Genomic DNA, 56434 nt, shown 5'->3' on the forward strand with positions numbered 1-56434 from the left:
GGAACGTCTTCGGGCTCACCGACTACTCCAAGCGTCCGGCACTCGGCCGAAGACCGTGACGCAGGCCGTGCCGCAGGCCGCCGACCCCTGGGGGAACGTCTTCGGGCTCACCGACTACTCCAAGCGTCCGGCACTCGGCCGAAGACCGTGACGCAGGCCGTGCCGCAGGTCGCCGACCCCTGGGGAAACGTCTTCGGGCTCACCGACTACTCCAAGCGTCCGACACTCGGCCGAAGACCGTGACGCAGGCCGTGCCGCAGGCCTCGGACAGGGGTCGGCGGGCGTATCAGGAGGGGAACGGGTGGGCGTACCAGCCGAGTTGCGGATGGACGTACAGCGCGCACCGTTGGGCAAGAGCCCGGCCGGTCCGCAACCGGCCGGGTTTCGGACTGTTTTGGCATGGACTCTTCCAAAATCGCGCTCAGGTGGGACGCTGCTGGACGGCTCGATCCACTCCGCACCGTCTGTCGGTCCGGGCGGCCCCACGCCCGGACTCCCCCTCACAGAAGGAGTACGCGTGAGAGGCATACCTCGGATATCCCGCTCCCTCCTCGTCGGCGTCACGGCGCTGCTCACCGCCGCCGGGGCGCTGGCCGTACCGGCGAGCGCCGGGCCCCGGTCCGACACCGGTGTCCGTTCGGTCAGCGAAGCGGCGCAGCAGAAGGCCGCCGAGTTCTGGACCCCGGCGAGGATGCGGGCGGCCGAGCCGCTGGACCTGCTCTCCGTGAGCGGCCCTCGCGGCTCGGCGCCGGCCAAAGGCGCGAAGACCACCGTCCCGGCCACCGCCGCCGACATCGGCATCCAGGCCTTCCCCAACGGCGGCAGCGCCTGGACCGGCGGCGGGGCCGTGGTGAACACGGCGGGCCGGGTGTTCTTCACCTACCAGGGCCGGACCGCGTCCTGCTCCGGCAACGCCGTCACCAGCGCCAACAAGAGCACCGTGATCACCGCGGGCCACTGTGTGAAGCTGGAGGGCGCCTGGCACACCAACTGGGTCTTCGTGCCCGGCTACCACGACGGACAGGCCCCCAACGGCCGCTGGACCGCCACCAAGACCCTGTCCACACCCCAGTGGACGGCGAGCGAGGACATCAACTACGACATCGGCGCCGCCGTCGTCGCCCCGCTGAACGGGCGGTCGCTGACGGACGTCGTCGGCGGCCAGGGCCTCGCCTTCAACACCGGCTACAACCTGCGCATGTACTCCTTCGGCTTCCCGGCCGCGAGCCCCTACGACGGGGAGAAGTTCATCTACTGCAGCGGCAACACCAGCCGGGACTTCCTGCTCTCCAACGACCACGGCATGACCTGCAACATGACCGGCGGCTCCAGCGGCGGCCCCTGGTTCACGCAGTTCAACGAGTCCACCGGCACCGGACTGCTGTCGTCGGTGAACAGCTTCAAGTACAACTTCTTCCCGAACCGGATGTACGGCCCGTACTTCGGCACCGACGCGCAGAACCTGTACCAGGCGGCGCAGTCGCCCTGACCCGCACTGGTTAGTCTCGCTCCGTGCCCTCGAAGAACGACAGCCCCGAGCCCAGCAAGTCCGAGCAGACCCGCGCGCTGATCCTGGAGACCGCTATGCGGCTGTTCCAGGAGCGCGGCTACGACAAGACCACCATGCGGGCCATCGCCCAGGAGGCCGGGGTCTCCGTCGGCAACGCCTACTACTACTTCGAGGGCAAGGAACATCTGATCCAGGGCTTCTACGACCGGATCGCCGCCGAGCACCAGGTGGCGGTCCGGGAGGTCCTGGCCCGTGAGACCGATCTGGAGGCGCGGCTCGCGGGGGTCCTCAGGGCGTGGCTGGACATCGCCACGCCGTACCACGAGTTCGCGGTGCAGTTCTTCAAGAACGCCGCCGATCCCGACTCCCCGCTCAGCCCCTTCTCCCCCGAGTCGCAGCACGCGCGCGTGGAGGCGATCAGCGTCCATCGCGAGGTCCTCGCGGGCGCCACCAAGACGAAAGTGCCGGAGGAACTGCGCGATGTCCTGCCGGAGTTGATGTGGCTGTCCCAGATGGGCCTCGTCCTGTACTGGATCTTCGACCGCACCGAGGGCCGTGAGCGCAGCTACAAGCTGGCCGAGCGGGGCGCCCGGCTCACCGCGCGCGGGGTGGCCCTGGCCCGTTTCCGGGTGCTGCGGCCGCTGGTGCGCGAGGTGCACGAACTGTTCACGGACTTCCTGCCGGGGATGACGAAGGTGATGCCGAACCCCGGCAGGAAGCCGTAGCCACCTCAGTTGACCGCGTCGACCTCACCCTCGGCGAGTTCCACGTCGTACACGAGCGGCTCACCGCCCACCACGACATGCCGCGCCCGTGAGCCGTACGCCGGGGCCGTCGCCGCGAGCAGATAGGTGCCCGGCGCCGGGACGGAGAGGATGTACGAGCCGTCCGCCAGGGAGGTCACCCGGTCCAGCTGGCGGCCGCCCTTGGACAGCAGGGTCACGGCCGCGCCCGGCACCGGGTCGCCGTCCGTCGTACGGATGAAGCCGTGCACCACGGAGGCGCCGCCCTCGGCGTCCGGCCGCTGTTCCACAGGATCCTCCTTCGGCTCGACCGCCAGATGCGGCAGCCGCTTCTCCAGACCGGCCGGCAGCCACCAGTTGGAGTTGCCGAGCAGATGCATGGCGGCCGGCACCAGCGCCGTACGCAGGATGAACGCGTCCAGCGCCACGGCGGCCGCGAGGCCGACGCCCGCCATCGCGCCCTCCATGTCGCCGCTGAGGACGAACGCGGAGAACACGCAGATCATGATCAGGGCCGCGCAGTTGATGACCCGGCTGGTCTCCCCGAGGCCCACCCGGACCGCGCGGGCGTTGTCCTTGGTGTGCACCCACTCCTCGTGCATCCGGCTCACCAGGAACACCTGGTAGTCCATGGAGAGGCCGAAGAGCAGCGAGAGCATGATGACCGGCAGGAACGAGGTGATCGGGCCCTCCTTGCCGACGCCGATCAGCTCCGTGCCCCAGCCCCACTGGAAGATCGCCACCAGCACACCGAAGGACGCGGCCGCCGCGATCAGGTTCATCAGCGCGGCCGTCAGCGGCACGACCAGCGAGCGGAACGCCACCAGCAGAAGCAGGAAGCCCAGCGCGATGATCGTCGCGATGAAGTACGGCAGCCGGTCCGCGGTCACCGACGCGAAGTCCTTGAACACGGCCGTCACACCGCCCACATGGGCCTCGACGCCGGCCTGTGGGATCACGTCGTCGCGCAGGCGGTCGATCAGCTGGTCGGTCTGTTCCGACTGCGGGGAGGTCGTCGGTACCACGTTGATCACCGAGACGCCGTTCGCGGGCGGCGTGGCGGCGACCTGGGCGACTCCCTCGGTCGACTCGATGGCGGTGACCAGCGAGTCGGGCGCGGGGCCCTCCACGACGACCTGGAGCGGGCCGTTGACGCCGGGTCCGAAGCCCTCGGCGAGCAGGTCGTAGGCCTGCCGGGTGGTGGTGGACTCCTGGTGGTTGCCCTGGTCGGTGGCGCCGAGGCGGATCGAGAGCACGGGCACCGCGAGCACCGCCATGACGACGAGGGCGCCCGCGGCGATGGCACGCGGACGCTTCTGGACGTACACCGACCAGCGCGCCGCGAGACCGCTCGCCTCCTCCGGTTCCGGGCCGGTCGCGGCCAGCCGGCGGCGCTGCCTGCGGCTGAGCACTCGCGGGCCGAGCAGGCCCAGCAGGGCGGGCAGCAGGGTGATCGCGGCGAGGACGCTGAGCACCACCGTCAGCGAGGTCGCGATGACCACGCCGTCCAGGAACCGCATGTTCATGACGAGCATGCCGGCGAGCGCGATGCACACCGTGCCGCCCGCGAACAGCACCGCGCGCCCGGAGGTGTTGAGGGCCGTCACCGCGGCGTCCTCCGGCTTCATGCCGCGCAGGATGGAGCGCCGGTGCCGGGTCACGATGAAGAGCGCGTAGTCGATGCCGACGCCGAGGCCGATCAACGAGCCGAGCAGCGGGGCCACTTCGGGCACGTTCGTGACATGGCTGAGCAGCATCGTGGAGAGCATGCCGGTGCCCACGCCCGCGATCGCCACGATGATCGGCAGCAGCATCGCGAACAGGGAGCCGAAGGCGAGGAACAGCACGACCGCCGCGGCGAGGATGCCGACCGCCTCCGAGGTGCCGGCCGGCGGCTCCTGGGTGCGGGCGATGGCCTGGCCGCCCAATTCCACCTGGAGACCGTCCCGTTCGGCGGCCTGCGCGGTGTCGACGATGTCCTCGATCACCTCCTTCGGGATGGCGTTGGCCTGTTCGTTGAAGGTGACCTGGGCGTACGCGATCCGCCCGTTCTCGCTCACCTGCGGCTCGGTGACCTCACCGACCCCGTCCATCCGGCCGATCTCCTCAAGAGCCGGCTCGATCCGGTTGCGTACGGCGTCGTCCCGTACGGAACCCTCGTCCACCTTCCACACCACCGTGTCGGTGTCTCCGGCACGCTCCGGGAAGGCCTTCTCCATCAGGTCGTACGCGCTCTTGGAGTCCGTGTCCGGCAGGGAGAAGACATTCGCGTAGTCCGTACCCGCGGCGGATCCGCCGAAGCCCAGGCCGAACAGTGCCCCCACCCACAGCAACAGGACCACCAGCCGGTGCCGATAGCACCACCGTGCCAATGCAGCCACCCTCAATGCTCCTTCATCGGTCGTCGGTCGGTCCCCCAGGTCCTGCAGACCAGAATCGGTGGCGAGGCTCGGGCGCGGCCATGCGAGGGGCTCGACTCTCAAGGAACTCCAAAGCGGGAACCGGCCCGGCTGTCAGTGGTCGCGCCGATACTGGGGGCATGACTACGGCTGTGGGCACCGTGCTGGTCGTGGAGGACGAGGAGAGCATCGCGGACGTCCTCACCATCGCCCTGCGCTACCACCGGTTCGAGGTGATGACCGCGGGCTCCGTCCGCGAGGCCCTGGCGCTCGCCGGGCGCACCCGGCCCGACGTGGCGCTGCTGGACGTGATGCTGCCGGACGGCGACGGCCGCGCCCTCGGCCGCCAACTGCGCGTACAGCGACCGGACCTGGCCCTGGTCTTCCTCACCGCGCGCGACTCCCCCGCCGAGATCGTCGGCGCCCTCGGCTTCGGCGACGACTACATCACCAAGCCCTTCGACATCGACGTGGTGATCGCCCGGATCACCGCCGTCCTGCGCCGCACCCGCGCCGCCGACGTCCTCCCCCAGCGCCCGCCGCTGCGCTACGGCGATCTGGAGCTGGACGAGTCGACGTACTCCGTGCACCGCGCGGGCCGCACCGTCGAGCTCACCCCCACCGAGTACGCCCTGCTGCGCTTCCTGGTGCGCAACGGCGGCCGGATCGTGCCCAAGGAGGAACTCCTGCGGCATGTCTGGCAGTACGAGCACACCCCGCCGGAGTCCACCGTCGTGGAGACCTACATCAGCTATCTGCGCCGCAAGCTCGACGCCCTCGGACCGCCGGTCATCACCACCCGGCGGGGCGTGGGCTACGGACTGGCATGAGGATCCGGTGCCTGGGCCGGGGGCATCGCGGCATCCACTCGCTGCGCGCCAAGCTGACGCTGGCGAACGTGGCGCTGCTCGCCCTGGGCATCGTCATGGCGACCGCGATCAGCCTGATGGCCGCCCGCCACTATCTCCTGGACAAGATCGACTCGGAGCTCCTCGCCACCCGCTCCACCCTGCAGAACGCCGGGTTCAGCATGCGCCAGATCGAGTCCCTGGGCGAACTGGGCATCGCCATGGACCGGTTCGCGGGCAGCGGTGCCGAAACCCTGCCCAGCTCGACCGGCTCGGTGTTCGTCGCCGTCGACCCCGAGGGCCGCCCGGTGGCCCTGGGCCCGCTGGAACCGACGGCACGGCAGCGTTCGGTGGCCGCCGAGGTCGGGGATCCCAGGGCCCTGGCCGCCGAGGCGGAGCCCCGCGACATCAAGGTGGAGGACACCCCGTACCGGGTGATCGCCGCCCGTCTCTCCGACGGTCCGGTGGTCCTGATCGCCATCTCCACCGACGCCCTGCACGAGGCCATGGCCAAGGCCCTCAAGCTGGACCTCACCTTCGGCACCCTGCTGCTGGCCCTGCTGGCCTGTCTGACCCTGCTCAGCGTGAGCCGCAGAATGCGTCCGCTGGAGGACATGGTGGAGACCTCCTCGGCCATCGCGGAGGGCGATCTGACCCGCAGAGTCCCCTCCAGCCGGGAAGCGACCCTGGAGGTGGAACAACTCCGGCTCTCCCTCAACTCCATGCTCCACCAAGTGGAGCTGGCCTACCGCACCCGCGAGCGCAGCGCGGCCCAGCTGCGCCGCTTCGTCGCGGACGCCTCCCATGAGCTGCGCACTCCGCTGGCGGCGATACGCGGCTATCTCCAGCTCTACGACAAGGGCATGCTGATCGACCCGGATCAGCGAAAACGGGCCTGGGAGCGGGTGATGGCGGAGGCGGACCGGATGGGCCACCTGGTGGACGAACTCCTCTGTCTGGCCCGCCTGGACCAGCAGCCCGAACTGCGCTTCCGCAACGTGGACGTCAGCCGCCTGGTCCGGGACGCGGCGGAGGACCTCCGTGTGCAGCAGCCGGAACGCCCGGTCACGGTGGCCGCGGAGGGCGTCCTGCTGATCCGGGCCGACGAGTCTGGGCTACGGCAGGTGCTGGGCAACCTGGTCGGGAACGTCCGTACGCACACACCCGTCGACGCGCCGGTCCACCTGAGCGTGGAGCGCGAGGACGGCGTCGTCCGGGTGTGCGTGGCGGACCAGGGCCCCGGGCTTGCTCAGGAGGACGCGGGGCGCATCTTCGACCGGTTCTTCCGGGCGGGCGGGGGCGCGGGGAGCGGTCTGGGCATGGCGATCGTGCAGGGGGTGGTGAAGGCACACGGTGGGAAGGTGGCGGTGGACACGGCGCCGGGTGAGGGGTTGAAGGTGACGGTCACCCTGCCGACCTAGATCCAGCTCAGCCGCCAGAGCCGGAACACCCCGGTCCCGTCGGACAGATACTGCCCGCCCCCGACATCCTCGCTGCTCACCACGTACTCCTTGGCCTGCCACAGAGGAATCACCGGCACATCCTCGGCGATCACCTGCTGCACCTCACGGAAGTCGTCCGCGGCCTCCCCCCGGTCCGCGAACCGCTGGCTCTCCTGGATGAGACGATCGACCGCCTTGCTGCTGTACCCGGTGTTCATGGTGCCCCCGGACCCGACCAGCGGCGCCCCGTACGTATCCGGATCGGGGAAGTCCGCGACCCACCCCACGGCGTACGCGTCCAGCTTCCCCGTGGCCCAGCGCTGCTGGAAGTCGGTCCACTCGTAACCCTTGAGCGTCACCTCGAACAGCCCGTCCGCCTCCAACTGCGTCTTCAGCTCGGCGGCTTCCTCCGCGGCGGCGCCGCGCCCCGTGGCGTAGCCGTAGGTGAACCGGACCGGAAGGCTGACCCCCGCCTCCTGGAGCAGCTTCCGAGCCCTACCGGCGTCCTGCTTCGGATACGTGTCGAAGAACGGATGGCGTCCCGCCGGGTGGTGTAGCCGATCAACGGACCGGAACTCGCAGGTCACGCCGGGTACTTCGACCGGCTGAGGCACTCCCCGCGCCTGACCGGGCCACTTCGCGTGCCGCGCCAACGGAGAGATCATCGCGAGCCAGGTACCGGAAGGCGAAGCGCATGATCGCTTACACCACCTCGCGGGACGCGACCGAAGAACGACGTCATGTGCCCGACCCCAGCGCATATGCCACTCCCCTAGGGGGTGTTTTGAAAGTCCTGTGCGGTGCCCGCGGTGTTCGGTGCGTGCCCTCGGCGTGCCGGACGAAGGCCCTCGTACTGGACGTACTTGGGTCTTTGGCCGGTGCGGCGAGGGTGCGTGCCGGGCGCCGTGGGTGCTGTGCGGGACTTTCAAAACACCCCCTAGTGGCGCGCACACCTAATCACACGTGTTTCAGCTGGGGGAAGGGGGTTTGGCCGAGATGGGAAAGAACTTACCGAAGGGTGTTTCCGGCAGATTTCACAGGCCTCGCGCGGACCGGAATCAGCCGGTCCATCAGGCCTGCCGGGAGGCCAGTTCGATCACCGTGATGTCCGACTCGGCCCCGACCCGCGTAGGCGGGCCCCACGCGCCGGCGCCTCGGCTGACGTAGAGCTGGGTATCGCCGTACCGCTCAAGTCCCGCCAGGGTCGGATTCGCCCCGGCCGCGACGAGGTTGCCGGGCCAGAGCTGGCCGCCGTGGGTGTGGCCGGAGAGCTGGAGGTCGACGCCGTGCTTGACGGCGTCGTGGATCTGGACGGGCTGGTGGGCGAGGAGCACGCACGCGCGTGCCCGGTCGCGGTCGCCGAGCGCCTTGGCGAAATCGGGGCCCTGGCCCTCGCTTTCGCCCGCGATGTCGTTGACGCCGGCGAGGTCGAACCAGGGCAGTTCGGTGCGGGCGTTCTCCAGGGGCAGCAGTCCGAGCCGCCGTACCTCCTCGACCCACTGCTCGGCGCCGGAGAAGTACTCGTGGTTGCCGGTGACGAAGTAGGCGGGGGCCTTGAGCTGCCGCAGGGGCGCGGCCGCCGGGCCGAGGTCCTTCACGCTGCCGTCGACCAGGTCGCCGACGACGGCGACGAGGTCGGGCTGGGTCGAGTTGATGGTGTCGACGACCCGTTGCGCGAAGCCCCGGCCGAGGACCGGGCCCAGATGGATGTCGCTGACCACCGCGATGCGGTAGCCGTGCGCCGCGCGCGGGAGCTTGGCGAGCGGGACGGTGACCCGCTTCACGCTCGGCCCGTTCAGCACGCCGTACGTGCCGATCCCGACAGTCCCGACGGCCGCTGCCGCGGCGGCGCCGCCGATGACGCGGGAGACGAAGAGACGGCGGGAGGGGGCGGCGACGAGCAGTGACGATCCTTCGCGTTCGGGCGTCACGGGCGCGCCGCCCGCCGGCACCGGCTCCGGCTCCGCCTGCCGCACGGGCGCCTCGGCGGGCCTGCGCCGCTCAAGCCGACGGCGCAGCAGCGGTCGTACGGCCTCCCCCGCCAGCAGTCCCAGCAGCAGATAGATCGAGAGCGCCAGCCACAGGAAGCCCGGCCACGCCAGCACGCGCTGGAGCCAGAAGGGCGCGCCGGTGCGCTCGGCGAGCAGGGCGCCGAACGCCATCAGCCAGCCGCCGGCGATCAGCGCGGCGCCCGCGCGACGGACCCAGCCGGGACCGCTGGTCGTGTCGCGGAACAGACGGCGCCACACGTACCAGTTGGCCGTCACCATGACCGCCAGGACGAGCACTACGAAGACGATGACCACGTAAGCCGTATCTCTCTGCTGGTGACGCCTGCCTATGACGTCCGGCGCAATGCGCGCACTCCGCGCAACCCGATGCCCCCGACGACCGTCCCCAATACGAAGGAGACGACGGCGAGCAGCAGGTGCACCCAGAAGTAGCCCGTCGGGTCGCCCGCGTCGTCGAACGCGAGTCCGCTGCCGTCCTTGACGAGGTTCTTGACGAAAGTGATCCAGATGACCCAGCTCCACACCCCGAAGGCGAGCAGGAACCAGGAGACGGGGCGGCTGAGCTTCATACGTTCAGTATCACCGCCGCGTGTGCGGTTCCGTGGCCGGGGTGGGGGTCGGGGCGGGACTTCACGTGCTGTGCCCTGTACGTTCTCGTCCGTGTCCGCACCTCAGAAGACCACCAGGCGATCACTGCTGGTCACTTCCGTCGTTGTTTCGTCCCTGACGCTGAGCGTGCCCGTCTCGTACGCGGCCCCCAGTCCCTCGCCGACCCCGTCCGCCACTCCCCCGGCGAACATGTCGACGGTGGGCGGTGAGCGGCTCGGGCGCCCGGGGACGCAGGTCGAGCTGGCGAGCGGGGTGCCCGTCCTGCCCAAGGACCTCTCCGCGCGGTCCTGGATCGTCGCCGACGCCGAGTCCGGCGAGGTGCTCGCGGCGCGCAACGCGCACTGGCGGCTGGCTCCGGCGAGCACCCTCAAGATGCTGTTCGCCGACACCCTGCTGCCCAAGTTCCCCTCCTCCACCGAGCACAAGGTGGTCCCCTCCGACCTGGTGGATGTGGGGCCCGGCTCCAGCATGGTCGGGATAAAGGAGGGCGAGACCTACACCGTCCACGATCTGTGGCTGGGGGTCTTCCTGCGCTCCGGCAACGACGCCGTGCATGTGCTGTCGAAGATGAACGGCGGCATCAAGAAGACCGTGGCGCAGATGAACGCGCACGCCGAGGAGCTCCAGGCCCTCGACACCCACGTGGTCTCCCCCGACGGCTATGACGCCCCCGAGCAGGTCTCCTCCGCCTACGACCTGACCCTGATCGCCCGCTCCGGGCTCCAGAAGAAGGACTTCCGCGAGTACTGCTCGACGGTCAGTGCGAAGTTCCCGGGCGAGACAAAGAAGAACAAGAAGGGCAAGTCGGTCCGTAAGCCCTTCGAGATCCAGAACAGCAACCGGCTGCTGAGCGGGGACTCCGGCCTCCCGGTCTACCAGGGCATCGCGGGTGTGAAGAACGGCAACACCACCAACGCGGGCGCCACCTTCACGGGCGTCGCCGAGCGCGACGGCCGGGTGCTGCTGGTCACGGTCATGAACCCGGAGAAGGACGAGAGCAACGAGGTCTACAAGGAGACCGCGAAGCTCTTCGACTGGGGCTTCAAGGCGGCCGGCAAGGTCCAGCCGGTGGGTGAGCTGGTGCCGCCGAGGAGCGCCGTCGAGGCGAGCGCTCAGGCGGGCGCCGACGACGATTCCGGCTCCGGTGAGGCGGGCGGGTCCGGGGACCGCTCGTCGTCGGAGAAGCCGGTGGTGGGCGCCGCGGCCGAGGGCGGTTCGAGCGGCATCGGGATCGCGCTGGCCATGACCGGCGGGCTGCTGGTGCTCCTCGCGGCCGGCGCCTTCCTGGTCAACCGCCGGTGGCCGCTGCCCGATCTGGTACGCCGTCGTCGGTGACGCCCTCTTCCTGCTTGCTCCGCGTGGCCGTCCAGGCGGAGCAGAAGACGACCAGTTTCGCGGTGAAGTTGATCCACAGCAACAGGGCGACCGGCACGCCGAAGGCGCCGTACATGCTCTTCCCGGCCACGCCCTGCATATAGCCGCTCAGCAGCAGCTTCAGCAGTTCGAAGCCGATCGCGCCGATCAGCGCGGCCACCATCAGGCGGCGGCGCGGCGGTTCGACGCCGGGCAGCAGGGTGAGGACGTAGAGCAGGAGCAGGAAGTCGGCGAGGACGGCGACCGAGAAGGCGACGACACGCAGCAGGATGCCGCCCCAGCCGCCCTCCTCGATGCCGAGCCGGTCGGTGATCCAGCCGACCATCGCGGACGCCACGGCGGAGGCGGCGAGCGTGACGAGCACGGCGCCGCCGAGGCCCACCAGGACACCCGCGTCCTTGGCCTTGCGCAGAACGGGGTTCTCCTCGTCGTCGTCCAGCTCCCACACCGCGCGCAGGCACTCGCGCATGGAGCCGACCCAGCTGATGCCGGTGACCAGCAGCAGGGCGCCGGCGATGAGACCGACGGTGCCGGCGTTGTTCACCAGTCCGTCGATGTTCAGCTGGTCGGAGATGCCGGGCACCTGGTCGGCGATCTTCTCCTCCAGCGTGTCCTGCTGGTCCTGACTGAGCGTCGCCGCGGCGGTGGCGGCGGCCACGGCCAGCATCGGGAACAGCGCGACGAAACTGGTGAACGTCATCGCCGCGGCCAGCCGCGTCCACTTCACCCGGTCCATGCGCTCGTACGACCGCCACGCGTGCGTGGTCATCAGCCGGGCGGCGAGCGGCCCGACGACGGGGAGCTTTTTCAGCCAGTCCATGATCCGACTCTCCCCTCGTTACGGAAGACCCATGTCCGGGTTCCCCAGAACCGCAGGACAGTCGCCAGTGCCATGCCCACTCCGGCGCCCGAGACCAGGTCCGCGCGCGGGGAGGTGAGGCCGAGGCCGTAGTGGCTGACGGTGAGACAGAGCAGTTGTACGGCGGCCCCGGCGATGTTCACCGCGAAGAAGGCGGCGCAGGGGCGCAGGCCCTTCGGGCGGGTGTGCCGGTAGGTGCCGAGCGCGTTGCCCGCGTACGCCACCGAGCAGCCGGCGACGAAGGAGAGCACCTTGGCGGTGAGCGGGTCGAGTCCGGCCGGGCCGCGCAGGGCGACGAACAGGGCGGTGTCGACGACATAGGCGAGCAGGCCGGCGGCGGCGAAGCCGAGCAGTTCACGGCGGGGCACCGGCGTGTTCGGCGAACGGCACCTCGAAGAGGGCGTATTCACCTAGCGGCCTCCCACGCGCGCGTGCTCACCAATTGGCCACCGCCAGGCCGTACATGGCGACCCAGACGAGGGCGATCAGGGCGAGGGCGCGGTCGCGGAGCACGACGTCCTCGGGTTCGCCCGCCGTGCCACGGTCGGCGAAGACGGCGTATCTGAGGATCGCGAGGATGAAGGCGACCATGGACAACTGCCGCCAGGGCAGCACGCTGGTGTGCGGGACCCCGCCCTCCTCCAGCGCCCACAGGCAGTACCCGAGCACGGCGACCCCGGCCGCGAGCTGCCACACGAAGCGGAGGTAGCCGGTGGTGTACTCGGTGAGCAACGCGCGCGTGGCGCCCCCTTTTCCGGCCATCTGCACGGCTTCCGAGTAGCGCTTGGCCGACACCATGAACAGCGCGCCGAAGCCGGTCGTGATCAGGAACCAGCGGGAGAGCGGGATACCGAGGGCGAGCCCGCCGACCATGGCCCGCATCAGGAAGCCGGTCGTGACGACGACGAGGTCGACGACGAGGACGTGCTTGAGGCTGACGCAGTACGCCAGTTGCATGCCCAGGTAGGCGGTGAGCAGGGCGGCGACGAGGGGCTCGCTCAGCCATGCGGCGACGGCCGGCGCGAGGACGGCGAGGGTGCCGCCCACGGCGTAGGCGACCGGTACGGGGACCTGTCCCGCGGCCACCGGGCGGTGCCGTTTGGTGGGGTGGGCGCGGTCGGCTTCGGCGTCGCGCGCGTCGTTGATCAGATAGACAGCGGCGGCGCAGGCGGTGAAGAGGGCGAAGACGAGGGCGAGTTGGGTGAGGGCGTGGGCGGTGAAGAGCTGTCCGGCGGCCGCGGGGGCGGCGACGACGAGGACGTTCTTGACCCACTGTCTGGGGCGGGCGGTCCTGAGGAGGCCGTGCAGGAGGCCTCGGTCGGGGGGCGGGGTGCCGGGGTTGCGTGGGGGCGTGCGCTGTTCCAGGAGCGCGGGTTCTCTGGTGCCACGCGCGGTGCCGGTGAGGGGCGCGGTCTCAGTCATGCGCGCCGCCTCTCATCCAGCGCGCGCCCGCACGCGCCGTGAGCGCTCCCAGGGCCGCGCCCGCCGCGACGTCGGAGGGGTAGTGGACGCCGACGATCAGGCGGGAGAGGCACATGGCGGTGGCGAGGGGCGGGAGGACGGCGCGGGTTGCGACGAGGGCGGGGGGCGCCTCGGGTGAGTCGGGTGCGGGGGGTGCCCCGGGTGAGTCGGGTGCGCTGAGCGCGATGGGTGCACTGTTCTTCGCGTGTGTGCCGCTGTGCGCCTCGCGTGTGCTGGATGTGCCGGCCGCTCCGAGTCTTCCGCGCGCCCCCAGCATGCCGAAGGCGACCGCGGCGGCCGTGGCGGAGGCCGCGTGCGAGCTGGGGAAGGAGTGGCGGCCCGCGGTGCGCACGAGGGGGTCGACATGCGCGGGGCGCGGGCGGCGCACCACCCTTTTCACACCCATGCTGACGAGGTGCGCGCCCGCGGTGAGCGCGGTGGCGCGCAACCAGGCGCCGCGCCGGGCGCCGTCCACGGCGGCCCCCGCGAGGCCCGCCGCCAGCCACAGGGCACCGTGCTCGCCGGCCCAGGACAGGGCGCGCGCGGCGCCGCCGACGCGCGGATCACAGCCGTACACACGCAGCGCCGAAAGGATTCGGTGGTCCAGGTGGTCCATGTGGACTCACTGTTCACGCCGACCCCGCCGGAACTCCGGCAATATTGAGCGACATCCCATTAATCACCCATTTCGGGGAGGGATGGAATGTTTCACAACCAATCGCCCCTCAACGGGCGATACGGTCGCCGACATGCCTGCCGACACCGTTTCCGTCACGGGATGGGGCCGCACCGCTCCCACCGCCGCCCGTCTGATCCGTCCCCGGACGTACGAGGAGGCCGTGGCCGCCGTCCGCGCGTGCGGGGACCGGGGCGGGATCCCGAGAGGCCTGGGGCGGGCGTACGGGGACGCGGCGCAGAACGCGGGCGGGGCCGTGATCGACATGACCGGCCTGGACCGGGTGCACGCCATCGACGCCGACGGCGGCACCGTGCTGTGCGACGCGGGCATCTCCCTGCACCGTCTGATGCAGGTGCTGCTGCCGCTCGGCTGGTTCGTGCCGGTGACGCCGGGCACGCGCCAGGTGACCGTCGGCGGCGCGATCGGCGCGGACATCCACGGCAAGAACCACCATGTGTCCGGCTCCTTCTCCCGGCACATCCTCTCCCTCGAACTGCTCACGGCGGACGGCGAGATCCACACCGTCAGCCGCGGCACACCCCTGTTCGACGCGACCGCGGGCGGCATGGGCCTGACGGGTGTGATCCTGACGGCCACCCTCCAACTGCTGCCGGTCGAGACCTCGCTGATGTCGGTCGACACCGAACGCGCGACGGACCTCGACGACCTCATGGCCCGCCTCACCGCCACCGACCACCGCTACCGCTACTCGGTGGCCTGGATCGACCTCCTGGCCCGCGGCGGAGCCACCGGCCGCGCGGTCCTGACCCGCGGCGACCACGCACCCCTGGAGACGCTGCGCAAAGGCACGCGCGCGCGTAGGGACCCGCTCGCCTTCCGCCCCTCCCGGCTGCCGTCGCCGCCCGCCCTCTTCCCCGAGGGTCTGCTCAGCCGCCGCACGGTCGGCCTGTTCAACGAACTCTGGTACCGCAAGGCCCCCCGCGCGCGTACCGGCGAACTCCAGCGGATCTCCACGTTCTTCCACCCGCTCGACGGCGTCGCGCGCTGGAACCGCGTCTACGGCCGCGGCGGCTTCGTGCAGTACCAGTTCGTCGTCGGATACGGCCAGGAAGACGCCCTGCGCCGGATCGTGCGGCGCATCTCGGAGCACCGGTGCCCGTCCTTCCTCGCCGTCCTCAAACGCTTCGGGGACGCCGGCCCCGGCTGGCTGTCCTTCCCGCTGCCCGGCTGGACGCTGGCCCTGGACATCCCGGCCGGCCTCCCGGGCCTCGGCGCCCTCCTCGACGAACTGGACGAGGAGGTGGCCACGGCCGGCGGCCGCGTCTATCTCGCGAAGGACTCCCGTCTGCGCCCGGAACTGCTCACCGCGATGTACCCGCGTCTGGCCGACTTCCGCGCCCTGCGCGCCGAGGCCGACCCGCGCGGGGTCTTCACCTCGGACCTCTCACGCCGCCTAGGCCTCTAGCCCCAAGGAGCTGTCATGAAGGACGCCTTCGGCCTCCCCCAGTCCCTGCTCGTCCTCGGCGGCACGTCCGAGATCGCGATGGCCACCGCCCGCCGGCTGATCGCCCGGCGCACCCGCACAGTCTGGCTGGCGGGGCGTCCGACGCCCGCCCTGGAGGAGTCGGCCGAGCAACTGCGCGCCCTGGGCGCCCAAGTGCACACCGTCGCCTTCGACGCCCTCGACACCGAGTCCCACGAGTGGGTGCTCGGCAAGATCTTCGCCGAGGGCGACATCGACCTCGTCCTGCTGGCGTTCGGCATCCTCGGCGACCAGGCCCACGACGAGCGCGAGCCGGTGGCCGCGGTGCGCGTGGCCCAGACGAACTACACCGGCGCGGTCTCGGCGGGCCTGATCTGCGCCCGCGCCCTCCAGACCCAGGGCCACGGCTCCTTGGTCGTCCTGTCCTCGGTGGCCGGCGAACGGGCCCGCCGCGCCAACTTCATCTACGGCTCCAGCAAGGCGGGCCTCGACGCCTTCGCCCAGGGCCTGGGCGACGCCCTGTACGGCACCGGCGTCCACGTCATGGTCGTACGCCCGGGCTTCGTACGCTCGAAAATGACGGCAGGCCTGGAGGAGACCCCGCTGGCGACGACACCGGATGCGGTGGCGACGGCGATCGAGCTCGGCTTGAGGCGCCGGTCGGAAACCGTGTGGGTGCCCGGGGCGCTGCGCGTGGTGATGTCAGCACTGCGCCACGTGCCGCGCGGGCTGTTCCGACGGCTACCGATCTGAGAAGGGATCGGCAACGCAGCTACAGGGGCGCGGGGAACTGCGCGACAAGCCCCCACCGGCCCGCAGCCGAATCATCGCGCGACCGGCGGAGCTAACTCGCCGGGATCGACCCGCGCTCCACATGGCTCGCCTGCGGCGGCACCACGGCCCCGCCGAAGGCGAACTCCCGCAGCTTCCGCCACACCCCGTCCGCGCCCTGCTCGTACAGCGCGAACCCGGTGCAGGGCCACTCGGCCTCGTAGTCGGCGAGTTCCTCGAACGCGCGGTCCATCGCCGCCTCGTCGATGCCGTGCGCGACCGTCACATGCGGGTGGTACGGGAACTGCAGTTCACGCGCCACAGGACCGGACGCGTCCCGCACCTGCTTCTGCAGCCAGGTGCAGGCCGCGGACCCCTCGACGACCTGGACGAACACGACCGGCGACAGGGGCCGGAAGGTGCCCGTGCCGGAGAGCCGCATGGGGAAGGGTCGCCCGGCCGCGGCGACCTCGACGAGATGTGCCTCGATCGCCGGCAGCAGCGAGGCGTCCACCTCGGTCGGCGGCAGCAAGGTGACATGCGTGGGGATGCCGTGAGCCGCGGCGTCGCCGAAGCCCGCGCGCCGCTCCTGGAGCAGGCTGCCGTGAGGCTCCGGGACCGCGATCGACACGCCGATCGTTACGGTCCCCACGTCGTCTCCTGTCGTCGTGACGGTCGGTTCTCTCAGCCGTCGGCTATCGACTGTACGGCCACGGCTGTGCCGTGGGCAGGCGCAACCGTAGTGATGTGCAGCGCTCTGCCCAGTGGTACGTGTGTGCGGTAGTACGCCTCAGTGCTTGGCGGGCAGGAAGCCGACCCTGTCGTAGGCCTGCGCCAGCGTCTCCGCGGCGACGGCACGCGCCTTCTCCGCGCCCTTGGCCAGGATCGAGTCGAGCGTCTCCGGGTCGTCCAGATACTGCTGGGTCCGCTCCCGGAACGGCGTCACGAACTCGACCATGACCTCGGCGAGGTCCGTCTTGAGCGCACCGTAGCCCTTGCCGTCGTACTTCTGCTCCAGTTCCGCGATTCCCGTGCCCGTGAGGGTCGAGTAGATCGTGAGGAGGTTGCTGACGCCCGGCTTGTTCTCGGCGTCGTAGCGGATGACGGTGTCGGTGTCGGTGACCGCGCTCTTGACCTTCTTCGCGGTGGCCCTGGGCTCGTCGAGGAGGTTGATCAGGCCCTTCGGCGTGGACGCCGACTTGCTCATCTTGATCGACGGTTCCTGAAGGTCGTAGATCTTCGCCGTCTCTCTGAGGATGTACGGCTTGGGGACCGTGAAGGTCGCGCCGAACCGGCCGTTGAACCGCTCAGCGAGGTCGCGGGTGAGCTCGATGTGCTGGCGCTGGTCCTCGCCGACCGGGACCTCGTTGGCCTGGTAGAGCAGGATGTCCGCGACCTGGAGGACCGGGTACGTGAACAGCCCGACCGAGGCCCGCTCCGCGCCCTGCCTGGCGGACTTGTCCTTGAACTGGGTCATGCGGGAGGCCTCGCCGAAGCCGGTGAGGCAGTTCATGACCCAGGCGAGCTGGGCGTGCTCGGGGACATGGCTCTGGACGAAGAGCGTGCAGCGCTCGGGGTCGAGTCCGGCCGCGAGGAGCTGGGCGGCGGCCAGCCGGGTGTTCGCGCGCAGCTCCGCGGGGTCCTGCGGGACCGTGATCGCGTGCAGGTCGACGACCATGTAGAACGCGTCGTGGGTCTCCTGCAGGGCCACCCACTGACGGACGGCGCCGAGGTAGTTGCCGAGGTGGAACGAGCCTGCGGTGGGCTGGATTCCGGAGAGCACGCGGGGACGATCAGAGGCCATGTTCACCATTCTCTCAGGTCCCGGAGCCCGCTCCGGAACCGATGGGGAACTGGTCGGCAACAGGTGGGAACCGATCCGTCTCCGGCGGTGTAACAAGGGTGTGAGAACGCGGGAGGGGGGCCGCATCGTCGATGAGGCCGCGGTGATCGCTCGTGTACGCGCCGGGGAGCCGGAGGCGTACGCGGAGTTGGTGCGTGCCCATACGGGCATCGCGCTGCGGGCGGCCGCCGCGCTCGGGGCCGGTGCGGACGCTGAGGACGTGGTGCAGCAGGCCTTCGTCAAGGCGTACTGCGCGCTGGGGCGGTTCCGGGACGGTTCGGCGTTCCGGCCGTGGCTGCTGTCGATCGTCGCCAATGAGACGAGGAACACAGTGCGCACGGCGGCCCGGCAGCGCACGCTCGCGGGCCGGGAGGCGGCCTTCGTGGAGGCCGAGCCGCTGATACCGGAATCGGCGGACCCGGCGGCGGCGACCCTGCGCACAGAGCGCCGCGCGGCCCTGCTGGGCGCCCTGGAGAAGCTGAGCGAGGAGCACCGCCTGGTCGTCACCTACCGCTATCTGCTGGAGATGGACGAGCCGGAGACGGCCCAGGCGCTGGGCTGGCCCCGGGGGACGGTGAAGTCCCGGCTCAATCGCGCACTGCGCAAGCTGGGCAGACTGCTGCCGGATTTCGAGCCCGGAGAAGGAGGTGAGGAGCATGGGTGAGGAGCGCGGTTCGTACGACGGTGACGGCGGCCCCGGGCTGCCGGAGGAGCTGCGGTCGCTGGGGCGGTCCCTGGACCGGCCGGGGTCGGACGGCGCCGAGACGATGGTCGAGCGGGTGCTGGGGCAGATACTCGCGGAGCAGATCCCGGTGCCGGTGGCCGAGCCGGCGGGGGCCGGGGCACGGCTGCGTTCGGCGCGGCGGTGGACGCGGGCGCGGTGGCGTTCGCTGACCGCGGTGCTGTGCGGTCTGGTCACGGTGCTCGTGCTCACGCCCCCGGTGCGGGCGGCGGTCTTCGACTGGTTCGGCTTCGGCGGGGTCGAGGTGCGCTACGACCCGTCGGCCCGTCCGTCGGCGAGCGCCGAGGTGCCTCGCTGCGAGGGATCGGTGTCGCTGGCGCAGGCCGAGCGCCGGGCCGGGTTCGAGCCGGTCCTGCCACCGGAGCTGGGCGCGCCGGACGCGGTGACGGTGACCGGCGAGCCTCGGGGGCGGTTCCTGGTGAGCCTGTGCTGGCAGGTTGACGGGCGGACGATACGGCTGGACGAGTTCTCGGCGCGCCTGGACACCGGCTTCATCAAGACCGTGCGGGAGCAGCCGGAGTGGATCACGCTGGGCGGCGCCTCGGTGCCGGAGCCGGCTCTGTGGTTCGCGCGGCCGCATCTGCTGAGTTTCTGGCTGGTGGGGGCGGACGGGTCCCCTTACACGCGCAAGGAGCGGACGGCTGGACCGACGCTGCTGTGGATGCGCGGGACGAGCGCGGCGGACGACCGGACCCTCACGCTGCGGCTGGAGGGCGTGACGTCGAAGGAGCGAGCGGTGGAGATCGCGAAGTCGCTGGAGAAGTCCTCCGAATAGTCGGCCGGGGGTGGGAACCCCGGCGGGTCGGGCGGTGTACCAGAAGTGACACGCGGCTCGCGGACGGGCCGCACGGCGATCGACTGCTTGGGGGTCCGGATGCGCAGGCGAGTGCTCGGGGTGAGGGAAGGACGGCGTCGACTGGCGGTGCTGGCGCTGACACTGCGGCCCTTCGCCACGCGGTTGGCGATGGGCGGTCGGAAAGGGGAGCCGGGGCCCCGGCAGGAGCTGCTGGACGTGTGAGGTCCGGGCATATGAGGCGCGGGCGACGGGCGGATGGGATCGGTAGGGGGAGGTCGAGGCCGATGAGGGGCTGCAGGGGGCGGGTCGCGGCGCGGCTCGTGCTGCTGGGGCCGGTGTCGGCGGCGCTGGCGCTGTGCGGCGGGGCACCGGCCGCCGGGGCCGCCGACCGAGCGGCTCGGCCGCCCGATCTGACGATGGTGGTCGCGGGCGGGGCTGGACAGCCGACCGCGGTGCGCTCCGGCGAGGTGCGGTTCGCCCGGCTGTGGCAGTTGCTGGAGCCGATGCACACCGGAACGGAGCGGGTGCCGGAGGCCTGGTCCGAGGGCCGGTATCCGCCGGTGCGGATCACGGTGGTGTGGGGGCTGACGGGGGTGGGCGGCTGGCCCACGACCGACAGTCCGCCCGGCGGTGACGTGGCGATAGAGCGCCAGGATCAGCTGTTCGTCGCCGAGGACGGCACACCGTGGGTGCGTTCGGATCCGGCGCCGGATGTGGAGGACGACGACATCCGCTGGCATCGGGCACCGCGCTCGGTCTTCGAGCGGCTGGACCGGGCAGGCCTGCTCGGCGCACCGGCGAGCGGGGCCTCGGCGGGGACCGACGGCTCGGTCCCGGCGGCGGACGCCGTGTGGTGGGCGATACCGGGCCTGGCCGTGGGCTTCGCGGCCGGGGTGGGCGGCACGCTGGCGATACGCCGCGCGGCGGCCCGCCCTGGAGGGGGACCGCCGCGGGAGGAGCCACGACAGCAGCTCATCGATCTGTGAGCGTCACCGTTCTTTGAAACGCACGTTCTTTGACAACTCCACAGTGGGCGCTTGTCAGCCGAGGTCGATCTCGGGGTACAGCGGGAAGCCGGCCACCAGGTCGGTCGCCCGGCGGGAGATCTCGTCCGCGATCTTGGGGTCGAGGACGTGGGCGGCCTTGGAGGGCGCGCCGGACTTGGTGGTGCCGGGCTCCGCGGTGGTGAGGACACGGTCGATGAGGCCGGCGACCTCGTCCATCTCGGCGGTGCCGAGACCGCGGGTGGTCAGGGCGGGGGTGCCGATGCGGATGCCGGAGGTGTACCAGGCGCCGTTGGGGTCGGCCGGGATGGCGTTGCGGTTGGTGACGATGCCGGACTCCAGCAGCGCGGCCTCGGCCTGGCGGCCGGTGAGGCCGTAGGAGCCGGCCACGTCGATCAGGTTGAGGTGGTTGTCCGTACCGCCCGTGACCAGGGTCGCGCCCCGGCGCATCAGGCCATCGGCGAGGGCGCGGGAATTGTCGACGATGCGCTGGGCGTAGTCCTGGAAGTCGGGCTGACGGGCCTCGGCGAGGGCGACGGCCTTGGCGGCCATGACGTGCGGGAGCGGGCCGCCGAGGACCATCGGGCAGCCGCGGTCGACCTGGTCCTTGAGGGAGTCGTCGCACAGGACCATGCCGCCGCGCGGACCACGCAGCGACTTGTGGGTGGTGGTGGTGACGATCTGGGCGTGCGGGACCGGGTCGAAGTCGCCGGTGAGGACCTTGCCCGCGACCAGGCCCGCGAAGTGGGCCATGTCGACCATCAGGGTCGCGCCGACCTCGTCGGCGATCTCCCGCATGATCCGGAAGTTCACCAGACGGGGGTAGGCGGAGTAGCCGGCGACGATGATCAGCGGCTTGAACTCGCGGGCCGACACCCGCAGCGCCGCGTAGTCGATCAGGCCGGTGGCCGGGTCGGTGCCGTAGGAGCGCTGGTCGAACATCTTGCCGGAGATGTTCGGGCGGAAACCGTGGGTGAGGTGGCCGCCGGCGTCCAGGGACATGCCGAGCATGCGCTGGTTGCCGAAGGCCTGGCGCAGCTCGGCCCAGTCGGCGTCGGAGAGGTCGTTGACCTGGCGGACGCCGGCCTTCTCCAGGGCGGGGGCCTCGACGCGGGCGGCCAGGACGGACCAGAAGGCGACGAGGTTGGCGTCGATGCCGGAGTGCGGCTGGACGTAGGCGTGGCGGGCGCCGAAGAGTTCCTTGGCGTGTTCCGCGGCGAGGGACTCGACGGTGTCGACATTGCGGCAGCCGGCGTAGAAGCGGCGGCCGATGGTGCCCTCGGCGTACTTGTCGCTGAACCAGTTGCCCATCGCCAGCAGCGTGGCCGGGGAGGCGTAGTTCTCGGAGGCGATCAGCTTGAGCATCTCGCGCTGGTCGTGGACCTCCTGGCCGATGGCATCGGCGACCCGCGGCTCCACGGCGCGGATGACGTCGAGGGCGGCGCGGAAGGCGGTGGATTCGTTGGAGAGGGGCTGCTCGGACAAGTCGGCCTCCGGACGGCGTGGCGTTCAGCGTTCACGGTTCGGCCCAGGCGCACGGCACACAGTCACGACCGGGCCGCTCCCCGATGGTCGGTCCCATCCCAGCGCGCCAGTCACGGCCCGCCGTCAGCCTACCGGGCGCGCCGTCGGGTCAAGGTCCCGCGTCCACCATCCGAGCAAGGATAGGAAGGGGGTCCCGCTTGTCTCCCGGTGTCTTCTGGAGGTCCCGTGACCACTACGGAAACCCTCATCGCCGCGGCCGAGGCGCACGGTGCGCACAACTACGCACCGCTGCCGGTCGTCGTCGCCTCGGCCGACGGGGCGTGGATGACGGATGTGGAGGGTCGGCGGTATCTGGATCTGCTGGCCGGTTACTCGGCCCTCAATTTCGGGCACCGCAACCGGCGGATCATCGATGCGGCCAAGGCGCAGCTGGAGCGGGTGACGCTCACGTCGCGGGCGTTCCATCACGACCGGTACGCCGCGTTCTGCGAGGAGCTCGCGCAGTTGTGCGGCATGGAGATGGTGCTGCCGATGAACACCGGCGTGGAGGCGGTGGAGACCGCGGTGAAGACGGCCCGGAAGTGGGGGTACCGGGTCAAGGGCGTGCCCGCGGAGATGGCGAAGATCGTGGTCGCGGGCGGCAACTTCCACGGCCGTACGACGACGGTCATCAGCTTCTCCACCGATCCGGAGGCGCGCGCGGACTTCGGGCCGTACACGCCGGGGTTCCAGATCGTGCCGTACGGGGATCTGACGGCGATGCGGGAGGCGATGACGGAGAACACCGTCGCGGTGCTGCTGGAGCCGATCCAGGGCGAGTCGGGGGTGATCGTGCCGCCGTCCGGTTATCTGCCGGCGGTGCGGGAGCTGGCGCGGGAGCGGAACGTGCTGTTCGTGGCCGATGAGATCCAGTCGGGCCTGGGGCGGACGGGGCGGACCTTCGCGTGCGAGCACGAGGGCGTGGTGCCGGACATGTATGTGCTGGGCAAGGCGCTCGGGGGCGGTGTGGTGCCGGTATCGGCGGTGGTGTCCTCGGCCGAGGTGCTGGGGGTGTTCCGGCCCGGGGAGCACGGGTCGACGTTCGGGGGGAATCCGCTGGCCTGTGCGGTGGCGCTGGAGGTGATCGCGATGGTGCGGTCGGGCGAGTACCAGGCGCGCTCCGCGGAGCTCGGCGAGCATCTGCACCGGGAGCTGGCGGCACTGGCCGACATGGGGCGGGTGACGGACGTGCGGGGCCGCGGGCTGTGGGCGGGGGTGGACATCGCCCGGGCGTACGGGTCCGGGCGGGAGGTGTCGGAGAAGCTGATGGACCGGGGTGTGCTGGTGAAGGACACGCACGGGGCGACGATCCGGATCGCGCCGCCGCTGGTGATCGGCAAGGAGGATCTGGACTGGGGACTTGCCCAGTTCCGGGCGGTGCTCCGGGTCTAGATGATCACGTGCGGCAGGAAGCGGGCGTACTCGTCCGTGATGAGTCCGGAGGACTCCCGGATGCCGAGGCCCGCCGACTCGTCCTCGACGACCCAGGCGCCGAGGACGACCCGGTTGCCGTCGAAGTCGGGCAGGGGGGCCAACTCCTGGTAACAGCACGGCTCGTCGCGGACCACGGGGTCGGTGCCCGGTTCGTGGACGGTGACGCCCGCGCCCTCGCGGCCCAGCAGGGGCTTGGCGACATAGCCGGCGGTGCGGGCGAGCTCGTGAGGGCCGTCGAGATGGGCGGGGAGCAGGTTGGGGTGGCCGGGGTAGAGCTCCCAGAGGACCGCCAGCAGCGCCTTGTTGGACAGGAGCATCTTCCAGGCCGGTTCGATCCACAGGGTGGAGCCGGTGCCGCCGCCGTTGTCGAGGGTGTCCAGGACGTGATCGGCGAAGCGGTCGGTGGTGAGCCACTCCCAGGGGTAGAGCTTGAAGCAGCTGCGGATGAAGCGGAGCCGGTTGTCGACGAAGCGGCCGGAGAGACGGTCCCAGCCGATCTCCTCCATGGAGATCCAGTCGGTGTCGAGTCCGGCCTGCTCGGCCGTCTCCTTGAGGTAGGCGACCGTCATCAGGTCTTCGCCGAGTTCGTCGGCGGAGGAGTGCGCGAAGTACAGGGGACTGCCGGGCGGGAGGAGGGCGGCCTGCTTCTTCCAGGCGGCGACCAGGCGTTCGTGGAGGGAGTTCCACTGGTCGGCGCCGGGGAAGCGCTCCTCCATCCAGAACCACTGCGGGGAGGCGGCCTCGACCAGGGAGGTGGGGGTGTCGGCGTTGTACTCCAGGAGCTTCGCCGGGCCGCGGCCGTCGTAGCGCAGGTCGAAACGGCCGTAGAGGGAGGGGAGTTCGGTGCGGCGGCGCCAGGCCTCGGTGACCGCCTCCGCCACGCGCGGGTCGGTGATGCCGAGGTCGGCGAGGCGCCCGGAGGTGACGATGTATTCCGCCGCCCGCAGGCACATGCGGTGCAGTTCCTCGACAACCTCCTCCAGCGCCTCGACCTCCTCCAGGGAGAAGACGTAGTAGGCGCTCTCGTCCCAGTACGGGCGCAGGGAGTTGTCGGGGTAGCGGGTGAGCGGGTAGATCAGGCCCTGTTCCTCGACGGTCTGCTGCCAGCCGGGGCGAGGGTCGATCGTGCGGCGTTCCATGGCGTACGTCCGGGAGGCCCGCTCAGCCGCCGCCGCTGCCGGAGCCCGAGCAGCCGAAGCCGCCGCGGTCCACGGCATCGCTGCGGCTGAAGGTGCCGTAGTCGGCATAGCCGCCGTCGACTTCGGCGTCGTAATACCAGGCGGCGTCGCTGCCGCCCTTGCCGGTCTTCTTCTTGCCGCTCTTGCCGTAGGACGAGCCGGAGGAACCCGACTTGCAGTTCTTGTCGGCGATGATCTTGTAGCCGTCCCAGGTGTAGCTGTCCCGGTCGACACAGCGCCGGTCGGGCTCGGAGCCGCAGGAGGTCAGTGCCGCCGCGACGACTCCCATACCGCCGAGCACCACCGTGCTGGACCGCAGTCGGCGCTTCGTCTGAGCCATGTCCCGTCTCTCCCCGTGTCCTTCGGCTGCGCGATCACCTTACGGCAGCACCCGGCACAGGGCTTCGAGGGCCCCCGCCCATGCGTGGTCCGGCGGGGTTCCGTAGCCGACGACCAGTGCGTCGAGGGGCTCGGCGGTGGCCTGTTCATGGCGGAAGTACGCAAGGCCGTGCAGGGACAGGCCCTGCCAGGGAGCCGCCTGGACGACCGACGCCTCGGTGCCCGGCGGCAGGCACAGGACGGCGTGCAGGCCGGCCGCGACGCCGGTGACCCGGACGTCGGGGGCGCGTTCGGCGAGGGCGGCGACCAGTGCGTCACGGCGTCTGCGGTAGCGCAGCCGGGAGGCGCGGACGTGGCGGTCGTGGGCGCCGTGGGCGATGAATTCGGCCAGGGTCAGCTGGTCGAGCACCCCGCAGCTGTCCACGTCACCCTTGGCCGCCGTCACCGGCTCGATCAGGGCGGGCGGCAGGACCAGCCAGGCCAGGCGCAGGCCGGGGGCAAGGGATTTGCTGGCGGTGCCCAGGTAGACGACGTGGCCGGGGTCCAGGCCCTGGAGCGCGCCGACGGGCTGGCGGTCGTAGCGGAACTCGCCGTCGTAGTCGTCCTCCAGGATCAGGCCGCCGGTGCGCCGCGCCCAGTCCACGACAGCAGCGCGCCGGGAGCGGTGCAGGACGGCGCCCATGGGGAACTGGTGGGCGGGGGTGAGCAGTACGCCACCGGCGTCCGTCAACTCAGCGGGATCGGTGCCGAGTTCATCGAAGGGCAGAGGGGTGGTGGCGAGACCGGTCGTGGCGAGGACCTTGCGGTGTTCGGGGAGTCCGTAGGACTCGACGGCGACCGTACGGGCGCCGCGGGCCCGCAGGACCGTGCCGAGGAGGCACAGGCCGTGGGCGAAGCCGGCGCAGATGACGATGCGTTCGGGGTCGGCGCGTACGCCTCGGGCGCGGGAGAGGTAGCTCGCGAGGGCGGTGCGCAGTTCGATGCGGCCGCGTGGGTCGCCGTAGCCGAGGACGTCGTAGGGGGCGGTGTTCAGGGCGCGGCGGGCCGCCTTGAGCCACTCGGCGCGGGGGAAGGAGGCGAGGTCGGGGGTGCCGGCGGTCAGGTCGTGGACGGGGCGGGGGCGGGCGCGGCGGGTCGGGGCGGGGGCCGTGGGGGGTGTCGAGCGGCCCTCGGCGACTCGGGTGCCGGAGCCCTGCCGGGCGGTGAGCCAGCCCTCGGCGACAAGGTCGGCGTAGGCGTCGGCGACGGTGTTGCGGGCGATGCCGAGGTCGGCGGAGAGGGAGCGGGAGGACGGCAGCCGGGTGCCGGGTGCCAAGCGGCCGGTGCGGACGGCCTCGCGCAGGGCGTCGGTGAGGCCCCGTCGCAGACCTGGTCCGGTGGTCGGTTCCAGGTGGAGGTCGATGCCCAGGGCTCCCGAAGTGGCCCATGTGTCTGCCATGGAAATGGACCATACTCCTGGGCCTTTTCCTTCGTAGGGTCGAGGGCATGACGATGACCAGTGATCACACCGCCCCTGTGGAAGCCCCCGCCGCATACGCCCCCGAGCACGCCCCCCGGCTGAACTGGGCCGAGCATGCGCCCGAGGTGTACAAGGCGATGGTCCGGCTCGACGCGGCCGCCCGACGGGGTCTGGACCCGAAGCTGCTGGAACTGGTGAAGGTCCGTGCCTCGCAGCTCAACCACTGCGCCTTCTGCCTGGACATGCACACCAAGGACGCCCTGGCGGCCGGGGAGAGCGTGGAGCGGATCATCCAGCTCTCCGCCTGGGAGGAGTCGGCGCACTTCTACACCGAGAAGGAGCTCGCGGCCATCGCGCTGACGGAGGCGGTCACCGTGCTCACCGACGGTCTTGTGCCGGACGAGGTGTACGCGAAGGCGGCCGCCCGCTTCGACGAGGCCGAGCTGGCCCAGCTGATCGCCGCGATCACGGTGATCAACGCCTGGAACCGGTTCGGGGTGACCTGCCGGATGACGCCGGGGCACTACCAGCCGGGTCAGCGGTGACCGTCGAGGTCTTCCGCGCCCTGCACCGGCGCCCCGCCCCGGGTGATCCGCTCGTGCTGCCCGGCCCTTGGGACGCGGCGAGCGCGCGGGCCCTTGAGGCGGCCGGGTTCCCGGCGCTCGCCACGCCCAGCGCGGGGGTCGCCGCCTCCCTCGGGTACGAGGACGGACAGACCCCGGCCGACGAGGTGTTCGCGGCGGTCGCCCGGATCGCGCGGGCCGTGGACGTGCCGGTGTCGGCGGACGTCGAGGGCGGGTACGGGATCGCGCCGAAGGAGCTGGTGGAGCGGCTGCTGGAGGCGGGGGCCGTGGGGTGCAACCTGGAGGACTCCGAAGGTGGCGTGCTCAAGGATCCGCGGCGGCACGCCGACTGGCTCGCCGAGGTACGGGCGGCCGCCGGGGACCGGCTCTTCGTCAACGCGCGAATCGATACCTTCATCCGGGGAGTCGCGGAGCCCGAACGGGCCATCGGGCGGGCCGCGTTGTACGTCGCCGCGGGCGCCGACTGCGTTTATCCGATCGGCGCCCCCGTCGCCGTACTCCCGCTGCTGCGGGCCGGTATCCAGGGGCCGGTGAATGTGATCGCCGAGGTGGGTGAGGGCCCCTCGCCCGCCGAGCTCGGGGAGCGAGGGGCCACGCGGATCACCTTCGGGCCGTACCTGCAGCGCCGGGCGACGGAAGGGATCGCCGCGCTGCTGCGGTGACCGTCAGGACAGCCATGAACGCCAGGTGGACTCGTGGCTGTCCACCCACTTCTTCGCCGCCTCCTCTGGGGTCAGCTTCTGGTCGGCGATCATCAGGGAGACCTCGTTCTGGTCCTCGGTCGTCCACTTGAACTTCTTCAGGAAGGCCGCGGCCTCGCCGCCGCCCTTCGCGAAGTCGGCGTTGAGGTACTTCTGCAGCGGGGTGTGCGGATAGGCGCAGGCGACCTTCTCCGGGTCCGCGTCGCAGCCCTCCTTGTACGCCGGCAGTTTCACCTCGGTCATGGGGACCTTCTTGAACAGCCACTGGGGGGTGTACCAGTAGGTCAGGAAGGGCTTCTTCTCCTTGGCGAACTGCTTGATCTGGGTGATCTGGGCGGCCTCGGATCCGGCGAACACCACCTGGTAGTCCAGGTCGAGGTTCTTCACCAGCGCCTTGTCGTTGGTGACGTAGGAGGGCGAGCCGTCCATCAGCTGGCCCTTGCCACCGCTCTCCGGGGTGCGCATCTGGTCGGCGTACTTGTTGAGGTTCCTCCAGTCGGTGACGTCCGGGTGCTGCTTCGCGAAGTACGTCGGGACGTACCAGCCGATGTGGCCGGTGACCCCGAGGCCGCCACCGTTGACGATCGTCTTCTTGTCCTGGACGTAGCGCTGTTCCTCGTCGGGGTGGCCCCAGTCCTCCATGATCGCGTCGACCCGGCCCTGGCTGAGCGCGTCCCAGGCGGGGACCTCGTCGACCTGGACGGTGTCGACGCGGTAGCCGAGCTCCTGCTCCAGCAGGTACTGGGCGACGGCGACGTTGGCCTGGGCGCCGACCCAGGACTGCGTGGACAGGGTGACCGTCTTGGCGCCCTGGGCGTTGGCGAACGGCGAGGCCTGCTTGGTCATGTCGGCGGCGCCGCAGCCGGTGAGCAGGAGCAGCGCGCCCACGGCAGCGGTCGCGGTGATGCGAACTCGCATGTCATGCTCCCTTCTTCGTGCGGCGATCCGTCGGCTGGGTGACCCGGTCGAGCATCAGGCCCAGACAGACGATCGCGGCGCCGGCCACCAGGCCGGTGGCCAGGTCGCCCTTGGCGAGGCCGAAGACGACGTCGTAGCCGAGCGCGCCACCGCCGACCAGACCGCCGATGATGACGACGGCGAGGACCAGGACCACGCCCTGGTTGACGGCGAGCAGCAACGAGCGGCGGGCGAGCGGCAGTTGGACCTGCCACAGCTGCTGGGCAGGGGTCGCGCCGAGCGAGCGGGCCGACTCCAGGGCCGCGGGGTCGACCTGGCGCAGGCCCTGTGCCGTGATGCGGACGACGGCGGGCAGGGCGTAGACGACGGCCGCGGCGACGGCGGGGGCGCGGCCGACGCCGAACAGCGCGACGACCGGGATCAGGTACACGAACTGCGGCATCGTCTGGAAGACGTCCAGGACGGGGCGCAGGGCGCGCTCCACCCGGTCGCTGCGGGCCGCCGCGGCACCGGTCGCGACGCCGAGGACCAGGGTGACGGCGACGGCGGCCAGCACCTGGGACAAGGTGTCCAGGGACGGCTCCCACACCCCGAGCACTCCGATCGCGGCCATGGCGAGGGTCGCGGTGAGCGCGGTGCGCCAGGTGCCGATCAGCCAGGCGAGGGCGGCGACGACGAGCAGCACGGCCCACCAGGGCAGCCCCTGAAGGCCGTCGCGTACGGGGTCCAGGACCCAGATGGTGAAGCGCCCCGCCCACTCGGCGGTGCCGCCGATCACGGGGACGCCGGAGTAGAGGTGGGCGGTCATCCAGTCGACGGCACGGTTGACCGGCTCGGCGATGTTCAGCACCCAGGCGTCGGGCCAGTCGAGGCGGCCCAGGAGACGTCCGGCGACGGCGACGGCCAGTGCGGCGGCGAGGGCGTACGCCCATGCAGCGCGGCCGGTTCGCTCGGTGCCGTCGCCCGCCGCGGCGGTGACGCGGTCCAGGACGACCGCCAGCAGCACGATCGGGACACCGGCCGCCAGGGCCGCGCCCACGTCGACCGAGGCCAGCGCCTGGTAGACGCGGTCGCCCAGGCCGCCGGCGCCGATGACGGACGCGATGACCGCCATGGACAGCGCCATCATGATCGTCTGGTTGACGCCGAGGAGGAGTTCCTTGCGGGCCAGCGGGATGCGGGCCGTCAGCAGTCGCTGGCGGGCGGTGGCGCCGAGGGAGTCGACGGCCTCCAGCACCTCCTTGTCGGCGCCGCGCAGGCCGAGGGCGGTGAGGCGGGCCATGGGCGGGGCGGCGTAGACGACGGTGGCGAGGACGGCCGCGGGGACGCCGATGCCGAAGATCAGGACGACGGGGAGGAGGTAGGCGAAGGCGGGGAGCACCTGCATGGTGTCCAGGACCGGGCGCAGGGCCCTGTCCAGGCGGTCGGACAGGCCTGAGGCGAGCCCGAGCAGCGCGCCCACGACGACGGACGCCAGCACGGCGACCACCATCAGGGCGAGCGTCTGCATGGTCGGTACCCACATACCGAGGGCGCCGCAGGTCAGGAAGGCGGCGGCGGTGCCCAGGGCGAGCTTGGGGCCCGCGACGCGCCAGGCGACCAGCGCGCCGAGCGCGGTGACACCGGCCCAGCCCGCGGCGAGCAGGACGAGGTAGACGGCGCGTACGCCCAGGACGACCGCGTTGCTGACGTGGCCCAGGAAGTAGAGGAACAGGGGGTGGCTGTCCCGGTTGTCGATGATCCAGTCGCTGGTGGTGGTGAGGGGGGTGGTCAGGTCGACGGTGAGGGCGTCGGGCCAGGTGCCGCTGGCCCAGCGGGAGTTGGCCAGGGGAACGAGGATCGCGGCGGCGAGGGCCAGGAGCAGCAGCTTGTGGACGGCTCGGTGCCGGAGCAGGCCGCCGGGGAGCACACCAGGGGTGGATGCGGTGACCGTGGCCATTCAGACCACCTCCTTGTGAAGCTCCGTTCCGGCGACGACGTCCAGCAACCGTTCGTGGTCGACAACCCCCAGACACCGGCCGTCCTCCATGACGCAGGCGGGCTGATGAGTGCGGGCGACGACCTTGATGGCCTCCGCGACCACCGCGTCGGCGTCCAGCCCGCCCACGTGGTCCGTACCGCCGCAGTCGCCGGGACGCATGGCGGTGCGCACCGTCATGACCTGCTCGCGCGGTACGTCCCGGACGAACTCGCGGACGTAGTCGTCGGCCGGGGAGCCGACGATCTCTTCCGGGGTGCCGAGCTGGACCACTCGGCCGTCCCGCATCAGCGCGATGCGGTCGCCCAGTTTCAGGGCCTCGCTCAGGTCGTGCGTGATGAAGACCATCGTGCGGCCCTCTTCGCGGTGGAGGCGGACGACCTCCTCCTGCATGTCCCGGCGGATCAGGGGGTCCAGCGCGCTGAACGGCTCGTCGAACAGCAGGACCTCCGGGTCCACGGCCAGCGCGCGGGCCAGGCCCACTCGCTGGCGCTGGCCGCCCGAGAGCTGGCTCGGCTTGCGCTGCTCCATGCCCTCCAGGCCGACCTTGGCGACGACCGCGGCGGCGCGTTCGCGGCGCTCGGACTTGCCGACGCCCTGGATCTCCAGGCCGTACGCGACGTTGTCGAGGACCGTGCGGTGCGGCAGCAGGCCGAAGTGCTGGAAGACCATCGCCGCGCGGTGGCGGCGCAGTTCGCGCAGGCGGGACTTGTCCATGGCACGGACGTCCTCGCCGTCGATGGCGATCGTGCCGGACGTCGGCTCGATCAGCCGGGTCAGACAGCGGACCAGGGTGGACTTGCCCGAGCCGGACAGGCCCATGACGACGAAGACCTCGCCCTTGCGGACGTCGAAGGAGACGTCCCGGACGGCGGCCGTGCAGCCGGTGCGGGAGCGGAGTTCGGCGGGGGCGAGCGCGGACAGTTCGGGGTCCGCGGGGACGCGGTCCGCCTTGGGGCCGAAGACCTTCCACAGGCCGTCCACGGAGAAGACCGGAGCGCCACTCATCGCGCATCGCCACCGATCAGGTCCACGGCGCGTTCCCCGACCATGAGCACGCCGATCATCGGGTTCACGGCGGGCATGGTCGGGAAGACCGAGGCGTCGGCGATACGGATGCCCTCAAGGCCGCGGATCCTCAACTGTGGGTCCACCACTGCCATTTCGTCGTCGATCGCGCCCATCTTGCAGGTGCCCGCCGGGTGGTAGACGGTGTGCGCGACCTTACGGGCGTACTCGCTCAGCTCCGCGTCGCCGAGGACCTCCGGGCCCGGGCAGACCTCGCGCTTGAGCCAGCCCGCCAGCGGCTCGGTCCTGGCGATCTCGCGGGCGATGCGGATGCCGTCGACCAGCGTCTGCCCGTCGTAGTCGTCCTCGTCGGTGAAGTAGCGGAAGTCCAGGGCGGGCTTCACGGACGGGTCCGGGCTCGTCAGGTAAAGACGGCCGCGGGACTTCGGCTTGGGGATGTTCGGGGTCATCGAGACGCCGAACTCCGGGCGCTCGTAGCCCAGGCGCTCCGGGTTGTCCGTGAACGGGATCTGGTAGAAGTGGAACATCAGGTCGGGGCCCGCGTGTTCGGGATCGCGGCGCACGAACAGGCCCGCGTCGGAGTCCATCGCGGAGTTCTCCGGGAGGGGGCCGTGCGTCTCCCAGACGATCACCGACTCGGGGTGGTCGAGCAGGTTCTCGCCGACGCCCGGCAGGTCGAGCACGACGGGTATGCCGAGCGCCTCCAGGTCCTCGCGGCGCCCGATGCCCGAGTGCAGCAGCAGCCGCGGCGAGTCGACGGCACCGGCGCAGAGCAGCACCTCGCGCCGGGCACGGACGAGGAACTCCTCGCCGTCCTTATCGCGTACGTGCACGCCCTCGGCGCGGGTGCCGTTCAGCTCCAGCTTGTGCGCCCAGGTCTCCAGCAGGATCGTCAGGTTCGGGCGCTCGTCCATCACCGGGTGCAGATACGCCACCGACGCGGACGAACGCTTGTTGTTCTCCGGGTGGTAGGCGAGGTCGAAGAAACCGACGCCGTCGGTGAACGGCTTCTTGTTGAAGCCCTCCACGCGCGGGACGCCGAGGGCCTCCTGCGCCGCGTCGACGAAGTCGCGGGCGATGGCGTTCCGGTCCTTCTCGTCGACCGGGACGATGTTGTTCAGCAGGCGCGCGTAGTACGCCTCCATCGGCACCGCGCCCCAGCCCTTGGCGCCGGCCGCCTCCCACTCGTCCCAGTCGGAGGGCAGGGGCTTGAAGGCGATCAGGGTGTTGTGCGACGAGCATCCGCCGAGCACCCGGGCGCGGCTGTGCCGGATGTGGGAGTTGCCGCGCGGCTGCTCGGTGGTCGGGTAGTCGTAGTCCAGCTCGCCGCCGAGCAGGCCCATCCAGCGGCGCAGGGTGAGGACGTCGTCACGGCCGACGTCGCTCGGGCCGCCCTCGATGACGGCGACGGTGACATCGGGGTTCCCGGTCAGCCGGGAGGCGATGACGGATCCTGCGGTGCCGCCGCCGATCACGACGTAATCGTAGACATGGGTGTTCTGAGGCATGGGGGGTTACTCCAGGAAGGTGCGGGGAGGGGGTCAGCCGGCGAACCAACGGACGGGCTTCGGCGCGAGGTTCTGGTAGATGTGCTTGCTCTCGCGGTACTCGGCGAGGCCGGCGGGGCCCAGCTCGCGGCCCACGCCGCTCTTGCCGAAGCCGCCCCACTCCGCCTGCGGGAGGTAGGGGTGGAAGTCGTTGATCCAGACGGTGCCGTGGCGCAGCCGGCCGGCCACCCGGCGGGCGCGGCCCGCGTCGGCGGTCCAGACGGCGCCCGCGAGGCCGTACTCGGTGTCGTTCGCCAGGGAGACCGCCTCGTCCTCGGTGCGGAAGGTCTCCACGGTGAGGACGGGGCCGAAGACCTCTTCGCGTACGACCTTCATCTCGCGGTGGCAGGCGTCGAGGACGGTCGGCTCGTAGAAGTAGCCGGGCCCCTCGCCGCGCTTGCCGCCCGTGCGCAGCACCGCGCCCTCCTCCAGCGCCGAGGCGACGTAGGCCTCCACCTTCGCGCGCTGCTGTTCGGAGACCAGGGGGCCGCACTCGACGCCCTCGTCGGTGCCGCGGCCGAGGCGGATCCTCGCGGCGCGACGGGCGAGTTCGGCGACGAACCGCTCGCGGACGGAGTCCTCGACGATGAGCCGGGCGCCTGCCGAGCAGACCTGGCCGCTGTGGATGAAGGCGGCGTTGAGGGCCTGGTCGACGGCGGTGTCGAAGCCCTCGCCGGTGGCGCAGGCGTCGGCGAAGACGACGTTGGGGTTCTTGCCGCCGAGTTCGAGGGCGACCTTCTTGACCGACACGGCGGCGGCCTGGGCCACCTTGACGCCGCTGACCAGTCCGCCGGTGAAGGAGACGAGGTCGACGTCGGGGTGCTCGGCGAGCCGGGCGCCGACCGAATGGCCGGGCCCGGTGACGATGTTGGCGACGCCGGACGGCAGGCCCGCCTCGACCAGCAGGTCGATCAGCGCGACGGTCGTCAGCGGGGTGATCTCGCTCGGCTTGACGACGAAGGTGTTGCCCGCGGCGAGCGCGGGGGCGATCTTCCAACTGGCCTGGAGGAGGGGGTAGTTCCAGGGTGTGATCAGCGCGCAGACACCGACCGGCTCGTGCACGACGACGCTGTGGATGTCGGAGGAGCCCGCGTCCACGACCCGGCCCGGGGACTCGGCGGCGACGAGGTCGGCGAAGTAGCGGAAGGCGTCGGCGACGCAGTCGATGTCGACGCGGCCCTCTCCCAGAGTCTTGCCCGCGTCGCGGCTCTCCAGCAGGCCGAGTTCCTCGCGGTCGCGCACCAGGAGGTCGGCTGCACGGCGCAGGAGGGCTGCGCGTTCGGCGACCGGGGTGCGCGGCCAGTCACCCTCGCGGAATGCGCGCCGGGCGGCCTCGACGGCCAGGTCGGTGTCCTTCTCGCCGCCCTCCGCGACCACGGCGAAGGGCCGGGCGACCGCTGGGTCGATGATGTCGCGGGTGGTGCCGGAGATCGCTTCGCGCCACTCGCCGTCGACATGGATCGTCCGTTGTCCGTGCTGCCTTGCCATGATCGGTATTGCCTTCCGTTCCTGTTCAGTGCCCCTGAGTCACATAGGTGTCACCTTCGGGGACCGCGACCACCTGCCCTGACGCCCCCGGTGCATGCGCAATCCATGGCCGAAAGTGGGCCGCGTCACTGAAAGTGCGGTCAAATAGGGCAAAAGGAATCCGGGCAGCACCCTGGACCTCCCCGGATTCTTTGACTAAAGTCAAAGAAATATGGAACCCGTGTCGACGGAGCAGGTGGCGGCGTTCCGCCGTTTCAACCGCTATGTCACGCGCCGTATCGGCGCTCTCGACGACCACTACCTCGGCCAGGACCGCCCCCTCGGCGAGGCCCGGTTGCTGTTCGAGATCTCCGGCAGCACGTCAGGGGTCTCCCTGCGGGAGCTCAGGACCCGACTCGGCCTGGACGCCGGGCACTTGAGCCGGATGGCCAAGGCGCTGGAGGCGCAGGGCGTGGTCCGGATCCGGGTGCATCCGGACGACAGCCGGCTGCGGATGGTCGAGTTGACGCCCGCGGGCCGCGTCGAGCTGAAGGAGCAGGAGCGCCGGGCCAACGCCCTCGTCGCGGACCTCCTCGGCGGCCTCAGCCCGGGGCAGCGCACCGAGCTGACCGAGGCCATGGCCGCCACCCGCCGCCTCCTCCGCCTCGCCGCCATCACCGTCCGGCTCGTCGACGGCGCCTCCGCGGACGCGCGCGCGTGCCTCGACGCCTACGCCGCCGACATCGACGCACGCTTCCCGGAAGGCTTCGACCCCGCCGATCTCGTACGGCCCGAGGAGGTGTCCGGGGAGGCCGGGGCGTTCTTCGTGGCGTACGAGGAGAGCCTGCCCGTGGGCTGCGGGGCGCTGCGGCGGCTGGAGCCGGGCGTCGGCGAGATCCGGCATGTGTGGGTGCACCCGGAGGCCCGCCGCCTGGGACTCGCCCGCCGCCTTATCGACGCGCTCGAACGCGAGGCGACCGCCCGGGAGTTGTCCGTCGTACGCCTGGACACGCATGCCGCGCTCACGGAGGCGCAGGCGATGTACCGGGCATGCGGGTACACGGAGATCCCGCGGTACGACGACAACGTGTATGCCAGCCACTGGTTCGAGAAGCGGCTCTGATGTCCGGTCACGGACAGTCCGCCCCCGTGGGGCAGAAGGAGGCCAGGGCCGCGGTGAGGGCTTCGCGGATGCGCTCCGGGGCCAGGTCCTCGGGGCCGCTGGCGCGGATCGCGTACGGCGTGCCGTCGGCGGACTCGAAACGGTGGTCGACGACCAGGCGGGGGCCGAGGGGAAGCCTCCGTAGGTCGAGGTCTCCGCGGACCAGGGGGCCTGGCCGCGCTCCTCGCTCGGTTCGTGTCCCCAGCCGCTCATCGCGCCCCCCGAATCGCCGTACCGGGCAACGCTTTTCCGACGGTAGCGGCAGAACAGGCCACAGGCCCCGTTCCGGCGGAAACCGGAACGGGGCCTGTGCGGGGTGCTGAGTGAACCGAGGCTCAGATGAGGCCGAGGGCGCGGACCGCCTCGCGCTCCTCCGCGAGCTCCGCGACGGAGGCGTCGATACGGGTGCGGGAGAACTCGTTGATCTCCAGGCCCTGGACGATCTCGTACCTGCCGTCCTTGGTGGTGACCGGGAACGAGGAGATCAGGCCCTCCGGGACGCCGTAGGAGCCGTCCGACGGGATGCCCATGGAGACCCAGTCGCCGTCGGCGGTGCCGTTGACCCAGGTGTGGACGTGGTCGATGGCGGCGTTGGCGGCGGAGGCGGCCGACGAGGCGCCACGGGCCTCGATGATGGCGGCGCCGCGCTTGGCGACGGTCGGGATGAAGTCCTCGGCCAGCCACTTCTCGTCGTTGACGACCTCGGCGGCGTTCTTGCCGGCGATGGTGGCGTGGAAGATGTCCGGGTACTGGGTGGCGGAGTGGTTGCCCCAGATGGTCAGGCGCTTGATGTCGGCGACCGTGGAGCCCGTCTTCTTCGCGAGCTGGGTCAGCGCGCGGTTGTGGTCGAGGCGGGTCATCGCGGTGAAGCGCTCGGCCGGTACGTCCGGGGCGGCGGCCTGGGCGATGAGGGCGTTGGTGTTGGCCGGGTTGCCGACGACGAGGACCTTGATGTCGTCCGCGGCGTGGTCGTTGATGGCCTTGCCCTGCGGCTTGAAGATGCCGCCGTTGGCCTCCAGGAGGTCGCCGCGCTCCATGCCCTTGGTGCGGGGGCGGGCACCGACGAGAAGGGCGACATTGGCGCCGTCGAAGGCGACGTTCGGGTCGTCGCTGATCTCGATGCCCTGCAGAAGCGGGAACGCGCAGTCGTCCAGCTCCATGGCCGTGCCCTCGGCGGCCTTCAGCGCCGGGGTGATCTCCAGGAGGCGCAGCTTGACCGGCACGTCCGCGCCGAGCAGCTGGCCGGAGGCGATGCGGAAGAGCAGGGCGTAACCGATCTGGCCGGCCGCGCCGGTGACGGTGACGTTCACGGGAGTGCGGGTCATGGCGTTCTCCGTATGACAGCTGGCGGTGGGGCGTCCCTGCCCCGGATGTTTGATCGATCTCTTGGCGTCAAGAGAGATCCAGCGGTCAGGCTATCGCGCCTCCGGGATCCCGGACGTCCGGGTCGGTGTGGCCCACCCCACAGCCCCCCGAAAGGGGCGGCCGCCAGGCCCGGGAGAGGAGGGACGAGGCGGCCGCCGAGTGGGGGTACCGGATTGCCGGACTCCCGTGGGGGTACGGTTCGCGTGCCCTGGATGGAGGCGACTATTCCTGCGGGCCCGGATTTCTTTCACCGCGCCCTCAAACGCCCGGCGGGCGGAGGAAATGCGTACCCGGCACCGAAATGCACCGCTACTGCGTGCACCCCTCCTGCCCCGCCGCCAGCGTCACGCACGCCGTCGCGTCGCCCGCGTCCTTCACCGCGACCATCGCGGTGTACGCGATCGTGTCGCCGGCGACCGTGATCGTGCCGGTCTGCTCCGTCTTGCCGACGGTCACGCGTACCTCGTCGCCCTCTGCCGCCCGGGTGATACGGCCCCACGCGGCGTCGCAGGTCTCGCTGTAGCGGACCTCCACCACTGTCGTGCCGACCGTCGCCGTCTTCGCGGTCGTCACCAAGTCGCCGCTGCAGCCCATGCTCTCCGCGTCCTTGCCCGTGCAGGACGCTCCGCTGCACTCGACGCCCGGCGGCAGGTCCGCGTCCTTCGTCACCGTCGGCGACGGGGACTTCGCACTGCCCTCGTTCGTCTCCCGGTCTCCACCGTCCATGAGGAAGAACGCGGCGCCGACCACCACGAGCACGCCCACGACACCCGCGAGGAACATCGTCAGCCGGCGCTTGCCCCGGCTCTCCCCCGAAGGACCGCCACGGGGCCCGGGCCGAGGCCCCTGCGGCGGTTCGCCGTACGAGGGCGTCGGCTTCGGAGTCGGGGCCGGGCTCGCGGACGGTGTCGTACCGCCGCCCGTGGCCCCCGGCCGTGACGGGCCTCTGTACCCCGCCATTCCCCACGAGTTGCTGCCCGACGCAGCCGCTTCCTCGACCGAGTCCCGGACGACATCGGCGTCCGCCGACCGCGGCGGCACCGTGGGGGCCACCCCCGCCGGACCCGCAACTCCCGGCGTCGCCGTCGCGCTGCCGCTCTTGCGGGCCGTCTTGCCGTTCTTGGCGTTCGCCGGAGGCGCGCCGAACTCCCCGAGCGCGGCCCGCGCCTGGGAGATGCGGATCGCCTCCATGGTCATGTCGTGCCGCATCTCCGAACGGCTCCACGCGCGTTCGGCGAGCTCCCACATCGTCGTGAGGTGAATCGGATTGGTGCCGGTGACCTCGGCCAGCGCGACGATCGCACCCTTCGGCGCGAGCAGCCGCCCGTTCAGATACCGCTCCCAGGACGTCTTGCTGTAGCCCGTCCGGTCCGCCACCGCCGCGATGCTCAGACCACTGCGGTCCACGAGCCGGCGCAACTGGCTCGCGAACTCCCTGACCTGCGGATCCAGTTCATCCGGCAAGGCCCTCCAACGAGGCATTGCTTCCCCCCTCTTCCCCCGGTAGTGCTGTCTTTTCCCCCGCGCGTGTCGCCCTCTGCCGAGTCCCCGTTCTGGCTACCCACAGGGATGCGCAGAGTCAGGATCTCAGTTCCCGGGGTGGGGGCGCACGGGAGCACAGGAGGCTGTGGGCATGCACCGTCGCACGCCAACCGGGCCGCGGTCCAGTCTTCCACCGCCCGTTCCCCCGCAGCCGTTCCACCCCCCGGTGACACCGCTGACAGGGTTCGGGACGTCCCGGACCGTCCCGATTGGCCACGCTAGCCCGACTGTCGAACGACTTCCGTCCAAATCCGCAAACTTGTCAACACATCGACACACAGAACGCACATATCCCGTCACGCAGTGCGCACAACGGCCCTGCGTCCACAGCGGTCTCAGCCCAGCGCGAAGGCGCCGGTCAACACCGTCAGCACCAGCACCACCGCCAGTCCCAGGGCCACGTAGAGCAGCCGCCGCGAGGGCTTCTCCTCAGGCGTGTCCCACCACGGCAGGGTCGGATCGTCCTCGTAGGCCTCGGCCCCCGAACCGTCCGGGGGCGAGCACTCCTTCGACATCGCCGGCCGCGGCCACGCCTGCACCGCCAGCTCCCAGCGCACGGCGAAGCGCTCGGCGTCCTCCCCGGACTCCCCCGCCACCCGGCACAGCGCCACGACCGCCTGTCGCGGCGGGGGCTGGACGGCGTTCAGATAGCGCTGCCAGGAGGACTTGCTGTACGCCGTGCGCGCGCCGAGCGCCACCAGGCTGAGGCCCGTGCGGTCCTTCAGGAGCCGCAGCTGCGTCACGAAGTGCCGCACCTCCGGCGGCAGCTCGTCCGGCAGCGGCTGCCAGGCGCCCATCGCTCACCTCCACGGCGCGTCCCACGTTCCCCGCCCCGATCGAGTGACGACGACGAGCGGTGATCGGTTCCGCGGGACCGCACGCTGTGGCAGGCCGCGGACACCATGGCGGAACGGTCACCGCTGTGCCACAGCGCCCTGACAGCCGTTGAACAGGAACTTCCCGGCGCGGGAAGGTGAAGGCACGACGGCGGCCCGTCCTTGCTCGGGGGAGAGGACGGGCCGCCGTTGTACGTATGCAGGGCCAGGGCCTGTCCGGCGGATGATGCCGGCGTCGCGGGGTCTGGCACGCGCTCCCCAGAGGGGGGACCGCCAGCCGCGCCGCCGCCCTCCTCCGCCGGGCAGCACCGTTTCCTGCAGCCGGCCTGTCCGCCGGGCAGGCCCTAGTTGCTGACCGTGAAGTGCAGCGTGTCCTTGAGGAACGGGATCTCCAGCAGGGGGTTCGGCTGCACCATCAGCGCCAGCAGGACGATCGCGGTGCCCAGCACGCCGTACGTGAGGATGTCGGTGAAGCGGGAGCGGACCGCGAGCATGCCGACGTCCGGGAGCAGCCAGCGCAGCGCCCCGCCGCCGAGGAGGGCGACACCGATCAGCAGGGTGCCGATGCGGAAGGCGTCCAGGGCGGTCACGAGCAGGCCGGCGCCGACCAGGACGAGCACCAGCAGGACCGGCCACTGACGGGCCGGGGCCGGGGCGTCGCCCGGGGCCGCGCGACCGCCGCCCTCGGGGCGCGCGGTGTCCCGCGTGAACAGCGGGAAGCGGCGGGTCGTACGGCGCGGGGTGCCCTCGGCGTCGGGCGCGCTGACCGCGTCCCGCACCTCAAGCTCTTCGTCCTTGCCCTCAGCCGACACTGCGCTCCGCCGCCTCGACCACGTTGACCAGCAGCTGGGCCCGGGTCATCGGGCCGACACCGCCGGGGTTCGGGGAGATCCAGCCGGCCACCTCGGCCACGCCCGGGTGGACATCGCCGACGATCTTGCCCTCGGCACTGCGCGAGACACCGACGTCGAGGACGGCCGCGCCGGGCTTCACGTCCTCGGGGCGGATCAGATGGGCCGAACCGGCGGCCGCGACGATGATGTCCGCGCGCTTGAGGTGCGCCGACAGATCACGGGTGCCGGTGTGGCACTGGGTCACCGTGGCGTTCTCGCTGCGCCGGGTCAGCAGCAGCGGCATCGGGCGGCCGATGGTGACCCCGCGGCCGACGACCACGACCTCGGCGCCCTTGATCTCCACGCCGTAGCGGCGCAGCAGGGTGAGGACGCCGTTGGGGGTGCAGGGCAGGGGGGCCGGCTCGTTCAGGACCAGGCGGCCGAGGTTCATCGGGTGCAGGCCGTCCGCGTCCTTGTCCGGGTCCATCAGTTCCAGGATGCGGTTCTCGTCGATGCCCTTGGGGAGCGGCAGTTGGACGATGTAGCCGGTGCAGGCCGGGTCCTCGTTCAGCTCCCGTACGGCCGCCTCGATCTCTTCCTGCGTCGCGGTGCCGGGCAGTTCGCGCTGGATGGAGGCGATGCCGACCTCGGCGCAGTCGCGGTGCTTGCCGGCGACGTACTTCTGGCTGCCGGGGTCGTCCCCGACGAGGATCGTGCCGAGGCCGGGCGTGACGCCCTTCTCCTTCAGCGCCGCCACGCGGGCGGTCAGATCGGACTTGATCGCGGCTGCGGTGGCCTTGCCATCGAGAATCTGGGCGGTCATGGCCCCATCCTCGCGGATGACGGGGTCCCGGTTCCAATCCGGGTCCCGGGCGGCCGTCCCGCCCATGATCAGCTCTGTTGCACTTGCACAACACATAGGGAATCCGGCTGGACAACGAACCGGCCACTGAAGAACGATTGTCGCCACAGTGCCGCGGGCTGTACCGGGGGGGACGAACCGCAACCGAAAGACCTTCCTCCGACTGTGCCGCTCGTCGTCCCCGCACATCGGTTTAACGGAGGAAACACCGCCATGAGTTTCGGCGAACCGAATAATCCCTACGGGCCCCCGCCCCAGCAGCCGCCAGCCGCTCCCGGTTATGGCTACCCCCAGCAGACCCCGCCGCCGGGCATCCCGCCGCAGCAGCCCTACGGCTATCCGCAGCAGCCGGCGTACCCCGGCTACCCCGGCTACCCCGGCTACCCGGGCGGCAATATGGTGCCGCAGTCGATGCCGGGGCTGCTGGTGACGGCCCGGGTCTTCCTGTACATCATCTCGGCTGTGCAGATCCTTGGAGCCCTCGCCCTCCTCTACTTCGCCGCTTTCGCAAGCGACGTGTCGGACGGCGCGGACGATCTTGGGTTCAGCACGGCACGTGACGGCAGTGAGATCGCCGCCGGGGTCTTCGGCGTGTTCGCCGTGATCGCGGCCGCTCTGGCAGCCCTCTCGATCACCCTCGGGGTCAAGTTCGGCAGCGGCGGCCAGGGCATCCGGATCACGGCAGTGGTCTACGGCGCACTGGGAACCATCGTCGGCCTGCTCGGCCTGTTCGTGGGCCTCGACTCCGGCCTGGCCTCGACGATCATCGGACCACTGCTGTGGATCACCTTCGGCGGCATCATCACCGCGGCACCGGTGGTGCCCAGCGGCACGGCGTGGTTCAGCCGCCCGCGTTACTGAGCCGTTCGCTCACGTCTGAACAGTTCGCGCCTGTCCGAGGGCCGTGTCTCACCGTTCCTGGCGGGTGGAGATCCAGCCGTTGCCGGGTGTCTGGAAGGTACCGTCCGCGCCCGTGGTGATGCGGTGGACGGCGTCTCGGCCGTCCGCGTTGTCGTACCAGACGGCGTAGTCGGAACGACCGTCGCCGTGGAGGTCGTTGCGAACGACGGTGCTGCTGGACCGGATCGTGTCGCCGGAGGCGGTCCGTACGACCAGGTTGCCGCGGTCCTGGAGGAGCAGTGTGCCGTTCGGCGCCGAGGTCTTCGACTCCCACAGGGTGGTGCCGGCGGACGACTTCACGGTCAGGTGCCGGAGGCGCTCGGGGTGGCGGTGGCGCCCGCGTTGCCGCCGGTGCCCGAGGACCACAGGGTCTTGCCGGTGTTGGAGGCGATGGTCAGGTTGCCATCGGCGCCCATGGTGACCTTGGCGGACTTCGACAGCAGGGAGTCGCCGGGGGCCAGGGTCTGTCCGGCGGCGAGGCTCGCGCCGCCCGGTGTGCCGTCGGCGCGGGCGGTGAGCGCGCCGGTGCGGGGCGGTGAAGGCGTGCGCGCCTTCGGGGGTCGGGGTGCCGAGCACGGCGTGGGCGGGCATCGGCGTGGCCGAGCACGGCGTGGGCGGGCATCGGCGTGGCCGAGGTATGACAAGGGCGGGTACTTCGAAAGACGGGTGCCCCCGAAACCGGGGGCACCCGTATCGCGAATCAGTGGAAGAAGTGCCGAGTCCCCGTGAAGTACATCGTCACGCCCGCCTTCTTCGCCGCCTCGACGACCTGCTCGTCGCGGACCGAACCGCCCGGCTGGACGACCGCCTTGACGCCGGCCTCGGTGAGGATCTCCAGGCCGTCGGGGAAGGGGAAGAACGCGTCGGAGGCGGCGTAGGAGCCCTGGGCGCGCTCGGTGCCCGCCCGCTCCACCGCCAGCTTCGCGGAGTCCACGCGGTTGACCTGGCCCATGCCCACGCCGACCGAGGCGCCGTCCTTGGCCAGGAGGATGGCGTTGGACTTGACCGCGCGGCAGGCCTTCCAGGCGAAGGACAGTTCGGCGAGTTCCTCGACGGAGAGGGCCTCGCCCGTCGCCAGGGTCCAGTTCGCCGAGTCGTCGCCGTCCGCCTGGAGGCGGTCCGTGACCTGGAGGAGCGCGCCGCCGTCGATCGCCTTGACCTCGACCTGGTTGGCGGGGGCCTCGGGGCAGCGCAGGACGCGGATGTTCTTCTTCTTGGTGAGGGCTTCGAGGGCCCCCTCCTCGTAGTCCGGCGCGACGATGACCTCGGTGAAGATCTCCGCGACCTGCTCGGCCATCTCCTTCGACACCGGACGGTTGACCGCGATCACACCGCCGAACGCCGACAGCGGGTCACACGCGTGTGCCTTGCGGTGAGCCTCGGCGACATCCGCGCCGACCGCGATACCGCAGGGGTTGGCGTGCTTGATGATCGCGACGGCCGGCTCGGCGTGGTCGTACGCGGCACGGCGGGCGGCGTCCGTGTCCGTGTAGTTGTTGTACGACATCTCCTTGCCGTGCAGCTGCTCGGCCTCGGCGAGACCGCCGGACTCCGAGGTGTACAGCGCGGCCGGCTGGTGCGGGTTCTCGCCGTAGCGGAGGGTGTTCTTGCGCTCCCAGGTGGCGCCCAGGAAGTCGGGGAACGAAGAGTCGTCGACGGGCGCGTACTCGGACGCGAACCAGCTCGCCACCGCAACGTCGTACGCCGCCGTGTGCCGGAAGGCCTCCGCCGCCAGCCGCTTGCGCGTGGTGAGGTCGAAGCCGCCGTCGCGCACGGCCGCCAGGACGTCGGCGTAGCGCGAGGGGCTGGTGACCACGGCCACCGAGGGGTGGTTCTTGGCGGCGGCGCGGACCATCGAGGGGCCGCCGATGTCGATCTGCTCGACGCACTCGTCGGGGGACGCGCCCGAGGCGACGGTCTCGCGGAAGGGGTAGAGGTTGACGACGACGAGGTCGAACGGCTCGACGCCCAGCTCGGCAAGCTGCCGCTGGTGGTCCTCCAGGCGCAGGTCGGCGAGGATGCCCGCGTGCACGCGCGGGTGCAGCGTCTTGACGCGGCCGTCCAGGCACTCCGGGAAGCCGGTGAGCTCCTCGACCTTGGTGACCGGGACACCGGCCGCGGCGATCTTCGCGGCTGTGGAGCCCGTGGAGACGAGCTCGACGCCCGCCTCGTGCAGGCCGCGCGCGAGGTCTTCCAGACCGGTCTTGTCGTAGACGCTGACGAGCGCCCGGCGAATCGGCCGCTTGTTGCTCTCGGCGGTCACTGGATAACTACCTTTCGTCCCTCAATGCGATAGCCGTTGCGGGCGAGCCGCCCCACGACGTCGACGAGCAGCCTGCGCTCGACTTCCTTGATGCGCTCGTGCAGAGCGCTCTCGTCGTCCTCGTCCCGGATCTCCACCACGCCCTGGGCGATGATCGGTCCGGTGTCGACCCCGTCGTCGACGAAGTGGACGGTGCAGCCGGTGACCTTGGCGCCGTACGCGAGCGCGTCACGGACGCCGTGGGCGCCGGGAAAACTGGGCAGCAGGGCGGGGTGCGTGTTGACGAACCGGCCGCCGAAGCGCGCGAGGAATTCCTTGCCGACGATCTTCATGAACCCCGCGGAGACGACGAGGTCGGGCTCGTGGGAGGCGACGGCTTCCGCGAGCGCCGCGTCCCACTCCTCCCGGGTGTCGTAGTCCTTGACCTTTCGTACGAAGGTCGCGATCCCGGCGCGCTCGGCGCGGGCCAGCCCCTCGATGCCGTCGCGGTCGGCGCCCACGGCCACGATCTCGGCGCCGTAGGCCTCGGTGCCGGTGGCGGCGATGGCGTCGAGCAGCGCCTGGAGGTTGGTGCCGGATCCGGAGACCAGCACGACAAGGCGCTTGGCAGCCACAGCGGGGGCCTTTCTCGGGGGGTGCGTCGGTACGGTGGCCGGGAGCACGCTCGCCGCTTGTACGTTCGTACGAATGCTTCGCGCCCCCGGATACGGGGAAGCCTACGAAGCGGCCGACCGTCAGCAACGATACCGGCACACCGGGCAGCCCCCACGGGACGGGGGCGTGGCCGGAAGGTAGCGTCTGGGAGGGCCTCGTCGGGAACGCCGTTCGTGGACGGTGCGTTCACAAGGTGACGGACCTGGGCCCACTAGCCATACTCAGCCGTAATCACCTAGGGGAAGACGCTCACTTGATGCCGGACCGCAGCCTGCGACTCCTCACGCTCCCCCCGCAGTCGGTGCAGGGAGGGGAGCGCCATGGCGTGCTGCTGCGCGAGCGGCCCGCCTCGCCGCCGGACGGCGATGAGCGCGAGAACACCGGTTCGTCCAAGGACGACAACCCGTTCGCGCCGCCGCCGGAGGGCACCCCGGACCGCCCGTGGCAGCCGCGCCGCCCCGCGTCGGGGGAGGGCGGCGACTCAGACGACGGCGGCCAGAGTTCGCCCTGGGGCAGCCAGTGGAGCGACCGCCAGCCCGGCCGTTCGTCCGGCGGCTTCGGTGAGCGCCCCGGCGCCGGCCCCGAGGGCCAGAGCGGCGACGGCGGCCCCGCCGGTTCGAACATGCGCTGGGACCCGACGGACCCGGCCCAGCGCCGCGCGCGCTACGCCCTGCTCTGCGGTATGTGGGCCTTCTTCTTCGCCCTGTTCAGCTGGCCCTACGTCGCCCTGCTGCTCGGCGCCCTCGCCCTGTACTGGGGCATCACCGCCCTCCGGGCCAAGCCCCGCACCCCCGACCCCGACACCCCGCCCCCTCCGGACACGGGCCGCCCGCAGACGACAGCAGCGGTGAGCGGCCTGGTCACGGCATCCCTGGCGATCGCTCTGGTGGCAGCGGGGTTCACGGCGAAGCTGGTGTACAGCGACTACTACACGTGCACGAATGACGCCCTCACCAATGAGGCGAAGCAGGCGTGCAACGACCTGCTGCCGGAGGAGTTGCGCGGGATACTGGGCGTCAACAGCTGAGCCGGCCCTTACTACGGGGGTCCGGGGGCGGCAGCCCCCGGTGGGGGTCCCCGGTGGGGGTCCCCACCGGGGACCCCCCTCTGGGGGGGGGACGGGTAGGGGCGGCGGGGGCGAAATCAGGCGGGGCGAAATCACAGGGGCTCCGGGCCATCCCCCCGCCCCGGCGCCTCCCGCAGCGCCGCCCAGCGAGCCTCCCGCGCCGAGTCATCCCCCGGCCAGGAATCCCCGGGCCAGGAATCCCCGGGCCAGGAACCCCCCGGCTCCGGCTCCACGGGCAGAAAGTCGTACGGCTCCAAGCTCCCGGCGTCCTCCCGGTACACGGCCTCCTCGACGCCCTCCCCCGGTGTCCCCTCGGACTCCTTCCGCCGCAAGGCCCAGCGCCGCCGCCCCTCCTCCCCGGCAGCCCCCGCCCGCCGCTTCCCGACCCGCGCCTCCCGCTCAACCCCCCGGCACCGCCACCCCCGCACCCCCACCGCCACAGGCACCCCCACCCCCACACCCCAGGCCAACGCCGCCGCCCCCACCTGCCACCACATCGGCCCGAACCCGGCAAGCGCCCCCACCCCCAGCGCCCCACCGGCCATCGCGGCCAGCCCCGCCGCGCCCCCCGCACACAGCACCCCCGCCGCCGAGGCAACCCCCGCGGTCCGCCCCCGCGACCACACCGCCCCGTCACCGTCCCCCTCCGCACTCCCCGCCCGCCCAACAAACCACCCCACCGTCACCCCGGCCACCACCGGCACCACCCCCGCCGCCCAGTTCACCGGCGTCCCCGCCCCGGCGTCCGGTACCGCCGCGAGCAAGGGAAACGGCGGCAACAGCGAGGCGGGAGAAGAGGACAGCGGCCCCACGACATGCCCCGCGCCCAGCGAGAACCCGGGCCCGAGGGCGTACGCCGCCCCCCACACCGCCGCGTTCGGCATCAGCACCAGACACAGCAGCAGCACCGCGAACTGCCCCGACAGTCCCTCCGTGAGCTGCAGGAACGACGCCCGCGCCGCACCGCCGTGCCAGACCAGCGACGCGGCCAGCAACAGCGCCCCACCCCCGAGCAGCACCGCCACCCCCGCCCCCGCGGCCCGCGCCGCCGCGTCCAGCCGGGCCCGCGCCTGAGCCCCGACGCACAGCCGCCGCGCCCCCGCCGGCATCAGGATCAGCACCTCGTCCACCGCGTCCCGGGGCCGCCCGTACGCCGTCCACACCCCCGCCCCGGCCGCGCCCGCCACGACCAACGGCACCCACACCCCCGTCCACACCCAGTCCGGCCGCAGCACCCCACCCGCCGCATACACCGCCACGGCCGCCCCCACGGCGAGATAGCCGACGACAACGCCCGCCCACGCCGTACGGCCCGAGACCGCGCCGGCGGCCTCCTCCTCGTCCCCCTCCACCGCGTCCCGCGCGGCCCGGTGCACCAGCCACACCGGCAGCGCGAGCAGCAACAACGGCGTGACACCCACCGGCGCGGGCACTCCGGACAGCGTGTCGGTGCGGACCAGTTCGGCCCCGTGCGCCAGCAGCCACAGCGCCGCCGCCACATGCAGCGCACCCCCGGGCCCGCTGTCGGGATACGGCGAACTGATCCACAGCACCATCACCAGCACGGCCAGCGACCCCAGTCCGAGACCCGCGGCCACCGCACCACCCAGGAGGCTGGCAGCCAGTCCGGGCGATCGGTCGCGCAACCGGGTGAGCAGGGACGACAACGGCGAACGGCGAACGGTCATCTGGATCACGCCCGCCATGCTCCCAACGACACGCGCTTTCCCGTCGTAACAGGCGAACCCCCGCTGTGTCGCTCAATATACGTTTATGTACTTTTTCGTACGAAGGGGCGTCCTGTGACGCAGAGCCCTGCAACCCCGCTGCCCCCGCCCAAGGAACGCCGACGCCTGCGCGAGTCCCAGTCGTTGACGCAGGCTCAGGTCGCGGCGCGGGTGGGCGTGACCCGTGAGACCGTGCGCGCGTGGGAGACCGGCCGTACGACTCCGCGCGGCCGGAAACGGGAGGCGTACGCGCGACTGCTGAGCGAGCTGACCAAGCCGCCGGCCAGCCAAGAGGCCCCGGCCGAGGCCGAGATGACCGCACGTCAGCAGGACACCGACGCCGCCGAGGCCCCCGTACGAACGGATCCGCCGGAGCTGAGCCCGGGCCCCGCGTCGGCCGCCGCGCAGGCTTCCCTGACGCCCACTCAGGCCTTCGACGCGCTCTACGCGTTCTGCGCGCCCTCCCTCGTACGGCAGGCCTATCTGCTCACCGGGCGGCGGGAGCTGGCGCGGGAGTCGGTGGAGCGGGCCTTCCAACTCGCCTGGCAGCGCTGGCCGGAGGTGGCCGTCGACCGGGACCCGGCGGGCTGGGTGCGGGCTTCGGCGTACGAGTACGCGCTCTCCCCCTGGCACCGCTTCCGGCCCCGTTACCGGCACCCCGAACCACCGCCCGCCAACCCCTCCGACCGCGCGCTGATGGACGTACTCCTCACCCTGCCGCCGCCGCACCGCCGCACGCTGGTGCTCTACGACGGTGTGGGGCTCGACCTTCCGGACACGGCGGCCGAGACGGAGGCGAGCACGCCCGCCGCGGCGAACCGGCTGCTGCACGCGCGCGAGACCGTGGCAGCGCGGCTCCCGGAGCTGGCCGACCCGGCCGAACTCCAGCGCCGCCTGGCCGAGGTGGCGTCGGCGGAACGCCTGCGCGCCGCCAAACCCCCGACGGTACGCACCGTCAGTGAACGCCGGGCCAGCTTCTGGACCCGCGCCGCCATCGCCTTCACGGTCGCCCTCATCGGCACGACGGCCCTGACGGTACGCACGGCTCCGAGGCAGTACGAGCCCCCCATCGCACCGGGCACGACGATCCAGGGCGTGCCCCCGAAGGTGGCCCCGGGGCCGCTGTCGGAGGCGGAGCAGGAACTGCGGGCGAAGCTGCGGCAGGAGACGGTGAGCGGCCCGGAGAGGCTCGTACCGCTGCCCGGATGACGCCGATGGGCCCGCCCCCCACCGGGGAACGGGCCCATCGAGCGTCGATCAGGAAGCTCAGGCGCTATCAGGAAGCTCAGGCGCTGAGGATCTCGCGCGCCAGCTTCGCCGTCTCGGTCGGCGTCTTGCCGACCTTGACGCCGGCGGCCTCAAGGGCCTCCTTCTTCGCCTGGGCCGTACCGGAGGAGCCGGAGACGATGGCGCCGGCGTGGCCCATGGTCTTGCCCTCGGGCGCGGTGAAGCCCGCGACGTAACCGACGACCGGCTTGGTCACGTTCTTCGCGATGAAGTCCGCGGCCCGCTCCTCGGCGTCGCCACCGATCTCGCCGATCATGACGATCAGGTCGGTGTCGGGGTCGGCCTCGAACGCGGCGAGCGCGTCGATGTGGGTGGTGCCGATGATCGGGTCGCCACCGATGCCGACGGCGGTCGAGAAGCCGATGTCACGGAGCTCGTACATCATCTGGTACGTCAGCGTGCCGGACTTCGAGACCAGGCCGATACGGCCGGGCTTGGTGATGTCGCCCGGGATGATGCCGACGTTCGACTGACCCGGGGTGATGATGCCGGGGCAGTTCGGGCCGATGATCCGGGTCTTGTTGCCCTTCTTGCCGGCGTACGCCCAGAACGACGCCGAGTCGTGCACGGCGATGCCCTCGGTGATCACGACGGCCAGCGGGATCTCGGCGTCGATGGCCTCGACGACCGCGTCCTTGGTGAACTTCTCCGGCACGAAGATGACGGAGACGTTGGCGCCGGTGGCCTCGATGGCCTCCTTGACGGTGCCGAAGACCGGTACCTCGGTGCCGTCGAAGTCGACGGAGGTGCCCGCCTTGCGCGGGTTCACGCCGCCCACGACCGTGGTGCCGTCACCCAGCATGAGCTTGGTGTGCTTCATGCCCGTGGCGCCGGTCATGCCCTGGACGATGACCTTGCTGTCCTTGTTGAGCCAGATAGCCATGGTGTGTTCTGTCCTCGTCCTGAGTGCTTACTTGGCGGCGTGGGCCAGCTCGGCGGCCTTGTCGGCCGCGCCGTCCATGGTGTCGACGCGCTGGACCAGCGGGTGGTTGGCGTCGGTGAGGATCTGCCGGCCGAGCTCGGCGTTGTTGCCGTCGAGGCGGACGACGAGCGGCTTGGTGACGTTCTCGCCGCGGTCCTCGAGGAGCTTCAGGGCCTGCACGATGCCGTTGGCGACCTCGTCGCAGGCGGTGATGCCACCGAAGACGTTGACGAAGACGGACTTGACGTCCGGGTCGCCGAGGATGATCTCCAGACCGTTGGCCATGACCTGGGCGGAAGCGCCACCGCCGATGTCCAGGAAGTTGGCCGGCTTGACGTTGCCGTGCGCCTCACCGGCGTACGCGACGACGTCCAGGGTGCTCATGACGAGACCCGCGCCGTTGCCGATGATGCCGACCTCGCCGTCGAGCTTGACGTAGTTGAGGTTCTTCTCCTTGGCGGCGGCCTCGAGCGGGTTGGCCGCGGCCTTGTCGTGGAGCTCCTCGAAGTCGGGGTGACGGAACTCGGCGTTGTCGTCGAGCGACACCTTGCCGTCCAGGGCGATGACCTCGCCGGAGGCGACCTTCGCCAGCGGGTTCACCTCGACCAGGAGGGCGTCCTCCTTGATGAAGGTGTCCCACAGCTTGACGAGGACGTTCACGACCTTGTCGGCGACCTCGGCCGGGAACTTCGCGGCCTCGACGATCTCGCGGGCCTTCTCCTCGGTCACACCGTCGATCGCGTCGATCGGCGTCTTGGCGACGGCCTCCGGACGGGTGGCCGCCACCTCCTCGATCTCCATGCCGCCCTCGACGGAGGCGATGGAGAGGAAGGTGCGGTTGGCACGGTCCAGCAGGAAGGAGACGTAGTACTCCTCCAGGATCTCCGGAGCCGTCTCGGCGATCATCACCTTGTGGACCGTGTGGCCCTTGATGTCCATGCCGAGGATGTCCGTCGCGCGGGCGACGGCCTCGTCCGCGGTGGCGGCGAGCTTCACGCCACCGGCCTTGCCACGGCCGCCGACCTTCACCTGGGCCTTGACGACGGACTTGCCACCGAGGCGCTCAGTGGCTGCGCGGGCCGCCTCAGGCGTGTCGATGACTTCACCGGCCAGCACCGGTACATCGTGCTTGGCGAAGAGGTCCCTCGCCTGGTACTCGAACAGGTCCACGCGCTTCCGTCCCTATCAGTGATCTCGCGGTTCGTTGGATGCGTGGGCGTGCCGCGAAGGGCAACGTGACGTCCGCTGTCACAAGGGAGGCGCACACGGTGTCCGAGCGCGCGGCATGTCCGTCTCGCAGGTTATCGCCGCTCGACGGGGGCTTCTAAATCAGGGGTCACACCTGAGCGGTGATACCTGTCACATGATGCCGCGATCACTGGCACGGGGTGCCTGAAGTGAAGGGCCTCACCGGGCTGGGGTTGACCCGGTGAGGCCCCTTGAACAGCCCGAAGGGGCACGAATCGATCCGCCCCCGGGGCCTTCGGCCGGACGGTCCCCACCCCAATGGAGACCGTCCGGCCCGTCCGTGAGGTCCCGTCCGGACGGTCCGACGGCTTTCGGCCGTCCGGGCCCTGTCGCCTCACGGAGTCGGGGTTCAGACGCTGCGCAGGTAGCCCGGGGTGGCGGACTCGGCGACGCCCTGGACGCCGGTGACGGCGTCGTGGGCCAGGGGGGTGGCGGTCAGGCCCTCGGCGACGGGCGCGACCTGACCGGTGACGCCGTACGCGAAGGGCTGGACGTCACCCGCGACGCCGTACGCCAGGGTCTCGGCGGCGTGCGTGACCGGCTGGACGAGGCCCGCCACGGGCTGGGCGACATGACCGGCGACAGCGCGGGCGAAGGGGTCGACCTCACCGGCCAGTCCCTGGGCGAGCGGCTGCACATCGCCCGCGACCCCGTACGCCAGCGCGCCCGCGTCCGCCCCGGCCCGCTCGGCGACGGGCACGACGCCGTGCACCGCGGTGTGCGCGACCGGCGGGAGCAGGGCGCCCTGCCCGTCCGCGGCGACCTGGCCGACGAGTCCGGTGGCGTACGGCGGTACGTCGGCGAGGGCGCCGTCGACGACCGGCTGGACGCCGGAGACGGTTCCGGTGGCGAGGGGGTGGACGTCCGTGACGGCTCCGGCGGCCACGGCGTGCACCCCGGCGAGGGTGCCGTGGGCGACCGGCTGGACGTCGGCGACCAGGCCGTACGCCAGCGCGGTGGCGGCGTCGACAGCGTTCCCCGCTGCCGTACCGACGCCGCCGGCCGCCTGTCCGGCGACCGGCTGCACGCCCTGGACCGCGTGGGCGGCGGCGGGCGCGACACCGGCGACGGCCTGCTCGGCGACCGGGGTGACGCCGTGGACGCCCTGAACGGCGTGGGCGGCCGTGGGGAGGGCGCCGTCGACGGTGGAGGTGACCAGGGGCGGGACCGCCGCGGTGGCCGTTTCGTCGAGGACCGGGGTGACGGTTCCGGGGGCGGCGGACACCGTGCCGACCAGCTTCTGGTGGACGCCTTCGGCGGTGCCGGTGACGTGGCTCGGGACGGCGGAGACGCTCGCCGCGGCGGCGCTCCTGACGGCGTCGGCCTCGGCACCGGCGACCGCGTTGACTCCGGTGGCGCGGTTCTGGGCACCGGCGACCGCGGCGTGGGCGGCACCGGTCGTGGCGCCCGCCGTGCGGCCGGCCCTGGCCCGGGTTCCCTGGACGCGGGTCTGCGCCCCGGCGAGGGCCTGCTCCAGCTCGGGGGCGAAGGCGGCGAGGGGGCCGAAGAGGTAGTCGACGGTGTCGGAGGGGTCGGGGGTGTCGGGGGCCTTGGGGGTGTCAGGGGCCTTGGGGGCCTCGGGGGCCTCGGGGGCCTCTTGCGGAAGGCTCGCCGCGGCGGTGGCGGTCGCGTGGGCGGTGGGCCCGGCGGTGACCGTCGCCTCCTCGGCCGTCTGCTGCGCGGCGCGGGCCGCCTTCACGCCCTCGCTGAGCTGCGCGGCACCACCCTTGAGCTTGGCGGCCTTGGTGGCCTTCGTGGCGGTCGTCTCGACGGGTGCCGTCTGCCGCGAGGCGCCGGCGACCGTCTCGGTCACGCCGTCGGTGACGTCTTCCGTCACACCGGAGACGGTGTCCTGCACACCGGAGACGACACCCTCGACGGTGTCACCGACCGGGTCGGTGGTGGCGTCCGGCACGGACAGGGTGGAGGAGGGGAGCTCGGAGGCGTTGGCGGCGGTGGAGCCGAGCGCCCAGGCGCCGGTGACACCGGCGGCTATGACGATGGAACGGCGGATGTTCTTGTTCATACGTGCGTCAGATCCTTAGGGATTCCGAGACATCGGAGGCAACGGGACGTGGGGGACATTCCGGCGCCGGTTCGACAGCGCCGGCGCTTCCGTCCGGGGGTTGGGAAAAGGGGGTTCCGGACGGGCGGGCAGACCTGTTCCGCCCCCGCGCGGCAGGTCCACTGCGCGGGAAATGCCTGCTCTAGGCGGGGGATACGGGAATGTCCCGGTACTCGTCCCGGGTCTCGTCCGCGCTGACGCGCGCGGCGGCACCGGGCACGAGCCGCGGCGGGGCCCGGTGGTTCAGGGCGACGGCCTGGGCGTCGCCGTGCCTGGGGGTGCTGTTGTCGATCGTCGCGTGGTGGTCCAACGCGCCGCCCGGATCACCGGCGGGCGCGTGCCGCGCGGGCACGGGCTCGACGGAGTCGGCACGGCGGGGGTGCGCGAAGGCGCGGGGCGCGGTGATGTCGTACGACGAGATGTCGCGCGGGCCGTACGCCGCGGCCTTCTTGGACGGACCCTCGGAGTCCTCCTCGCCGACCGACGAGGAAGCCACCGGCCCCGGTTGTGGTGCCGTGGCGGCCGGTGCGGGCGGCGTCTGGCCCGGCAGAGCGGGGAGCTCCAGACCGGGGAGCACGGGGGGTTCCGGCAGACCGGGGAGCACGGGGGGTTCCGGCAGACCGGGGAGCACGGGGGGTTCCGGCAGACCGGGGAGCACGGGGAGGCCCGGCCGCCCGGGCGACTGGGGCAGCTCCGGCAGGGTGGGCAGCGACGACAGCGGCGGCACCTCGTCCCGCACGTCGCCCAGCCCGTCGGTCACCGCCCCGACCACCTCACCGACCGGCCGCGCGGCACGCTCGTGGACGGGCCGAAGGATCCGGTCACCGTCAGCGGCTTCGGGAACCGATGGCTTCGAAGGCGCGGGCTGTTGAACCTGCGGTTCCTGAACCACCGACTCGGCCATCCGCTCGACCGGCGTGTACACGTCGACCGACAGTGCCGCCGGCGCGTCCTCCGCCGCCTGAGCCTGCTGCCCGCCGAGAATCCCGAGCGCGAACAACCCGCCCACCAGCAGCGCCAGATACAGCGCACGCCGTCCGGCCGCCTTGCGCACCATGCGCAGAGCGGCACCGGGCAGAGCTGCTGACAGGGTCAAGAGGGGGCGGGTCCTCCCGTGCGGCGGAACAAGAGACGCGTGACGCGGCGCACCGCTGAACGAGCGTCGATCCTCGCACGGGACTCCCGAGGTTGCGCAAGCCCCCTGTTACCGATGGGTACTCATGTCCCTTTTGCTGGGCCAAGTCGGGAGACAACGGGGCGTCAGTTCGTCGACAAATCGCCCACGGACCGGTGTCACGCAGGGGCCGGGACCGGGATCGGCCGCTTCTCGATCGCCGCCGCCAACACCTCCGGGAACAGGTCCGGCGTACAGGCGAACGCCGGTGCGCCCAGCGCGGCGAGCGCGGCCGCATGCTCCCTGTCGTAGGCCGGTGCCCCCTCGTCGGACAGCGCGAGCAGCGCCACGAACTGCACGCCGGACGCTTTCATCGCCGCCACCCGCTTCAGCATCTCGTCCCGTATGCCCCCTTCGTAGAGGTCGCTGATCAGCACGACCACCGTCTCTGCGGGCCGGGTGATCTGCGACTGGCAGTACGTCAGCGCCCGGTTGATGTCCGTACCGCCGCCGAGCTGGGTGCCGAACAGCACGTCCACCGGGTCGGCGAGTTGGTCGGTGAGGTCGACGACCGCCGTGTCGAAGACGACCAGCCGGGTGTCGATCGACCGCATGGAGGCCAGCACCGCCCCGAACACCGACGCGTAGACCACCGACGCGGCCATCGACCCCGACTGGTCGATACAGAGCACGACTTCCTTCTTCACCGACTGGGAGGCCCGCCCGTATCCGATGAGCCGCTCGGGCACGATCGTCCGGTACTCCGGCACATAGTGCTTGAGGTTGGCGGCGATCGTGCGGTTCCAGTCGATGTCGTGGTGGCGCGGCCGGTTGATCCGCGCGCTGCGGTCGAGGGCGCCGGTGAGCGTGGCCCGGGTGCGGGTGGCGAGCCGCTTCTCCAGGTCCTCGACGACCTTGCGCACGACGGCCCGTGCCGTCTCCTTGGTCGTCTCCGGCATGGCCTTGTTGAGGGAGAGAAGGGTCCCGACGAGATGCACATCGGCCTCCACCGCCTCCAGCATCTCCGGTTCGAGCAGCAGCGTGGACAGACCGAGCCGGTCGATGGCGTCGCGCTGCATGACCTGGACGACGGAGGAGGGGAAGTAGGTGCGGATGTCCCCGAGCCAGCGCGCGACGGAGGGCGCCGAGGTCCCGAGCCCCGCCGAACGGTCCTTCCCCGTCTGCGGTCTGTCCCCCTTGCCGTAGAGCGCGGAGAGCGCCCCGTCCATCGCGGCGTCCTGCCCGGCGAGCTTGCATCCGGTGCCGTCGGCCGTGTCGCCGCCGAGCACGAGCCGCCAGCGCCGCAGCCGCTCCTGCGCCGGGTCCGTCATGCCCGTCGTCATGTCCGTCGTCATGTCCGTCGTCATGTCCGTCGTCATCCCCGCCTCCCTCCACCGAGCCGTTCCCACAGCGGGATCACGGTCGCGGTGATCGCAGGCCGGCCTTGCGCCCGCGGTCCCTGAACCTGCCCCGGTCCCACGGTGCCCGCCGCTCGGGCACGCTCCCTCGGCCTCCGAGGCCCTTCGGTCGTCATCGCGTTACCCCCACCAGGTCGTTGTCGTCCGTGTCCAGCCCCAACAGCAGCCGCACCACCGGCAGCACGGCGTCCGCCCGCGCCGGATCCAGCTCGGCCGCGAACCCGGGTATGCCGCCACCCGCGGCGGCCCCAGCGTCTCGCTGCCCGGGCCCGCGCCGCACCAGTTCGCCGAGTGTTCTGCGCACGCCCGGCTCGTACGCCGAGAAGGTGCGCCGCAGCAACGGCAGTACGTCGGTGAACGCGTCCGCCGGCACCCCCGTCAGCCAGGCGTCGACCAGGCCGAGCAGCCGCTCGTCGTGCACGAGCAGCATCCCGCCGCCCGAGCCGCCGCCGACGAAGCCCTCGATCCACGCCGCC

The 56434-nt window shown here is 71.5% G+C and carries 51 protein-coding genes, 1 pseudogene and 1 riboswitch (1 of these 53 cut by a window edge); of the genes and pseudogenes, 17 read left to right on the forward strand and 35 right to left on the reverse strand.

Features of this window, described 5'->3' with window-relative positions:
* Positions 1-517 precede the first annotated feature (517 nt).
* Together RMT89_RS24435 and RMT89_RS24440 are read left to right on the forward strand one after the other, a co-directional pair.
* On the forward strand, positions 518-1489 hold the full coding sequence (locus RMT89_RS24435) for a peptidase (RefSeq protein WP_315885926.1): 972 nt from the start codon (positions 518-520) through the stop codon (positions 1487-1489).
* Between the two features lie 23 nt (positions 1490-1512).
* A complete protein-coding gene (locus tag RMT89_RS24440; protein ID WP_315885927.1) occupies positions 1513-2235 on the forward strand; it encodes a TetR family transcriptional regulator in 723 nt (240 codons plus the stop codon).
* 5 nt (positions 2236-2240) lie between these two features.
* Here RMT89_RS24440 and RMT89_RS24445 read toward each other — a convergent pair whose 3' ends face one another.
* A complete protein-coding gene (locus RMT89_RS24445) occupies positions 2241-4625 on the reverse strand; it encodes an MMPL family transporter (RefSeq protein WP_315885998.1) in 2385 nt (794 codons plus the stop codon).
* Between the two features lie 167 nt (positions 4626-4792).
* On the opposite strand from RMT89_RS24445, the gene RMT89_RS24450 reads away from it, so the two are divergent.
* Positions 4793-5482 (forward strand): response regulator transcription factor, encoded by a 690-nt coding sequence (locus tag RMT89_RS24450; RefSeq protein WP_315885928.1) that lies wholly within the window; start codon positions 4793-4795, stop codon positions 5480-5482.
* Positions 5479-6921 carry a HAMP domain-containing sensor histidine kinase gene (locus tag RMT89_RS24455; protein WP_315885929.1) on the forward strand — a complete coding sequence of 481 codons (1443 nt, stop codon included), beginning with the start codon at positions 5479-5481 and terminating at the stop codon, positions 6919-6921. The genes RMT89_RS24450 and RMT89_RS24455 overlap by 4 nt, the downstream gene beginning before the upstream one ends.
* On the opposite strand, the pseudogene RMT89_RS24460 reads toward RMT89_RS24455, so the two are convergent.
* The 3 genes and pseudogenes from RMT89_RS24460 to RMT89_RS24470 all read right to left on the reverse strand — a co-directional run.
* Positions 6918-7472, reverse strand: a pseudogene (locus tag RMT89_RS24460) (ABC transporter substrate-binding protein); the annotation flags it as partial. The gene RMT89_RS24455 and the pseudogene RMT89_RS24460 overlap by 4 nt on opposite strands.
* A 540-nt stretch (positions 7473-8012) precedes the next feature.
* Positions 8013-9248: a metallophosphoesterase gene (locus tag RMT89_RS24465; protein WP_315885930.1), complete on the reverse strand. Its 1236-nt coding sequence runs from the start codon at positions 9246-9248 to the stop codon at positions 8013-8015.
* Positions 9249-9280: 32 nt separating this feature from the next.
* Positions 9281-9523 carry an SCO4848 family membrane protein gene (locus RMT89_RS24470; protein WP_186281261.1) on the reverse strand — a complete coding sequence of 81 codons (243 nt, stop codon included), beginning with the start codon at positions 9521-9523 and terminating at the stop codon, positions 9281-9283.
* A 91-nt stretch (positions 9524-9614) separates the two neighbouring features.
* On the opposite strand from RMT89_RS24470, the gene RMT89_RS24475 reads away from it, so the two are divergent.
* Complete coding sequence (locus RMT89_RS24475; protein ID WP_399498474.1) at positions 9615-10898, forward strand: D-alanyl-D-alanine carboxypeptidase family protein; 1284 nt, start codon at positions 9615-9617, stop codon at positions 10896-10898.
* On the opposite strand, the gene RMT89_RS24480 is transcribed toward RMT89_RS24475, so the two are convergent.
* The 4 genes from RMT89_RS24480 to RMT89_RS24495 are packed head-to-tail and all read right to left on the reverse strand — an operon-like array spanning position 10852 to position 13873.
* Entirely contained in the window at positions 10852-11757 is a 906-nt protein-coding gene (locus tag RMT89_RS24480; protein ID WP_315885932.1) for a YihY/virulence factor BrkB family protein, read from the reverse strand. The two genes, RMT89_RS24475 and RMT89_RS24480, sit on opposite strands and share 47 nt — an antisense overlap.
* Positions 11745-12206, reverse strand: coding sequence for a GtrA family protein (locus RMT89_RS24485; RefSeq protein ID WP_315885933.1), 462 nt, complete (start codon positions 12204-12206; stop codon positions 11745-11747). The genes RMT89_RS24480 and RMT89_RS24485 overlap by 13 nt, the downstream gene beginning before the upstream one ends.
* A gap of 25 nt (positions 12207-12231) precedes the next feature.
* Complete coding sequence (locus RMT89_RS24490) at positions 12232-13218, reverse strand: decaprenyl-phosphate phosphoribosyltransferase (protein ID WP_315885934.1); 987 nt, start codon at positions 13216-13218, stop codon at positions 12232-12234.
* Positions 13211-13873: a phosphatase PAP2 family protein gene (locus RMT89_RS24495; RefSeq protein ID WP_315885935.1), complete on the reverse strand. Its 663-nt coding sequence runs from the start codon at positions 13871-13873 to the stop codon at positions 13211-13213. Before RMT89_RS24495 ends, RMT89_RS24490 begins: the two co-directional genes overlap by 8 nt.
* A 133-nt stretch (positions 13874-14006) precedes the next feature.
* Between RMT89_RS24495 and RMT89_RS24500 the strand changes: the two genes are divergently transcribed.
* Together RMT89_RS24500 and RMT89_RS24505 are read left to right on the forward strand one after the other, a co-directional pair.
* Positions 14007-15362 (forward strand): FAD-binding oxidoreductase, encoded by a 1356-nt coding sequence (locus RMT89_RS24500; RefSeq protein WP_315885936.1) that lies wholly within the window; start codon positions 14007-14009, stop codon positions 15360-15362.
* A gap of 15 nt (positions 15363-15377) precedes the next feature.
* Entirely contained in the window at positions 15378-16133 is a 756-nt protein-coding gene (locus RMT89_RS24505; RefSeq protein ID WP_315885937.1) for a decaprenylphospho-beta-D-erythro-pentofuranosid-2-ulose 2-reductase, read from the forward strand.
* A gap of 91 nt (positions 16134-16224) precedes the next feature.
* Here RMT89_RS24505 and RMT89_RS24510 read toward each other — a convergent pair whose 3' ends face one another.
* The gene (locus RMT89_RS24510; protein WP_315885938.1) at positions 16225-16803 is read right to left on the reverse strand and encodes a 2'-5' RNA ligase family protein; all 579 of its coding nucleotides are present in this window, start codon (positions 16801-16803) and stop codon (positions 16225-16227) included.
* A gap of 138 nt (positions 16804-16941) precedes the next feature.
* On the reverse strand, positions 16942-17955 hold the full coding sequence (gene trpS, locus RMT89_RS24515) for a tryptophan--tRNA ligase (RefSeq protein WP_315885939.1): 1014 nt from the start codon (positions 17953-17955) through the stop codon (positions 16942-16944).
* A gap of 100 nt (positions 17956-18055) precedes the next feature.
* On the opposite strand from trpS, the gene RMT89_RS24520 reads away from it, so the two are divergent.
* From RMT89_RS24520 to RMT89_RS24530, 3 genes are all read left to right on the forward strand, one after another.
* Entirely contained in the window at positions 18056-18658 is a 603-nt protein-coding gene (locus tag RMT89_RS24520; protein WP_399498475.1) for an RNA polymerase sigma factor, read from the forward strand.
* Complete coding sequence (locus RMT89_RS24525) at positions 18651-19511, forward strand: hypothetical protein (RefSeq protein WP_315885941.1); 861 nt, start codon at positions 18651-18653, stop codon at positions 19509-19511. Before RMT89_RS24520 ends, RMT89_RS24525 begins: the two co-directional genes overlap by 8 nt.
* Positions 19512-19816: 305 nt before the next feature.
* Positions 19817-20518 carry a hypothetical protein gene (locus tag RMT89_RS24530; protein WP_315885942.1) on the forward strand — a complete coding sequence of 234 codons (702 nt, stop codon included), beginning with the start codon at positions 19817-19819 and terminating at the stop codon, positions 20516-20518.
* A 54-nt stretch (positions 20519-20572) separates the two neighbouring features.
* Here RMT89_RS24530 and RMT89_RS24535 read toward each other — a convergent pair whose 3' ends face one another.
* Positions 20573-22021 carry a glycine hydroxymethyltransferase gene (locus RMT89_RS24535; protein ID WP_315885943.1) on the reverse strand — a complete coding sequence of 483 codons (1449 nt, stop codon included), beginning with the start codon at positions 22019-22021 and terminating at the stop codon, positions 20573-20575.
* Between the two features lie 34 nt (positions 22022-22055).
* Positions 22056-22145: riboswitch (ZMP/ZTP riboswitch) on the reverse strand.
* A 101-nt stretch (positions 22146-22246) separates the two neighbouring features.
* Between RMT89_RS24535 and rocD the strand changes: the two genes are divergently transcribed.
* On the forward strand, positions 22247-23452 hold the full coding sequence (gene rocD, locus RMT89_RS24540; protein WP_315885944.1) for an ornithine--oxo-acid transaminase: 1206 nt from the start codon (positions 22247-22249) through the stop codon (positions 23450-23452).
* Here the strand turns inward: rocD and RMT89_RS24545 are convergent.
* From RMT89_RS24545 to RMT89_RS24555, 3 genes are read right to left on the reverse strand one after another with little or no spacing between them, the layout of a single operon-like run.
* Positions 23449-24633, reverse strand: a complete 1185-nt coding sequence (locus RMT89_RS24545) for a glutathionylspermidine synthase family protein (RefSeq protein WP_315885945.1) — start codon at positions 24631-24633, stop codon at positions 23449-23451. The two genes, rocD and RMT89_RS24545, sit on opposite strands and share 4 nt — an antisense overlap.
* A 22-nt stretch (positions 24634-24655) precedes the next feature.
* On the reverse strand, positions 24656-25012 hold the full coding sequence (locus RMT89_RS24550) for a hypothetical protein (RefSeq protein ID WP_315885946.1): 357 nt from the start codon (positions 25010-25012) through the stop codon (positions 24656-24658).
* A 39-nt stretch (positions 25013-25051) separates the two neighbouring features.
* Positions 25052-26449: a PLP-dependent aminotransferase family protein gene (locus RMT89_RS24555; RefSeq protein ID WP_315885947.1), complete on the reverse strand. Its 1398-nt coding sequence runs from the start codon at positions 26447-26449 to the stop codon at positions 25052-25054.
* A 53-nt stretch (positions 26450-26502) separates the two neighbouring features.
* On the opposite strand from RMT89_RS24555, the gene RMT89_RS24560 reads away from it, so the two are divergent.
* The gene (locus RMT89_RS24560) at positions 26503-27015 is read left to right on the forward strand and encodes a carboxymuconolactone decarboxylase family protein (RefSeq protein ID WP_399498477.1); all 513 of its coding nucleotides are present in this window, start codon (positions 26503-26505) and stop codon (positions 27013-27015) included.
* Complete coding sequence (locus tag RMT89_RS24565) at positions 27012-27716, forward strand: isocitrate lyase/phosphoenolpyruvate mutase family protein (RefSeq protein ID WP_315885949.1); 705 nt, start codon at positions 27012-27014, stop codon at positions 27714-27716. The genes RMT89_RS24560 and RMT89_RS24565 overlap by 4 nt, the downstream gene beginning before the upstream one ends.
* A gap of 3 nt (positions 27717-27719) precedes the next feature.
* On the opposite strand, the gene RMT89_RS24570 is transcribed toward RMT89_RS24565, so the two are convergent.
* Genes RMT89_RS24570 through RMT89_RS24590 form a run of 5 tightly spaced genes read right to left on the reverse strand, consistent with a single transcriptional unit; the run spans position 27720 to position 34715 of the window.
* Positions 27720-28673 carry an ABC transporter substrate-binding protein gene (locus tag RMT89_RS24570; RefSeq protein ID WP_315885950.1) on the reverse strand — a complete coding sequence of 318 codons (954 nt, stop codon included), beginning with the start codon at positions 28671-28673 and terminating at the stop codon, positions 27720-27722.
* A 1-nt stretch (position 28674) separates the two neighbouring features.
* The gene (locus tag RMT89_RS24575) at positions 28675-30612 is read right to left on the reverse strand and encodes an ABC transporter permease subunit (RefSeq protein ID WP_315885951.1); all 1938 of its coding nucleotides are present in this window, start codon (positions 30610-30612) and stop codon (positions 28675-28677) included.
* Entirely contained in the window at positions 30613-31659 is a 1047-nt protein-coding gene (locus RMT89_RS24580) for a glycine betaine/L-proline ABC transporter ATP-binding protein (RefSeq protein ID WP_315885952.1), read from the reverse strand. It lies immediately after the preceding gene.
* Positions 31656-33188 (reverse strand): GMC oxidoreductase, encoded by a 1533-nt coding sequence (locus RMT89_RS24585; protein WP_315885953.1) that lies wholly within the window; start codon positions 33186-33188, stop codon positions 31656-31658. Before RMT89_RS24585 ends, RMT89_RS24580 begins: the two co-directional genes overlap by 4 nt.
* Positions 33189-33221: 33 nt before the next feature.
* Positions 33222-34715 (reverse strand): aldehyde dehydrogenase family protein, encoded by a 1494-nt coding sequence (locus RMT89_RS24590; protein ID WP_315885954.1) that lies wholly within the window; start codon positions 34713-34715, stop codon positions 33222-33224.
* 211 nt (positions 34716-34926) lie between these two features.
* Between RMT89_RS24590 and RMT89_RS24595 the strand changes: the two genes are divergently transcribed.
* Positions 34927-35817 (forward strand): bifunctional helix-turn-helix transcriptional regulator/GNAT family N-acetyltransferase, encoded by an 891-nt coding sequence (locus RMT89_RS24595; protein ID WP_315885955.1) that lies wholly within the window; start codon positions 34927-34929, stop codon positions 35815-35817.
* A gap of 374 nt (positions 35818-36191) precedes the next feature.
* On the opposite strand, the gene RMT89_RS24600 is transcribed toward RMT89_RS24595, so the two are convergent.
* The 5 genes from RMT89_RS24600 to RMT89_RS24620 form a co-directional block, all read right to left on the reverse strand.
* Entirely contained in the window at positions 36192-37181 is a 990-nt protein-coding gene (locus tag RMT89_RS24600) for a malate dehydrogenase (protein WP_315885956.1), read from the reverse strand.
* 349 nt (positions 37182-37530) lie between these two features.
* Complete coding sequence (locus RMT89_RS24605) at positions 37531-38703, reverse strand: helix-turn-helix domain-containing protein (RefSeq protein WP_315885957.1); 1173 nt, start codon at positions 38701-38703, stop codon at positions 37531-37533.
* Between the two features lie 395 nt (positions 38704-39098).
* Positions 39099-39560 carry a helix-turn-helix transcriptional regulator gene (locus RMT89_RS24610; RefSeq protein ID WP_315885958.1) on the reverse strand — a complete coding sequence of 154 codons (462 nt, stop codon included), beginning with the start codon at positions 39558-39560 and terminating at the stop codon, positions 39099-39101.
* Between the two features lie 383 nt (positions 39561-39943).
* Complete coding sequence (locus RMT89_RS24615; RefSeq protein ID WP_315885959.1) at positions 39944-40411, reverse strand: DUF3017 domain-containing protein; 468 nt, start codon at positions 40409-40411, stop codon at positions 39944-39946.
* The gene (locus tag RMT89_RS24620; protein ID WP_315885960.1) at positions 40401-41255 is read right to left on the reverse strand and encodes a bifunctional methylenetetrahydrofolate dehydrogenase/methenyltetrahydrofolate cyclohydrolase; all 855 of its coding nucleotides are present in this window, start codon (positions 41253-41255) and stop codon (positions 40401-40403) included. The genes RMT89_RS24615 and RMT89_RS24620 overlap by 11 nt, the downstream gene beginning before the upstream one ends.
* Positions 41256-41507: 252 nt before the next feature.
* On the opposite strand from RMT89_RS24620, the gene RMT89_RS24625 reads away from it, so the two are divergent.
* Positions 41508-42155, forward strand: a complete 648-nt coding sequence (locus RMT89_RS24625; protein WP_315885961.1) for a hypothetical protein — start codon at positions 41508-41510, stop codon at positions 42153-42155.
* 48 nt (positions 42156-42203) lie between these two features.
* Here the strand turns inward: RMT89_RS24625 and RMT89_RS24630 are convergent, their stop codons facing one another.
* From RMT89_RS24630 to purN, 4 genes are read right to left on the reverse strand one after another with little or no spacing between them, the layout of a single operon-like run.
* Entirely contained in the window at positions 42204-42494 is a 291-nt protein-coding gene (locus RMT89_RS24630) for a hypothetical protein (RefSeq protein WP_315885962.1), read from the reverse strand.
* Between the two features lie 2 nt (positions 42495-42496).
* Entirely contained in the window at positions 42497-42838 is a 342-nt protein-coding gene (locus RMT89_RS24635) for a hypothetical protein (protein WP_315885963.1), read from the reverse strand.
* Positions 42839-42894: 56 nt separating this feature from the next.
* Complete coding sequence (gene purH / locus RMT89_RS24640; RefSeq protein ID WP_315885964.1) at positions 42895-44457, reverse strand: bifunctional phosphoribosylaminoimidazolecarboxamide formyltransferase/IMP cyclohydrolase; 1563 nt, start codon at positions 44455-44457, stop codon at positions 42895-42897.
* Entirely contained in the window at positions 44454-45071 is a 618-nt protein-coding gene (purN, locus tag RMT89_RS24645) for a phosphoribosylglycinamide formyltransferase (protein WP_315885965.1), read from the reverse strand. Before purN ends, purH begins: the two co-directional genes overlap by 4 nt.
* Before the next feature lie 296 nt (positions 45072-45367).
* On the opposite strand from purN, the gene RMT89_RS24650 reads away from it, so the two are divergent.
* Entirely contained in the window at positions 45368-46138 is a 771-nt protein-coding gene (locus RMT89_RS24650) for a hypothetical protein (protein WP_315885966.1), read from the forward strand.
* Between the two features lie 131 nt (positions 46139-46269).
* Here RMT89_RS24650 and RMT89_RS24655 read toward each other — a convergent pair whose 3' ends face one another.
* Positions 46270-47883 carry a DUF6350 family protein gene (locus tag RMT89_RS24655; RefSeq protein WP_315885967.1) on the reverse strand — a complete coding sequence of 538 codons (1614 nt, stop codon included), beginning with the start codon at positions 47881-47883 and terminating at the stop codon, positions 46270-46272.
* Between the two features lie 96 nt (positions 47884-47979).
* On the opposite strand from RMT89_RS24655, the gene RMT89_RS24660 reads away from it, so the two are divergent.
* Positions 47980-49113 carry a helix-turn-helix domain-containing protein gene (locus tag RMT89_RS24660; protein WP_315885968.1) on the forward strand — a complete coding sequence of 378 codons (1134 nt, stop codon included), beginning with the start codon at positions 47980-47982 and terminating at the stop codon, positions 49111-49113.
* Positions 49114-49189: 76 nt separating this feature from the next.
* Here RMT89_RS24660 and sucD read toward each other — a convergent pair whose 3' ends face one another.
* From sucD to RMT89_RS24690, 6 genes are all read right to left on the reverse strand, one after another.
* Entirely contained in the window at positions 49190-50074 is an 885-nt protein-coding gene (gene sucD / locus RMT89_RS24665) for a succinate--CoA ligase subunit alpha (protein ID WP_315885969.1), read from the reverse strand.
* A 27-nt stretch (positions 50075-50101) separates the two neighbouring features.
* Positions 50102-51283, reverse strand: a complete 1182-nt coding sequence (sucC, locus tag RMT89_RS24670) for an ADP-forming succinate--CoA ligase subunit beta (protein WP_315885970.1) — start codon at positions 51281-51283, stop codon at positions 50102-50104.
* Positions 51284-51710: 427 nt separating this feature from the next.
* Entirely contained in the window at positions 51711-53387 is a 1677-nt protein-coding gene (locus tag RMT89_RS24675) for a hypothetical protein (RefSeq protein WP_315885971.1), read from the reverse strand.
* Between the two features lie 181 nt (positions 53388-53568).
* Positions 53569-54522: a hypothetical protein gene (locus RMT89_RS24680; protein WP_315885972.1), complete on the reverse strand. Its 954-nt coding sequence runs from the start codon at positions 54520-54522 to the stop codon at positions 53569-53571.
* A 197-nt stretch (positions 54523-54719) separates the two neighbouring features.
* Complete coding sequence (locus tag RMT89_RS24685; RefSeq protein ID WP_315885999.1) at positions 54720-55883, reverse strand: VWA domain-containing protein; 1164 nt, start codon at positions 55881-55883, stop codon at positions 54720-54722.
* A gap of 187 nt (positions 55884-56070) precedes the next feature.
* Positions 56071-56434: the 3' portion of a DUF5682 family protein gene (locus RMT89_RS24690; RefSeq protein ID WP_315885973.1), read on the reverse strand. It continues 2045 nt past the right edge of the window; the window shows 364 of its 2409 coding nt (coding positions 2046-2409); its start codon lies beyond the right edge, outside the window; the stop codon is at positions 56071-56073.

Origin of the sequence: Streptomyces sp. P17, assembly GCF_032436805.1 — a bacterium.
Lineage (GTDB): Bacteria > Actinomycetota > Actinomycetes > Streptomycetales > Streptomycetaceae > Streptomyces.

What these genes read in the sequence shown, in the direction of transcription:
- RMT89_RS24495 (WP_315885935.1), bottom strand. Translation starts at nt 13,873, where the DNA reads ATGGACCACCTGGACCACCGAATCCTTTCGGCGCTGCGTGTGTACGGC.
- RMT89_RS24675 (WP_315885971.1), bottom strand. Translation starts at nt 53,387, where the DNA reads ATGAACAAGAACATCCGCCGTTCCATCGTCATAGCCGCCGGTGTCACC.
- RMT89_RS24595 (WP_315885955.1), top strand. Translation starts at nt 34,927, where the DNA reads ATGGAACCCGTGTCGACGGAGCAGGTGGCGGCGTTCCGCCGTTTCAAC.
- trpS (WP_315885939.1), bottom strand. Translation starts at nt 17,955, where the DNA reads ATGGCCTCTGATCGTCCCCGCGTGCTCTCCGGAATCCAGCCCACCGCA.
- RMT89_RS24685 (WP_315885999.1), bottom strand. Translation starts at nt 55,883, where the DNA reads ATGACGACGGGCATGACGGACCCGGCGCAGGAGCGGCTGCGGCGCTGG.
- RMT89_RS24505 (WP_315885937.1), top strand. Translation starts at nt 15,378, where the DNA reads ATGAAGGACGCCTTCGGCCTCCCCCAGTCCCTGCTCGTCCTCGGCGGC.
- RMT89_RS24555 (WP_315885947.1), bottom strand. Translation starts at nt 26,449, where the DNA reads ATGGCAGACACATGGGCCACTTCGGGAGCCCTGGGCATCGACCTCCAC.
- RMT89_RS24570 (WP_315885950.1), bottom strand. Translation starts at nt 28,673, where the DNA reads ATGCGAGTTCGCATCACCGCGACCGCTGCCGTGGGCGCGCTGCTCCTG.
- RMT89_RS24625 (WP_315885961.1), top strand. Translation starts at nt 41,508, where the DNA reads ATGAGTTTCGGCGAACCGAATAATCCCTACGGGCCCCCGCCCCAGCAG.
- RMT89_RS24525 (WP_315885941.1), top strand. Translation starts at nt 18,651, where the DNA reads ATGGGTGAGGAGCGCGGTTCGTACGACGGTGACGGCGGCCCCGGGCTG.
- RMT89_RS24500 (WP_315885936.1), top strand. Translation starts at nt 14,007, where the DNA reads ATGCCTGCCGACACCGTTTCCGTCACGGGATGGGGCCGCACCGCTCCC.
- RMT89_RS24600 (WP_315885956.1), bottom strand. Translation starts at nt 37,181, where the DNA reads ATGACCCGCACTCCCGTGAACGTCACCGTCACCGGCGCGGCCGGCCAG.
- RMT89_RS24605 (WP_315885957.1), bottom strand. Translation starts at nt 38,703, where the DNA reads ATGCCTCGTTGGAGGGCCTTGCCGGATGAACTGGATCCGCAGGTCAGG.
- RMT89_RS24455 (WP_315885929.1), top strand. Translation starts at nt 5,479, where the DNA reads ATGAGGATCCGGTGCCTGGGCCGGGGGCATCGCGGCATCCACTCGCTG.
- RMT89_RS24585 (WP_315885953.1), bottom strand. Translation starts at nt 33,188, where the DNA reads ATGCCTCAGAACACCCATGTCTACGATTACGTCGTGATCGGCGGCGGC.
- RMT89_RS24575 (WP_315885951.1), bottom strand. Translation starts at nt 30,612, where the DNA reads ATGGCCACGGTCACCGCATCCACCCCTGGTGTGCTCCCCGGCGGCCTG.
- RMT89_RS24545 (WP_315885945.1), bottom strand. Translation starts at nt 24,633, where the DNA reads ATGGAACGCCGCACGATCGACCCTCGCCCCGGCTGGCAGCAGACCGTC.
- sucD (WP_315885969.1), bottom strand. Translation starts at nt 50,074, where the DNA reads ATGGCTATCTGGCTCAACAAGGACAGCAAGGTCATCGTCCAGGGCATG.
- RMT89_RS24470 (WP_186281261.1), bottom strand. Translation starts at nt 9,523, where the DNA reads ATGAAGCTCAGCCGCCCCGTCTCCTGGTTCCTGCTCGCCTTCGGGGTG.
- RMT89_RS24530 (WP_315885942.1), top strand. Translation starts at nt 19,817, where the DNA reads ATGAGGGGCTGCAGGGGGCGGGTCGCGGCGCGGCTCGTGCTGCTGGGG.
- RMT89_RS24655 (WP_315885967.1), bottom strand. Translation starts at nt 47,883, where the DNA reads ATGGCGGGCGTGATCCAGATGACCGTTCGCCGTTCGCCGTTGTCGTCC.
- RMT89_RS24450 (WP_315885928.1), top strand. Translation starts at nt 4,793, where the DNA reads ATGACTACGGCTGTGGGCACCGTGCTGGTCGTGGAGGACGAGGAGAGC.
- RMT89_RS24490 (WP_315885934.1), bottom strand. Translation starts at nt 13,218, where the DNA reads ATGACTGAGACCGCGCCCCTCACCGGCACCGCGCGTGGCACCAGAGAA.
- RMT89_RS24480 (WP_315885932.1), bottom strand. Translation starts at nt 11,757, where the DNA reads ATGGACTGGCTGAAAAAGCTCCCCGTCGTCGGGCCGCTCGCCGCCCGG.
- RMT89_RS24550 (WP_315885946.1), bottom strand. Translation starts at nt 25,012, where the DNA reads ATGGCTCAGACGAAGCGCCGACTGCGGTCCAGCACGGTGGTGCTCGGC.
- RMT89_RS24610 (WP_315885958.1), bottom strand. Translation starts at nt 39,560, where the DNA reads ATGGGCGCCTGGCAGCCGCTGCCGGACGAGCTGCCGCCGGAGGTGCGG.
- RMT89_RS24560 (WP_399498477.1), top strand. Translation starts at nt 26,503, where the DNA reads ATGACCAGTGATCACACCGCCCCTGTGGAAGCCCCCGCCGCATACGCC.
- RMT89_RS24590 (WP_315885954.1), bottom strand. Translation starts at nt 34,715, where the DNA reads ATGGCAAGGCAGCACGGACAACGGACGATCCATGTCGACGGCGAGTGG.
- RMT89_RS24650 (WP_315885966.1), top strand. Translation starts at nt 45,368, where the DNA reads ATGCCGGACCGCAGCCTGCGACTCCTCACGCTCCCCCCGCAGTCGGTG.
- RMT89_RS24580 (WP_315885952.1), bottom strand. Translation starts at nt 31,659, where the DNA reads ATGAGTGGCGCTCCGGTCTTCTCCGTGGACGGCCTGTGGAAGGTCTTC.
- RMT89_RS24620 (WP_315885960.1), bottom strand. Translation starts at nt 41,255, where the DNA reads ATGACCGCCCAGATTCTCGATGGCAAGGCCACCGCAGCCGCGATCAAG.